Here is a 55,440-nt window from a genome sequence, read left to right as displayed (position 1 = left end):
CGTGAGCGAAACCTCTTCCCCCCACCGTAGCGGCAGCGTTGCGGTGATCGGCCGGCCCAACGTCGGCAAGTCCACCCTGACCAATGCCCTGGTCGGTGCCAAGGTCAGCATCGTGTCCAACCGGCCGCAGACCACGCGTCACCGGCTGTTGGGCATTGCCACCTTCCCCGCGGGGCAGCTGGTGCTGGTCGATACGCCCGGACTGCATCGCGAGCAGAAGCGCGCGATGAACCGGGTGATGAACCGCGCCGCGCGCGGCTCGCTGGAGGGCGTGGACGCGGCGGTGCTGGTGATCGAAGCCGGCCGTTGGGACGACGAAGACACCCTGGCCTTCAAGGTCCTGAGCGACGCCGGGGTGCCGGTGGTGCTGGTGGTCAACAAGGTCGACCGGCTCAAGGACAAGACCGCGCTGTTCCCGTTCCTGGCCCAGGTCAGCGAGGGGCGCACGTTCGCTGCAGTGCATCCGGTGTCGGCGCTCAAGCGCAAGGGCCTGGAGGCGCTGGTCGGCGACCTGCTCAAGCTGGTGCCGGAAGCCGACGCGATGTTCGGCGAGGACGAGATCACCGACCGCAGCCAGCGCTTCCTGGCCGGGGAGCTGGTGCGCGAGCAGTTGATGCGTCAGCTCGGCGAAGAACTGCCGTACGCCACCACCGTGGAGATCGAGCGCTTTGCCGAAGACGGCGCGCTGCTGCGCATCGGCGCGGTGATCTGGGTCGAGCGCGAAGGCCAGAAGGCGATCGTGATCGGCAAGGGCGGCACCCGCCTGAAGGACATCGGCGGCAAGGCGCGCCTGCAGATGGAGCGCCTGTTCGGCGCCAAGGTGTTCCTGGAGACCTGGGTGCGCGTGCGCGAAGGCTGGTCGGATGACGAAGCGGCGTTGAAGGCGTTCGGATACGAGTGAGGCCCCGGCCGGGGCCGGCGCGGCACCGACGCTGTGCTGACAGCCTGTCGATGCGATCGCCCAGACCGTCACTGGCGTGGAGCTACGATGCAAGCGATGTCGCGATGGTCCCGATTGCGCCTGGCCGCTGCGGCGGTTGTCGGCAACGGCTGTGATCGGGGGCGCCGCCGGCAGAGGCTGACCGCGGCCGTTGCCGATATCGGAGTGTCTGTCCTGCAATCTCGGCCCCTGCGGCACGACAGCGCATGTTGATCGAACACGAGCGCGGCTTTGTCCTGCATGTGCGCGCCTGGCGCGAGACCAGCCTGCTGGTGGAAGTGCTGAGCGAGCAGCATGGGCGGGTCGGGCTGTTGGCGCGCGGGGTGCACGGGCCACGCAAGCAGGCCTTGCGGGGGGCGCTGCAGCCACTGCAATTGATCCAGTTCACCGCGGTGCAGCGCGGCGAACTGGCGCAGCTGCGTCAGGCCGAGGCGCTGGATACTGCGCCCCGCCTGGCGGGCGAATCGATGCTGGCCGGTTTCTATATCAGTGAATTGTTGCTGCGCCTGGCGCCGCGTAACGACCCGGTGCCGGAGTTGTTCGATTGCTATGCGCAGGCGCGTGCGCACCTGGCATCCGGCCTGCCGCTGGCCTGGGGGCTGCGCCAGTTCGAGCGCGATGTGCTCGATGGCCTGGGCGTTGCGTTCGATCTGCAGCACGACCGCGACGGTCAGGCGATCGACCCGGCGGCGCGCTACCGGCTCGATCCGCAGGAAGGCGCCTTGCGCGTATTGAGCGAGGCGATGGCGCAGGATCGGCGCGACACCGTGACCGGCGCGGCGCTGCTGGCCTTGGGCCAGGACGTCATGCCCGCAGCCGACGACATGCCGGGTCTGCGTCGCAGCATGCGCGGCGTGCTGCTGCATCATCTGAGCGGACGCGGACTGAAATCCTGGGAAATGCTCGAGGATCTGGCGCGGCGGCGTTGAGGGCCGCAAGGCCGGTCAACCAGTCGCGCGAGCAATGATCGAAATGCGTCGGACGGCATGCAGGCCCGCCGTGCATGCGTGGTGCGCGATGCCGCCCATTCCGGTCGCCGCCGCTGCGTCGAGTCCAGCGGCCGCGGTGCAATCCTTCAGTGCAGCAGCGCAGCCACGGCCGCGTGGAACTGCGTCTGCGCCGTGCTGGAATGCGGGTCGCCGCGCAGCAGGCGCACCGCGCCGGCAAGCCGTGCGGCGCCGACAAATCCGCAGCTGGCCTGCAGCCGATGCAGATGGCTGCGCAGCGCCTGATCGTCACTGACCTTCAGGGCCGAATTTACCGCATCGCGGGTGCCCGGCAACTCGGCCAGGAACAACTCGCGCAGCGCGTTGAGATGGTGTTGCTGGCCGTTGAGCGCGCTGAGCGCGGCCGCTTCGTCCCAATCGCTGGCAGCGATGTCGACCACACCCACCGGGGCCACGCTGTAGCGGCCGCGCGCCAGCCCGCGGCGCACCGCCTGCAACAGGCGCTCGGAGGTCAGCGGCTTGACCAGCATTTCCAGGAAGCCATCGGACTGCAGGCTGCGTTGCATCGCCAGATGGGTGTCGGCGGTGTGCGCCAGCGCAGGCACGTCCGGGTGCAGCAGGCGCAGGGCACGCAACAGGCCGCTGCCGGTGCCATCGGGCAGATTGACGTCGATCAGCCACAGGTCGTGGCGACGATCGCGCGCGCGGTCCAGTGCCGAAGACAGGGAGTCTGCGCAATCGACATGGGCGGGAAGACCGTCCAGCACCGCCTGCAGGAAGCCACGGCTGATCGGGTCGTCCTCTACCAGCAAGAGTCGGGGTCGGGGTTCGTGGCGTGTCGCCATGTTCATGCTGCCTCCTTGTCAGCGATGCCGCGTCCTCGCAGCCGCGTGCAGCGGCAGTGTGCCTGTGTTTGAGGGGCGCGACAATTGTTCTACGGCGCGAAGCGGCCGCGATCGATCGCATCTGCGACAATACGCACCCTTTTTGCCCGCAGCTCGTCGCCACGTGGCCAGAACCCGAAACCGCTTCGACCGTACGCCGTTCCAGACCGCAATCACCGACCTCAGCCACGACGGGCGCGGCGTGGCCCGCCGCGACGGCGAGGGCGGCAAAGTCACCTTCATCAGTGGCGCCTTGCCGGGTGAGCTGGTGCGCGCCGAACCTACCGCGCGCAGCCGGCATTTCGACGAGGCCAGGACGGTCGAGGTGCTGGAGGCATCGCCGCAGCGGGTGACCCCGCGCTGCCCGCATTTCGGCGTCTGCGCCGGCTGCGTGCTGCAGCACCTGGACGAGTCGCAGCAGATCGTGGCCAAGCAGCGCGTGTTGATGGACAACCTGGAGCGCATCGGCCACGTCAGCCCGCAGGCGGTGTTGCCGGCCCTGGTCGGCGATAACTGGGGCTACCGGCGCAAGGGCCGCTTTTCGGTCCGTCGCGTCGAGAAGAAGGACAAGACCCTGGTGGGGTTTCGCGAGCTGGATCCGCGCTTCGTGGCCGATCTGTCGGTCTGTTATACGGTGATCCCGCAGATCGGCGAGAAGATCCCGCAGCTGGCGGCGCTGGTCGAAGGCCTGGACGGCAAGCGCGATATCCCGCAGATCGAATTCATTGCCGGCGACGAGGCGGTGGCCTTGACCATCCGCCACATGCAGCCGCTCAGCGAACGCGACCTGCAGGCGCTGACCGCGTTCGCGCAGGCGCAGGGTTTTGCGATCTTCCTGCAGCCGGGCGGCGTGGATAGCGTGCATGCGCTGTGGCCGCAGCAGGTGCCGCTGTCGTTCCGCCTGCCGCAGTGGGATGTGGAGCTGGCGTTCCGGCCGTTGGATTTCATCCAGGTCAACGCCTCGCTCAACCAGAAGATGATCGCCCACGCGCTGGCGCTGCTCGACGCCGGGCCCGAGGACCGCGTGCTGGACCTGTTCTGCGGGCTGGGCAATTTCACCCTGCCGCTGGCGCGCGGCGTGCGCGAGGTGGTCGGTGTGGAGGGCGATGCCGGGCTGGTGGCGCGCGCACGCGAGAATGCGCAGCGCAATGGGCTGGCCAATGCGCAGTTCCATGCAGCCGACCTGACCCAGGACCAGCGCAATGCTGCGTGGATGCGGCAGGGCTTCGACAAGCTGCTGCTGGACCCGCCGCGCTCGGGTGCGCTGGAAGTGCTGCAGCAGTTGCCGCTGAAGAAATTCGAGCGCATCGTCTATGTGAGCTGTCACCCCGGCTCGCTGGCGCGCGACGCCGGCTACCTGGTCAACGAGCAGGGTTTTACGCTCAAGGCCGCCGGGGCGATGGACATGTTCCCGCATACCGCGCATGTGGAGAGCATTGCGGTGTTTGAACGGCGGTGATTGGGGATTGGGCATTGGGGATTCGCAGGAGCGGATTCCCGACGCCCGCCAGTTCGCTGCTGTGGCCAATCCCCAATCCCGAATCTCCAATCCCCCAAAATCCATGCCCATCGAAATCGAACGCAAATTCCTGGTGACCGGCGATGGCTGGCGCGCTGCCGCGCATGCGGTGATCCCGATGGCGCAGGGCTATATCAATGACCAGGCGGCGTTGCGCAGCGGTGCGCAGAACGCCTCGGTGCGGGTGCGTCTCCAGGGCGAGAGCGCGTTCCTCAATCTGAAATCGCGCGAGGTGGGGCACACGCGGCAGGAGTTCGAGTATCCGATTCCGGTGGTCGAGGCGCGCGCGCTGCTGGCGCTGTGCGTCGGCGGTTTGATCGACAAGCGCCGGCATCTGGTCCAGTACCAGGGCCACGTGTGGGAAGTGGACGAATTCCTCGGCGACAATGCCGGGCTGGTGGTGGCCGAGATCGAACTGGAACATGCCGACCAGGCCTTCGCCAGGCCTGCGTGGATCGGCGCGGAAGTCACCGACGACGTGCGCTACTACAACCTGGCGCTGGCCTCGCACCCGTTCAGGACCTGGAGCGGGGCAGTGTGATCCGGGAGTCGGGATTGGGCATTCGGGATTGGTAAAAGCTGAAGCGATGCGTCGGACCTGGGATGCTTGCGCTGCGACTGGCCAATCCCTGCCTTGGTATTGGGTTTATGCTCTGCGAATCCCCGATGACGAATCCCCAATCCCCGCCCATGCGCATCGATATCTGGTCTGACGTGGTCTGTCCCTGGTGCTGGATCGGTAAGCGCCGTTTCGAGCAGGCGGTGGCCGCGCTCGGTGCGCAGGCACCGGTACTGGACATCCACTACCACGCGTTTGAGCTGGATCCCGATGCCGGCCTGGAGCCGACGCCATTGCGCGATGCGCTGGCGCAAAAATTCGGCGGTGCCGCGCGCGTGGAGCAGATGCTGGCACAGACCCAGGCCACCGCGCGCGCCGATGGCCTGCCGCTCGACTTCGGGCGCGGGCAGGTGCAGGTCAGCACCCTGCGCGCACATCGGCTGATCTGGCTGGCCAGCCGCGAGGGCGATGTCGAGGCCGTGATCGAAGCGCTGTTCCATGCGCATTTTGCCGAAGGCCACAACGTCGGCGCGACCGAAACGCTGGTGGCCGCCGGAGCCGCCGGTGGTCTGGACGCGGCGAGCGTGCACGCACTGCTGGACTCCGACGAAGGCGTCGTTGCCGTCCAGGCGCAACTGGCGCAAGCCGCTGCGCTCGGAATCCGCGCGGTACCCAGTTTCGTCATCGACGGACGCAGCCTGATCCAGGGTGCGCAGCCGCCGGAGAGTTTCGCGCAGGCGCTGTTGCAGCTGGCGGCCGAGTCGGCGCCAATCGGTGGTCCCGATGCCTGCGGGCCGGACGGCTGCGCGGTGTGAATGGCCGGCGGCCTGTTGCGACGGCCCGCAGTTGACAAGATGATGCAACCTGCCCGATCGAAGATGGTGGCGGTGATCGGTGCCGGCTTGGCCGGGCTTGCCTGCGCGCAACGACTGCAGGCGGCGGGGATGGCGGTGACGCTGTTCGAGCAGGCCGACTTGGCCGGTGGGCGCATGCGCAGCTGTGGCGGCGATGGCTGGCAGTGCGATCACGGTGCGCAGTACTTCACCGCGCGCGATCCGGCGTTTGCCGCCGTGGTGGATGCATGGATCGCGCACGGCATCGCGGCGGCCTGGCCTGCACGCCTCGCCAGTTGGGATGGCACCGGCCTGCGTGCGTCGCACAGCGGGTTGACGCGCTTTGTCGGGGTGCCGGACATGGCCGCACCGGCGCGTGCGCTTGCAGCCGACCTCACTGTTCGGTTGGGCGCCTGCGTGCGGTCACTGCAACGCAATGGCGACACATGGCAGTTGCAGCTGGCGGAAGACACGACGACACACGCCTTCGACACCGTGCTGCTGGCGGTTCCGGCACCGCGTGCGGCTGCATTGCTGGCGGGCCTCGCCCCCACGCTGGCGACACTTGCCGCCAAGGCACGGATGCAGCCGGCCTGGGCGGTGGTGCTGCGTTTCGACTTGGCGGTCGATCCCGGCTACGACGCCTTGTTCGTCAACGCCGGCCCGGTGCGCTGGGTGGCACGCAACTCCAGCAAGCCGGGGAGGGCAGGCGTGGAAACCTGGCTGCTGCATGCCACTGCCGAGTGGAGTCGGGCGCATCTCGACGCCACGCCGGAAGCGGTGATCGCCAGCCTGTTGCCGGCGCTGGCCGCGCTTGGCCTGCCATTGCCGCACTCCTGCACTGCGTATCGCTGGACGGCGGCCAGTACCGAGCCTGCGCTGCAGGTCGGCTGTGCCTGGGAGGCACGGTTGGGCATCGGCATCTGCGGCGACTGGCTGGCCGGCGGCAAGGTCGAAGGGGCCTGGCAAAGCGGTGTGGCGTTGGCAGCGCGCGTGTGCGCGGGCGTTGCCGTGGGCAGCGGTGAGGATTGATGCGGTGGCAGCCACAGCCGACCGCACCCCGCAGGCAGTCGCGCACACATTGCGCCTGATCCTGGGCGACCAACTCAATCCGCACCATAGCTGGTTCGATGCGATCGATGCGGGCGTGGTCTACGTGCTGGTGGAAGTGCGCGAGGAAACCGACTACGTGCTGCACCATGCGCAGAAGATCCTGGCGATCTTCGCGGCGATGCGCGCATTCGCCGCGCGCCTGCGCCAGGCCGGTCACCGGGTGCGTTACGTGGCCATCGACAACCCCAGCAATCGGCAGGCGATCGCTGCCAATCTGGACGCGCTGGTGGCGCATTACCGCGCCAGCCGGCTGGAGTACCAGGCGCCGGACGAATGGCGGCTGGACCAGGCATTGCGGCACTGGTGCGCGCGCCAGCCGTTCGCCACGCGCATGGTCGGCAGCGAGCATTTTTTGACCGAACGCGATGAAGTGGCCGGGTGTTTTCGCGCCGGCGGCCAGTGGCGCATGGAAGTGTTCTATCGAAAGATGCGCCGTCGCCACCGCATCCTGATGGATGCCGCAGGCGAGCCGGAAGGCGGGCGCTGGAATTTCGATCACGACAACCGCGCGCCGTGGCCAGGCGATCCTCCGGCGCCGCCGGAGTGGCGCGCAGCGCATGACCATCGCGCGCTGTGGAGCAGTATCGAAGCGGCCGGCGTACGCAGCTTCGGCGCGCCGAATGCCGGCGCGCTGCCATGGCCGCGGGACCGCGACGAAGCCTTGCAGCACCTGGATGCCTTCATCACGCATGCGTTGCCGAACTTTGGCCGCTACGAAGATGCGATGAGCACGCGCAGCCCGCGGCTGTTCCATTCGCTGCTGTCGTTCGCGCTCAACGTCAAGCTGCTGCATCCCCGCGAGGTGATCGCGCGCGCGGAGGCAGCGTTGCATGACGGGCATGCAACGCTGGCATCGGTGGAAGGCTTCATCCGCCAGATCCTGGGCTGGCGCGAATACGTGCGCGGCGTGTACTGGTCGCAGATGCCCGCCTATGCCCAGTCCAACCAGCTCGACCAGCATGCACCGCTACCGCACTGGTTCTGGGACGGGCAGATCGGCATGCGCTGCCTGGCCGATGCGATCGGCAATTCGCTGGCCAACGCGCACGCGCACCACATCCAGCGGCTGATGGTGATCGGCAACTTCGCGCTGCTGGCAGGGCTGGAGCCGCAGGCGCTGCATCGCTGGTACCTGGGGGTCTATATCGATGCGTTCGAGTGGGTCGAGCTGCCCAACACGGTCGGCATGAGCCAGTTCGCCGACGGCGGCCTGCTCGGCAGCAAGCCGTACATCAGCGGCGCGGCCTATATCGACCGCATGAGCGACTACTGCGGTGGCTGCCGCTACCAGCGCAAGGCACGGATCGGCGCGCAGGCCTGCCCGTACAACGCGCTGTACTGGGATTTCCTGGCGCGGCAGCGCACGCTGCTGGGTGCCAACGAGCGCCTGGCGTTGCCGTACCGGCAGCTCGATGCCATGGCACCGGACGTGCTGGAGCAGGTACAGGCGCAGGCCGCGTACTGGCGGGCGAATCTGGAGGTGCTCTGAGGCACGGCCGGCGGGCTGCAGCGGGGTGGCGACGGCGGCAAACACGCGCCTGCCTGAATGCGCGATCTGACGCTGCAACGCGCATCTGCGACAATGCCGCGCTGCGCCAATCTGGCGCCTGGCCCGGGAGTCCCCCAACATGCTTCTGATCGGCGTTGCCGGTACCGAACTCAGCGCACAGGAACGCGACTGGCTGCAGCACGACGCGGTCGCCGGCGTGGTGCTGTTCACGCGCAACTTCGCCTCGCGCACGCAGGTGGCCGAGCTGTCGGCATCCATCCGCGCGGCCGCACCGCGCCCGGTGCTGATCTGCGTGGACCAGGAGGGCGGGCGCATACAGCGCTTTCGCGACGGCTACAGCGCGCTGGCGCCGCTGCAGCGCTTCGGCGCGCAGTACGCGCAGGACCCCGAGGCCGCGCTCGCCGCGGCGCGCGCGCATGCGCAGCTGATGGCCAGCGAGGTGCGTGCCAGCGGCGTGGACCTGAGCTTCGCGCCGGTGGTGGATCTGGGCCGTGGCAACCGCGCCATCGGCGACCGTGCCTTCAGCGACGACCCGCAGGTCGTGGCCAGCTTCACCCGCGCCTACGTACAGGCGCTGCACGGCGCCGGCATGGCCGCCACGCTCAAGCATTTCCCCGGCCACGGCACCGTGCTGGAAGACACCCATGTCGACCATGCCAGCGACCCGCGGCCGCTGGAGGTCTTGCAGGCCGAGGATCTGCTGCCCTTCGTGGCCGGGATCGAGGCCGGCGCCGATGCGGTGATGATGGCACACGTGGTCTACCCGCAGGTCGCCCCGGAACCGGCCGGCTATTCGCAGCGCTGGATCGAGCAGATCCTGCGCGGGCAACTGGGCTTTCGCGGCGTGGTGTTCTCCGACGACATCGGCATGGCCGCTTCGTTCAGCGCCGGCGGCGTGGCGAGCCGGGTGCATGCGCATCTGGATGCCGGCTGCGACGTGGTGCTGGTCTGCCACCCGGAACTGGTCGAACAATCGCTGCAGGCCGTGGCCGGCCGCAGCCTCAATACCGCAGCATTGATCGGCCTGATCGGCCGCGGCGCGCTGGGCTGGGATGGCCTGCTCGCCGGCTCCGACGCCTCATTCACCACTCCTCTTTCCGCCTCTTCCGGAACAACTGCCTGATGTCCACGCTCACCATTTCCCAGGCCCTGGCCCAAGCCGATCTGCTGGTCGACCGCCCCGCCATCGATGCGGCCGTCGCCAGCATTGCCGACGCGATTGCGCGCGACTATGCCGGCGAAGTGCCGGTGTACCTCACCATCATGCACGGCGCGCTGCCGTTCTCCGGCCAGCTGGCGCTGGAGCTGGGCGCACGCGGCCAGGACCTGCAGTTCGACTACCTGCATGCCACCCGGTACCGCGGTGAAACCACCGGCGGCGAGCTGGTGTGGAAGCACCGTCCGGCCACCGCGCTGTTCGGCCGCCGGGTGATCCTGGTCGACGACATCCTCGACGAGGGCTACACGCTGCAGGGCGTGCGCCAGTGGTGCCTGGAGCAGGGCGCCACCGACGTGCGCGTGGCGGTGCTGACCGTCAAGCGTCACGACCGTTGCGTGCCCGGCGTCGCCGCCGATTATGTTGGCGTGGAAGTGGCCGACCGTTACGTGTTCGGCTTCGGCATGGACGTCAACGAGCAGCTGCGCGGCATTCCCGCCATCTACGCGATGAAGCAGTAACTGCCCCCAGCGTGCCCGCGTCGCTGCGGGCAGCCCGGCGCGCCGGCATGCGCGCCACCGTCTTGGTCTTTCGTTGCAGAGGTTGCTCGTGTCCCCCAATTCCATCGCATTGGCCGTCATCGGCGGCACCGGTGTCTACAAGCTCGCCCAGCTGGACCAGGTGCAGACGTACGCCATCGAAACGCCGTATGGCGCGCCCTCCGGCCCGATCCGTGTCGGCATGTTGCTGGGCCATCGCGTGGCATTCCTGGCGCGCCACGGCGAAGGCCATTCGCTGCCGCCGCACAAGGTGAACTACCGCGCAAACATCGCTGCGCTGCAGCAAATCGGCGCCACCCGCGTGCTGGCGCTCAACACCGTCGGCGGCATCACCGAACAGTTCGGTCCGCGCGTGCTGGCGTGTCCGGATCAGCTGATCGATTACACCTGGGGCCGCGTGTCCACCTTCTGCGAAGAGCCGGGCAGCGAGGTGCAGCACGTGGATTTCGGCCATCCGTATTCGCCGATGTTCCGCAGCAAGGTCATCGCCGCGGCCAAGGTGACCGGCGTCACGATGGTCGCCGGCGGATGCTATGGCGCCACCCAGGGACCGCGGCTGGAAACGATTGCAGAGATCGCCCGCATGCGTCGCGACGGCTGCGATCTGGTCGGCATGACCGGCATGCCCGAAGCCGGTCTTGCACGCGAAAAAGGCCTGGACTATGCGTGTCTGGCGATCGTGGCCAACTGGGCGGCCGGCTGCGGCGACGCGCAGGAAATCACCATGGCCGAGGTGTTGGCCAACGTCGATGCCGCCTCGTCCGGATTGCCGGAGCTGATCGGCGAACTTGCACGCGGGTGATTGTCATCGGGGCATAAGCTTTGCATACTCGGCGCGTACGCATCGTCGTACACCACCCATTAATTATTGCAAAGGTCTCGCATCACCATGCCGAACGGTACCGTCAAGTGGTTCAACGACGCCAAGGGATTTGGCTTCATCTCACCGGAGGACGGCAGCGCCGATGTCTTCGCGCACTTCTCCGCGATCAACTCCAAGGGCTTCCGCAGCCTGCAGGAAGGCCAGCGCGTCAGTTATGACGTGACCCAGGGCCCCAAGGGTGCCCAGGCTTCGAACATCACGCCGGTCGAGTGACGTGACTCGATTGTGCGGTTGAAGAACCCCGCCACGGCGGGGGTTTTTTTGCATCGGTCCATGCGGGATCGGTGAGGTCCAAAGAGCGAAGGACATGCAGCGAGCATTGCGGATTGCGGTAGTGGGCTATGGCACGGCGGGGCAGGCACTGGCGGTGCTGCTGGGCGCCGACGGGCATCGACTGGACGTGTTCGAACGCGCTGCCGCGCCCGGGCCGGTGGGCGCAGGCTTCCTGCTGCAGCCCAGCGGTTTGCAGGTGCTGTGGAGGATGGGCTTGCTGCCGCAGGCGCTCGCGCATGGCGCGCCGGTGCGCCGGTTGTATGGCGAAACGCCGTGCGGACGCGCGGTGATGGATATGCAGTATCGCGACCTGGATGCGCGGCTGATGGGCCTGGGGATGCAGCGCGGCGCCTTGTTCACGCTGTTGCGCGAGGCCTGGCCGGAGCACGCGCAGCTGCATGTGGATACCCGGATCACCGCCATCGATCACGACGGCGTGCGCGTGCAGGACCAGCGCGGGCAGTGGCATGGCCCGTACGATCTGATCATCGCCGCCGATGGTTCCGCGTCGACCTTGCGCGCGCAGGTGCAGGGCACGCGGCTGGATCGGGTCTATCCGTGGGGCGCGCTATGGTGCCTGCTGCCGCGCGAGGACTGGCCGTTCGTCGATGAGTTGCGCCAGCGCTACATCGGCGCGCGCAAGATGATCGGCCTGCTGCCGGTGGGCACGCGCCCGGGCGACGATACCCCGCGGTTGAGTTTTTTCTGGAGCCTGCCGTGCAGCGATTTCGCCGCGTGGGAACAGCGCGGCATTGCGGCATGGCGCGAGGAAATTGCACGGATGTGGCCGGATGCGCATGCGCGTCTGGACAGCGTGCAGGTGCATGGCGCACTGGCGCGCGCCAGTTATCGCGACGCGGTGGTGGCGCGCTGGCATCGCGGTCGCTTCGTGCTGGCCGGCGATGCCGCGCATGCGATGAGTCCGCAGCTGGGGCAGGGCGTCAACATGGCGTTGCTGGATGCGTTGGCGCTGCGCGACGCCTTGCGGATCGGCGACGATCTGGACGCGGCCCTGCAGCACTACCAGCGCGAGCGCCAGGCGCATGTGGCGATCTATCACCGCTGGAGCCGTTGGCTGACGCCGCTGTTCCAGTCCGAACGCGATCTGTGGGCGCATGGACGCGACCTGCTGCTGCGTCCGATGGGGCGCGTGCCCGGCGGGCGCGGGCATATGCTGCGCGTGCTCAGCGGTACCCAGCACGGCTGGTTCGGCAAGCTGGCATTGGCGCCGGAGTTCGTCGAGGCCTTGTCGCAACCGCTGCCGCGTGTTGCGGTCGACACGGCCGGAGCGACCGCGTAGCGGCAGCCGCGGTCAGCGCATTGCCGCGCCCGCTAGCGCACCGGCAATGCCAGCGCATCGTCTTCCACGCAGGCAACCAGGCGTTCGCCTTCGACCAGCGTCGGCACGATGCCGGCGGTGAAATGCGAGAACGCCGGCAGGATGGTGACGCGCTCGCGCAACCAGAACGCCGGCCAGCGACGCGCCATGCCGGGCAGTGCGGCCAGTGGATGCAGATGCCCGCACAGTACGTGCCCGGTCGGATGCGGCAGCGGATCGTGGCGCAGCACGAAGGGGCCATCTTCGACCTGTTCGCCGGCCGGCTCGATATGCAGGTCGGCGCCGGCCAAGGCGCGGTCGTGATTGCCGCGGATGGCGATCACGCGCAATGCGCAATGCCGCTCGCGCCATGCGCTCCAGCGGCGGTGCCAGGCTGCGCGCGGTGCGGGGCCATGCAGCAGGTCGCCGAGGATCCACAACGCGTCCACCTCGCGCTGTTCCAGCAGCGCATCCAGCCGCTCCAGATCGTGCGCGGTGCCGCCGGCCGGCATCCCGATGCCGGCGCGACGGAACACATCGGCCTTGCCCAGATGCAGGTCGGCGATCAACAAGGCACGTTGTGCCGGACGATACAGTGCGCGTTCGCCGAGCAGTTCCACCGTTTCGCCGGCCAGCTGCAGCTGCACGCTATCGCCCATGTTTGCGCTCCAGTTGTTCGGCAGCACGCAACACGCGCGCCTTCCAGTCTTCGGTACTGAGTTGGCCGCGCACGCGTTCGGCCCATAACGGAAACGACAACGGGGTGAGGCTGCGCGGTTTGCACAGGCGCAGCTCGCGCCGCGCGCAATCTTCCAGTGCATGGGCAAGCCGCGCCAGCTCGAGCTGGCCTTCGAACACTTCGCGCTCGGCCTGCGCAAGCAGCAGATGGTCCGGATCGAAACGCTGCAGCACGTCGTACAGCAATCCGCTGGACGCCTGCAGCTGACGCAGGCTGCGGGGTGCACGGCCGGGCAACGACGGCGACAGCAAGCCGGCCACGCGCGCAATCTCGCGGAACTGCCGGCGTGCCAGCTCGCCCAGGTTGAGGCTGTCGCGCAGGTCGGCAAACAGGCCTTCCGGCGACAGCAGCGTCTGCAAGACGCCCGCATCGAGTTCCACGTCCTGCGCCGGCGACAGCACAAAGCCGTAATCGTTGGCAGCAAAACTGAAGGTATTGCGCTGACGCCGGCCCCAGCGCGCCGCCAGCAACGCGGCCAGCCCCTCGTTGACCTGGCGGCCGGCGAACGGATACACGAACACGTGCCGGCCATCGCGCGCCTTGATGCTTTCCACCAGCAGATGATCCGGGCCGGGCAGCGAGGACAGCGACGCCTGCAAGTGCAGCAACGGCGCCAGCGCCTGCATTTCCGGCGCATCGCCAGGGGCGGCAAACAGCGCTTCGACCTCGCGGCCCAAGGCCGACGACAACGGCATGCGCCCGCCCATCCACTTGGGCACCGCGCCGCTGCCGCCCTTGGCCACGCGCACGTAGGCGGTCATGTCTTCCAGCCGCACCAGCTCCAGCAAACGGCCGGCAAATTGAAACCGGTCGCCACGGCGCAGACGGCCGACGAACTGTTCCTCCACCGCGCCCAGGCGCCCGCCACGCAGGAACTGCACGCGCACGCTGCCGTCGCTGGTGATCGTGCCGATGGACAGGCGATGCCGCAGTGCCACGCGCCGGTCGATCACGCGATACACGCCCTGTTCGTCGCGCACCACCTTGTGGAAATCCGGGTAATGCGCCAGCGCGCTGCCGCCTTGCACGATGAAGTCCAGCACCGCCTGCCAGGTGGCATGATCCAGCGCTGCAAATGCATCGGTGCCGCGCACCTGCTCGAACAACGCATCGGCCTGAAAGCCGCCACCCAGTGCCAGGGTCACGCAGTGCTGCGCCAACACGTCCAGCGACAGCCGCGGCGGCGGTCGCGCTTCGATCTGGCCGTGCGCGATGGCGCGCCGCGCGGCGGCATATTCCACCAGCTCCAGTGCATGCGAGGGGACGCACACCACATGCCCGGATTCGCCCGGACGGTGGCGCGCGCGGCCGGCGCGCTGCAGCAGGCGCGCAATGCCTTTCGGGCTGCCGACCTGCAGCACCTGATCGACGGCGGGGAAATCCACGCCCAGGTCCAGGCTGGAGGTGGCGACCACGCAGCGCAGGCTGCCGTCGCGCAGGCCCTGTTCGGCGGCCGCACGCAAGGACGGATCCAGCGAGCCGTGATGCAGCGCGAGCGTGGCCAGGTCGTCCGGCCACACCGCACTCAGGGCCTGGTGCCACAACTCGGCCTGCGCGCGCGTATTGGTAAACACCAGGCTGGTGCGTTGCTGCAGGATCTTCTGCAGCACGCGCGCCAGCTGCGCCAGGCCCAGATGCCCGGCCCACGGGAAGCGCTCGCCGCTGTCGGGCAGCAGCGTCTCCAGGGTCATCGCGCGGGGTTTGGCGCCCGCGACCAGCGCCGCATCGGGAAGATGCGGCAGCAGCACGTCGCGTGCCTGCGCCAGGTTGCCCAGCGTCGCCGACAGGCCCCAGATGCGCAGCGCCGGCGCCCAGCCGCGCAGCCGCGCCAGGCATAGCTGCAGCAACACGCCGCGCTTGTTGCCGAGCAGCTCATGCCATTCGTCGACGATCACGCAGCGCAGCGCCGACAACTGCGGTGCGGTGTCGGGATAGGACAACAGCAAGGCCAGCGATTCGGGCGTGGTGACCAGTACATCGAGCTTGCCGCTGCGCGCCAGCCGCTTGTCGCGCGCGCTGGCATCGCCGGTCCGCAGGCCCACCTGCCAATCCAGCCCCAACGCCTCCACCGGCTCGCGCAGCGCGCGTGCGGTATCGGCGGCGAGTGCGCGCAGGGGCGTGATCCACAGCACCTGCAGCGTGCGTTGCTGCTGGCGCCGCGCGGCCGCGGCCGGCTTGAGCGCCGGCTTGCGTCCACGCGTGGACAAGGCCTCCAGCAGCGGCCCACCGAAGGCAGCCAGCGTCTTGCCGCTGCCGGTGGGCGTATGCAGCAAGCCGGACTCGCCGGCGAGATAGCGCTTCCACACATCGCGTTGAAACGGCAACGGCGCCCAGCCGCGCTGCGCGAACCAGGCACGCCATTGCTGCAAGGGCGTGCCGCGCGTCTGCTGCGCGGCACTCACCGTGCCAGCGCCTGCAGGCTGCTCAGGTGATCGGCCTCGCGCATCGGCTTGTCCTGCCGCCAGCGCAGGATGCGCGGGAAACGCACCGCAATGCCGGACTTGTGCCGCGCGCTGCGGTTGACCGCTTCAAACCCCAGCTCGAAGACATGATGCGCGGTGACCGCACGCACCGGGCCGAAGCGCTCGGTGGTATTGGCGCGGATCCAGCGATCCAGCTGCAGGATTTCCTTGTCGTCCAGGCCCGAGTAGGCCTTGGCGATCGGCACCAGCTGGCCCTCGTGCCATAACCCGAAGGTGTAGTCGGTATACAGCGTGCTGCGGCGGCCGTGGCCGGCCTGCGCATACAGCAGCACCGCATCGATGGTGAGCGGGTCGATCTTCCATTTCCACCAGTCGCCGCGGCGGCGGCCTGACTGGTAGATCGAGCTGGCGCGCTTGAGCATCAGCCCTTCCACGCCGCGCTCGCGCGCATCCAGTCGCACCTGCGCCGCCGCCTGCCAGTCGCCGGCCTGCACCAGCGGCGAGGCGACGATACGCGGGTCGGCGAGCGTGTCCAGCACCTGTTCCAGCAACGCGCGGCGCTCCTGCAAGGGACGCTCGCGCAAGTCCTCGCCGCCGAGTTCAAGCAGATCGTAGGCGACCACCCGCGCTGGCGCCGCCGCCAAGGTCTTTGGCCCGGGCTTGAGCCGCTGGATGCGCGTCTGCAATGCGGTGAACGGCATCGGCAAGGGCTGCTCCGGTTGCCAGGCCAGCAGCTCGCCGTCGATGACGGTGCCATCGGGCAACTGCAGCGCGGCCTGTTCGATTTCCGGGAAACGGCCATCCAGGCGTTCTTCGCCACGCGACCACAGCGCCGCTTCGCCAGCGCGTCGGATCAGCTGCAGCCGAATGCCGTCCCACTTCCATTCCAGCAACCAGTCATCGACCGCGCCCAGCGTTTCGACCTCGGCTTCGAGTGGCGAGGCGAGAAAGAACGGGTAGGGCTGTTGACGATCGCCGGGCAGTTCTTCGGCGGTCAGCAGATTGGCCAAGTAGGCCGGATGCGGCCGCCAGCTGCCGAGCATGCGCTGCGCAATCCGCGCGATCTCGATCCCGGACATCTCCGCCAGCGCCTGCTGCACCAGGCGCTGCGACACGCCCACGCGCAAGGCGCCGGTCAGCAGCTTGTTGAACACCAGGCGCTCGTCGAAGGCCAGGCTGCGCCACGCCTGCACGATGCAGGCCTTGCGCACCTCGACATCTTGATTGGCGATGGGCAGCAGGCGCTGCTCGATCCAGTCGGCCAACGGCAGATCGGCCGCTTCGGTGACCGGGTCGTCCAGCAACAAGGCCAAGGTCTCGGCCAGGTCGCCGACGTGGTCGTAGCTGTCGGCCACCAGCCAGTCGGCGATCCCGGCGGTGTCGGTGATCCATTCGCGCAATTCGCCGCTGCTGGCGATGCGCATGCGCGTGCCGGCCACCTTGCCGCCAGCCAGCAGGTACAGCGCCCACGCCGCATCCAGCGGCGGTGCGCTGCTGAAGTAGGCGACCAGGGCCGCACGCTTGTCGAGCGTGCCGGTGCTGCGATCCAGGGTGCGGTACAACGCGGCGAAGCGCTTCACGCCGGATCCTGCAGGTCGCTGCGTTTGTCGGCGGCACGCAGCTCCAGCGCACGCCGCGTGAAGGCGCTCAGACAGCGCGGACGCCGGAACGGCCGTGGCGGCCCGATCACCGCCGCCGGCGCTGCGCGATGCACGCGAAATGCCAGTGCATGGCGACGGAACGCGAGCGCGCCGGTCAAACGGATCCGCAGGCGCGGGCGCGCATGAGTGCGTGCAGGCGCGCGGTTCATTCCTCGGCTCCGAAATCGGTGCGGAAGGCTTCGGCAGCGACGCCGCGTTCCAGCAGGTGCTGGATCAACGCATCGGTGTTGCCGTGGGTGGCGATCACCCGCCGTGCGCCGGTGTCTGCGATGGTGCGCAGCAGGTCCGGCCAGTCGGCATGATCGGACACCACGAAACCGCGGTCGTAATTGCGCCGCCGGCGGTTGCCGCGAATGCGCATCCAGCCCGATGCGAAGCCCTGTTGTGCGTGCCGGAAGCGGCGGATCCAGGCGCTGCCGGCCGCCGATGGCGGCGCCAGTACCAGTTGCCCGGCATAGTCGGCGCCACGCGCGTGTTCGCTGACCGGCTGGGTGTCCAGCATCGGGATGCCGGCCTGGCGATACACCTCCACGCCCACGGCGATGGCGCCATGCAGCAACGCCGGCTGCGTGTCCCAGGCGCGCAATTCGGCCAGCACGCGTTGCGCCTTGCCCAGGGCATAGCAGTACAGGATGGCCGCCTCGCCACGCTCGGCGCATTCGTGGCGCCAGGCGACGATATCGGCCGCGACATCGGAAGTGTCCGGCCAGCGATAGACCGGCAGCCCGAAGGTCGCCTCGGTGATGAAGGTGTCGCAGGGCACCACTTCGAACGGCTTGCAGGTGGGATCGTGCTGGCGCTTGTAGTCGCCCGAGGCGACCCAGACCTCGCCATCCACTTCGATGCGCACCTGCGCCGAGCCGAGCACATGCCCGGCCGGATGCAACGACACCCGCGCACGTCCCAGCTCGAACGCTTCGCCGTCGGCATGCGTGTGATAGACCTGCTCGCCGAGGCGCCATTGCAGGATCGGCAGGCTCTCGTGCGTGCAGTGGTATTCGCCCATGCCGCTGCGTGCGTGGTCGCCATGCCCGTGCGTGATCACCGCGCGCGGCACCGGCCGCCAGGGATCGATATGGAAGTCGCCCTGCGGGCAATACAGGCCCTCGGGGCCAAGCACCACCAGATCGCCAGTTTGTTCGTTGCCGTTGCGCATGCGGCAACTCTGGCCAAGCCGGTGTGCAGATCCTGAGAATGGGAATGGCACGCATCGGTGCACCGATGCGGCAAGGCCTCGCAGACGCCGCTTGCTGATCGCGTGAGTGCTTCATCAAGGCGAATCCAGCGAATCGATCAGGCGCCCGGCGTGGCGCGGGCTGCGCCAGACATGCAGCGTGCATCTCAACGCTTCGCGCGGTTCCTATCGAAGCAGTCAGTCAAGATCAGGAAATCACGACGCGGAAAAGCAAACCGACATACGCGCCGGCCGGCACCATCCGCCCCAACTCCCAACTCCCAACTCCCAACTCCCAACTCCCAATTCCCAATTCCCAATTCCCAATTCCCAATTCCCGATTCCCGATTCCCGATTCCCGATTCCCGATTCCCGATTCCCGATTCCCGATTCCCGAATCCCGAATCCCGAATCCCGAATCCCGAATCCCGCACCCTAGTGCCGCGCCCGCCGTCCAGGCGCGCGCACAGCGGTCGCCTCCACCGCCAGCGTAAAGCCGCGCGCTTCGCCGCCCTGCATCGCACCGACGTCCACGACCTGGCGCCTGATCTCCTCGCCCTTGCCGTTACGCACCACCACCACCACGGTGTATTCCCATGGCTCGCCATCGGCAGGGTGGCGAATGGTGCCATCGACCTTGAGCGGCACGATCGGTGCCGGTTGTGCGTGCTGCACTGCCGCCGAGTCGAAGCGCAGGTGATGCCTGCATGCAGGGCAGACGCTGGCGCTTTCCAGGATCGTCGCCTTGCAGTGCGGGCAGCTGCGCGTGGCTCCGGGCGTGCCCGGGCGGGGCGCACTCATGTGGCGTCGCTGTCTCCGCCGACGAGGGGCGTGGCCGCACCGACAGGTTTGCCGGCGTCCTCGCCCCAACCGAAGTCGGCCTGGCCGCGCATGCGCGCACCCGAGGCCACGGTCAGGCTACCGGCCTTGACGTCGCCGACCAGCACGCCGGAGGTCTGCAGCTCCACCTGCGCGGCCGATTCGATGTTGCCCTCCAGCTCGCCGGCGATGATCACCTTGTTCGCACGCACGCCGCCGTTGAGCTTGGCGCCGCGTTCGATGGTGAGATCGCCCTTGACGTTGACGTCGCCCTTGAAGCGGCCGGCCAGGCGCACGTGACCGGCGCCCTCGATCTTGCCTTCGATGCTGATGTCTGCCGCAATCAGCGATTCCTTGGCCTCGCTGTGGCGCTGCGGCGTGGCGGCTGCGGGCGCCACGCCCGGTGGCGCTGCGACAGCGGCCGGCGGTGGCGGGCCAACCTCGGCAGTGAACAAGCGCCCGTCTGCAGCAGGAACTTCAGCTGCTGCGGGAGCACCGTCTTTCTTGTTGGGACCTTGATCGCGCCACATCGACATCGGACTGCCTCGCCAGGGGATCAATACCGACTATCGCCGCGTGGACCGATCTTTTGTGTGACGGATTACGCAAACCAAGGTCGATGGCGCGCGTGCTCAGCCCAGTGCGGGCCTGGCCGCACCGTGCCGCTCGACCCGGTTACGGCCGCCGCGCTTGGCGACGTACAGCGCCGCATCGGCCTTCTGGATCAGGCTCGTTCCCAGCTCGCCATCGACCGGGAAGCTGGCCACCCCGATCGAGGCCGTCACCCGCGGCAACGCGCGCTGGCCGTCGCTGACTGCCAGGGCCGCGATATGGCCGCGAAGGTCCTCGGCCACACGCGCTGCCTCGACGCCGTCGGCCTCGGGAAGAATGACCGTGAATTCCTCGCCGCCATAGCGGCAGGCCACGTCTTCGGCGCGCAGCCGGTTCAGCAGCAACTCGCCCAGTGCCGCCAGCAGCAGGTCGCCGCCAGCGTGGCCCTGGCTGTCGTTGAACTGCTTGAAGTGGTCCACGTCCAGCATCAGCACCGACAACGGCAGGCCGCGGCGTGCGCAGCGCGCCAGCTCGTGACTGAGCGATTCCTCCAGGTAGCGGCGGTTGTACAGCCCGGTCAGCGGGTCGCGAATCGACTGCCGGCGCAGCGATTCGCGCAGGCGCAGATTGCTCAGCGCCAGCGACAGCTGTTCGGCGGCCGCCTCGGCGATCTCCAGGCGCGGCATCGGCCCCGGGCCCGGCGACGACAGGAACAGGAAGCCGAGCTGGGTGCCCTGCGCGGACATCGGCAGGCACGCGGTGGTGACGGAACGGCCGTGCTCGGGCGCTGCGATATGTGCGCACGACGCATCCCGTGCCAGGTCGTCGATGATGTGCGGTTGGCCCCGGCGTAGCGCCCAGCACTCTTCAGGCAGCAGATGCGGGGCGCTGTGCACCAGCGGCTCGCCCCAGTGGCTGATCGCCTCGGCGCGGTCCTGCGAGGCGCGCAGCAGGTACACGCTTCCGGCCACGCCCGGCAGCAGGCTGGCCAGGGTGCGGCTGGTCACCACCAACGCCTCTTCTGCGCTGATGCAGCTTTGCAGCAGGCCGGTGTAGCGGCTGAGCAGATTCAGATCGGCGGTGCTGCGTTGCAGCGCGATGACGCTGTCGCCCAATTCGCGATTGGCCTGCGCGGCCCGTTTCTCGGCCTGCGAGCGATGCCGCAGCTCGCGCATCAGCAGGGCATACACGGTGCCGACCACCGCCAGCCCGAACGGAATGCCGGCCAGTGCCAGCACCAGCAACAAGGCCGCGCTCTGCCGGCTGCTTTCGGCGCGTTGCGTCAACAGTTCCTGCTCGCGTTGCACCATGGTCAGCGCCTGCTCGCGGATCGCGCTGGTGGTGCGGAAGGCGGTCTGGCGGATGCCGACGCGCGCCGGCTCCAGGCCGTCCCGCGCGTACACGTCCAGTACCTGCTGGATCTGCTGCAGCCGCGCTTCCACCAGGCGACGCAAGCTGTCCAGGTGCTGCACCTGGGCGGGATTGTCGGCAATCAGGCGGCGCAGGTTGCCGAGCAGGATCGGCAGGCGCTCGACGCTGGTCTGGTAGTCGAGCAGGTAGGCATCGTTGCCGGTCAGCAGAAAACCGCGCTGCGCCGATTCGGCATCCAGCACGCGCGCCTGGATCTCGTCGACCCGGCCGATCACTTCATGCGTGTGCGAGACCAGCGCCGCGTCGGCCAGGGAACGGCGGGCACCGACGAAGATGCCGACGCCGATGGCGATGAAGATCAGTGCGGAAAACGCCAGCGCCAGCTGGTTGCGGCGGCGTGCAGTAAAGAAGGAGGGCATGGACGGATGCTAGCTTGCCAGTCTCGACAACACGAGGTCGCCGTTGGCAGGACACGGACGCGCCGGCGCAATTCGGCCGGCGCGTCCGCAAACTGCAGATACGGTCACGCGGTGGATCAATGCTGCGGATGTTCGGCGTCGTGCTTGTCGGCGTTCTGCTCGGCCTTGTTGGCCATCTCGCGGGTCTTGTCGGCGGTGGCGTCTGCGGCGTTGGCGGTGGCGCGGCTGGCATCTGCGGCCAGTTCGCGCGCTGCCACGCGTGCGTCGGCAGTGGCGGCCTTGGCCTGCACGGCGGCGCGATCGGCGGCCTGTTCGGTCGCAGCCGCGGCGTGCTTGGCAGCGGAGGCGGCATCGCGCTGTGCCTGCTCGGCGTCAGGGCCCTGGCAAGCGGCCAGGGTGAGGGCAGTGATGGCGCTCAACGACAGCATGCGGATCGTTTTCATGGGTGGTCCTGGTCCTGTTCCGGTGTTGGAAGGCGGAGCTTATGCAGGCACCGATGCAGCCGGCGTCAATGCGCTGCCGGCCATTCAGCCACCAGGCGGCATGCGCTGTCCGCCCCCCGACGCGGCGCGGGTGCGGCGGCATGAACCGCGTTGCGGCCAGGTCCCGGCAAATCGCAGGCAAAGAAAAAGCCGCTGGAAACCAGCGGCTTTTCCCGAACGCGCTTGGAGCTAAGAAGTGATTACTTCTTGGCTTCTTCGGCGGTGTCCTTGGCAGCTTCGGCGGTGTTTTCAGCCGTCTTGGCAGCGTCGGCAGCCTGCTCGGCAGCAGCGTCGGTGGCGGCGCCGGAAGCAGCCTGGGCAGCGTCAGCAGCGGTGTCAGCCGAAGCAGCGGCGGTGTTGGCAGCAGCCTGAGCGGCGTCGGCCGACTGCGAGCCCGAGGCAGCAGCCTGGTCAGCAGCGGTCTGAGCGTCTGCAGCGGCTTCGTTAGCCGAAGAAGCAGCGTCCTGAGCCTGTTCCGGCTTCGAGCAAGCGGTCAGGGCCAGGCCCAGAGCCATTGCGATCAGCAGCTTGTTAATGGTCATTGTTTCAATCCTCGTCGTTAGATTAGGCAACGCGCTATTGCGCGCCCCCGACATGATGACGGTCCAAGGACCAGTGTCAAGCGTACGCGCATTCAGTTTTGCAAAATCGCCGTTAAAAACAATTAAATCAATTCGATAGCGATGGCCGTCGCTTCGCCGCCGCCGATGCACAGGGTCGCGATTCCGCGCTTGCCACCACGCGTGCGCAACGCATTCACCAATGTCACCACCAGGCGGGCGCCGGATGCGCCGATCGGATGCCCCAATGCGCAGGCACCGCCGTTGACGTTGACCTTGTCGTGCGAAATGCCCAGCTCGGCGATCGGCGTCATCGCCACCACCGCGAAGGCTTCGTTGATTTCGAACAGATCCACATCGTCCAGGTGCCAGCCGATCCTGCCGATCAAGGTCTGGATTGCAGCGACCGGTGCGGTGGTGAACCACTCAGGTTCCTGCGAGTGGGTGACATGCCCCACGATGCGCGCCAACGGTGCGATGCCGCGCCGTTGCGCCTCGTCTGCGCCTGTCTCTTATACACNTAGATGTGTATAAGAGACAGCGGGCGACTCGACGAACTGGCGGCGGTGACGGTGCCGTCCTTCTTGAAGGCCGGCTTCAGGGTCGGGATCTTGGCGACATCGGATTTGCCGGGCTGCTCGTCGCTGTCGACGACCACTTCACCCTTGCGCGAGGCAACGGTGACCGGAACGATCTCATCGGCGAACGCGCCGCTGCGCTGCGCCGCCTGCGCGCGCTCGACCGAGGCGATCGCAAATGCATCCTGATCGGCACGGCTGAAACCGAACTTTTCGGCGGTGGCCTCGCCGAACACGCCCATCGCCTGGCCGTCGTAGGGATTGGTCAGGCCGTCCCAGGCCATGTGGTCGACCGCCTGGAAGTTGCCGTAGCGGTTGCCGGTGCGCGAGTTGGGCAGCAGATGCGGCGCATTGCTCATCGACTCCATGCCGCCGGCGACCACGATGCTGGCCGAGCCGGCCTTGATCAGGTCGTGGCCGAACATGATCGCCTTCATGCCCGAGCCGCACACCTTGTTGATGGTGGTGGCGCCGGTCGAGGTGGGAATGCCTGCAGCAATGGCGGCCTGCCGTGCGGGTGCCTGGCCCAGGTTGGCGGGCAGCACGCAGCCAACGATGACTTCTGAAATGTCGGCCGGTGCGACGCCGGACTGCGCCAGCGCGCCGCGGATCGCGGCGGCGGCGAGCGTCGGCGCCGGCACACCGTTGAATTGACCAAGGAACGAGCCGATGGCAGTGCGTTTGGCAGCAACGATGACGATGTCGGACATGAGGAGATACCGTTTAAAGTGAAACGATTATCTGCCTCGCGCCCGGTTCGCGCCAGCACGTGCCGATGCGGTGCCATGCGCTACGCAATCAACTGCGACAGGCGTGTGAAGATGCAGTATAAGACGGCATTCGGGCCCGGCATCGGGTCCTATCCATGGAATGGGTTCGGGGAGAACATCCAGATGAAGAAGAGAGACGTCGCCAGGACTGTCCTGGCCTCGGCGTTGGCCATTGCATTGACCGCGTGTGGCGGCGGTGGCGGGGGCGGTGGTATCCGTCCGAGCACCCCGACGGCACCGCCCCCGACGTCGCCCCCGCCGCCGCCGCCGACTTCACCGCCGCCTCCGCCCCCACCCCCGCCGGTGGTTGCACCGCCGGCCACGCCGGAACCTGCAATCGACGCGCATTTGACGCTGACCAATGCACGTGCCGCGCAGGCATTGGGGTTCACCGGTGCGGGATATCGCATCGGCGTGATCGATACCGGCATCAACACCAATCATCCGGCCCTGCAGGGGCGGGTCGGCGACAGCTTCATCTATGTGGATCCGCGCACCAACAACGTCGCCGCCGGCGATGTGGTGGGTCACGGGACGGTGGTCGCGCAGCTGGCGGCCGGGCGCGCAGTGGGCCAGTGGCCGGGCGGTATCGCCAGCGGCGCCGGCCTGGTGTCCGCACGCATCATCAGCGACGAAGCGCCGGACGACGACGGCAGCGGCGAGGGCAACGAAGTCGATGGCCCGCTCGGCCTGGGTCCGGTGCATGCCGATCTGATCGGCGCCGGCGTGCGCATCATGAACAATTCGTGGGGCGGGCTGTACTGGAACGACCCGGCCGTCACCAACCAGATCGCGCAGGAATACCGGCCGTTCGTCATCGGCAACGATGGGCTGGTGGTGTTCGCTTCGGGTAACGAATCCAGATCGCAACCGTCCGATACCGCCGCGCTGCCCAGCCAGCCTGGCCCGAATGGCACGTTGCCGGCGGCCGACCTGGAACGCGGATGGCTGGTCGTCGCTGCACTGGATACCGCCAATCCCACGCAGCTGGCGTCGTACTCCAATGCCTGCGGCGTGACGATGCGCTACTGCCTGGTGGCGCCGGGCACCTCGATGTTCCTCTACCCCGATGCGACCGCCGGCAACCTCCGTTATTTCTATGGCAGCGGCACCTCGTTTGCGGCGCCATTGGTCTCCGGTGCGGCTGCGCTGGTGTGGCAGGCGTTTCCGTATTTCAACAACGACCTGGTGCGGCAGACGCTACTGGGAACGGCGACCGATCTGGGCGCGGCCGGTGTGGACCCGACATTCGGCTACGGCCTGCTCGATGTCGGCAAGGCGGTGCTGGGGCCGGCGCGCTTCGATTGGGGCACGGTGGATGTCACCGTCGACACCTTGCGTTCCACCTGGGCCAACGACATCAGTGGCACCGGTGGCCTGACCAAACGCGGTACCGGCACGTTGGTGTTGAGCAGCGGCGCCAATACGTTCGACGGCGACACCCAGGTGCTGGAGGGCACCTTGCAGACGGCCAGCCTGCAGAGTGCACGCGTGGGCATCGCCAATGGTGCGACGTTGATCGGCGCGGGCAGGATCGGCGGACGCGTCGATAATGCCGGCACGTTGCAGGTCAACAGTGCGACGCTGTCGATCGTGGGCAACTACACTCAGGCCAGCGACGGTCGCCTGGCCTTGAACGTGGGCGACCGGGTGAACGTGACCGGGACCGCGACGATTGCCGGCGACCTGCAGGTGCTCGGTCGCCGCGATTATGTGGTCGACAACGCCACGTACATGTTGTTGCAGGCCGGCAGCGGGCTGCAGGGCACCTTCGATACGCTCAGCCGCGGCGCGGCCGTGACCTTTCTGGATGCCTCGCTGAGTTACGACAGCAATACGGCTTACCTTGCCGTACGCAGTTTGAATGCCACTGCCGTCGCCGCCACGCTGGGCATGGCCGGCACTGCGGCGATGGAGTCGGCAATCCGCGTCGAGCAGGCGTTCGAGCAGGTGGACGCGCAGCAGCTGCAGGGCACTGGCGGCATCAGCAGCGGCTTTATCCGCGCCGCCGCGGCATTGCAGCAGTCGCCGGATGCCAAGGCTGCCGCCGATTCGCTACGCAGTCTGTCCGGCCGTGCGCATGCCGAGTCGGCAGCGATGACCTTCGACACCATCGATCTGGGCAGGCGGGCGTTGGCCGCGCATTTCGATGGCCTGTCGCAGCAGCCGCGCATGCCGGGCGTCTGGCAGCGTGCGCTGGGCGGGCCGGGCGAGGGCGGGGCGACCACCGCAGGATTCGCCACCTCCGGCTGGATGATGGGCAACGACCTGCGCCTGGCGTCCGACGCAGTGACCGGTTTTGCCTTCGGCGAAACGCGCTCCAGCAGCCTGGGCGATCTGGATGGTGCACGCGGGCGCGATCGGCAGGTGCAGGGGCAGCTGTACTGGGGTACCACGCTGGGCTCTGCGTACACGCTCAGCCAGGTGGGTTTCGGCAACGTCAACCGGCAGATCGAGCGCAGCCTGCAACTGGGCGAAGAACGCAGCACTGCCTTCAGCGACTACAGCGGCAGTTACCTCAGCGGCAACCTGGAAACCGGTTATCGCCTGGGCGGCGCGCGCGCCAGCCTGACGCCCTACATGGGGCTGGATTACGTGCGCCTGCGCAGCGAAGGCTTCCACGAACGCGGTGGCGACGGCTTCGGCCTGCGTGCCGCTGCCAGCACCTCCTCGCGCACCCAGGCGCTGGCCGGCGTGCGTTCGGCCTACCGCTGGCGCGGCGTGCAGCTTGGCGGGTATGCCGAGTGGCAGCAGGCCCTGAGCAGCGAGGGCCTGACGCTGGATGCCAGCTTCACCGGCGTGGACGCATGGGCGCCCTTGCGCGGCATGCAGCCGGCCCGTTCGGGTGGCCTGTTCGGCCTCACCGCGGCCGCGCCGTTGGGGCAGCAGGGCCAGTTGCGCTTCGGCTACGACCAGCGGGTGGGCGAGCGCGGCGACGATCGCGCGCTGAGCCTGCGCTACCGCGCCGATTTCTGATCGGCGCGCTGCATGGGTGAGCGTTGGTGCGTGATCGCGAGTTCACCTGTCCAGGCAACGTGCCTGGGCAGGTAGGTCACTCGCCGCGCAGCTTGTGCAGAAAGCGCGGTGCGGTGCGGCCCAGCGGCAGCTTGAGCTTGCTGATGGCCTCGATCCGCGCTTCGGCAATCTGGTCGGCCGCCTGCTGCGGCGCGACGCCCAGGCGGGTGGACAGGTCGAACACCTTTTCCAGGTTGTGGTAGATGCTGCGGATCAGGCGCATTGCGCGTTCGCGGTTGTAGCCGTCGATCTCCAGCGACACATTCATCACGCCGCCGGCATTGACCACGTAATCAGGCGCATACAGGATGCCGCGCTGGTGCAGCTCCTCGCCGATGGCGGCACTGGCAAGCTGGTTGTTGGCGGTGCCACAGATGATCTTGGCCTTCAGCCGCGGCAGTGTGTCTTCGTTGATCGCCCCTTCCAGCGCGCACGGTGCGAACACATCGGCCGGCACCTGGTAGATCTCCTCGATGCTGACCGCTTCGGCGCCGTACTCGGCCACCGCGCGGTCCACCAGCGCCGGGTTCAGATCGGCCACGTAGAGTTTGGCGCCGCGTTCCTTGAGCAGCTTCACCAGCTCCATGCCGATATGGCCCAGGCCCTGGATCGCGATGCTGGCCTTGCCGACTTCCTCGTGGCCGAGCCTGCGATTGAGCGAGGCCATCAATGCCTGCAACGCGCCGTAGGCGGTGAACGGAGCCGGGTCGCCGGAGCCGCGATGCACCTGGTGGACGCCGGTGACGTACTCGCTCTCCAGGTAGATCTGTTCCATGTCGTTGACGTCGGTGCCGACGTCCTCGGAGGTGATGTAGCGCCCGCCCAGGGTGTCGACGAAGCGGCCGAACGCGCGAAACAGCGCCTCGCTCTTGTCGCTTTTGGGGTCGCCGATGATCACCGCCTTGCCGCCGCCGACATTCAATCCGGCCAGCGCGTTCTTGTAGGTCATGGTGCGGCTGAGCCGCAGCGCATCGTTGAGCGCCGCCTCGCTATCGGGGTAGGGGCGCATGCGCACGCCACCCAGCGCAGGCCCGAGCCGGGTGCTGTGCAGGGCGATGATCGCTTTCAGGCCGGCGTCGCGGTTGTGACAGAAGATCACCTGCTCGTGGCCGGTGGTGTCGAGGGTTTCGAAAAGCATCGAAGGCTCCGCGGGGCTGCGTGATGTGCCTTCCCTGTGGCCGGGCCGGAACCCGTGCAATGGGAAACAAAAACGCGACGTCTGCAGACCCTGTCCGATCACGTCGCGCTGCAACATTTTAAACCACGTCGGTGGGGGCTAGTGTATGAATCTGTTCACCAATGCCGGTAGCGCCGCTGCCGGAACCACAGCGTTCCCAGCCATTTGCTGCCCGCGCTGACCGGCAGGCCGGCGTGCAGCGAGTCGGGGTCGGGGCGGCCATCGGCATGCAGATTGTCGAAGCACACCACCGACCCGGCACGTGGACGGACGCGCACGCCCGCGACCGGGAAGTCGGTGTCGCCCCCCGCGTCGACGTCGTTGAGGTAGACGCAGGCGGTGCGCAGGCGATTGCCGGCCGTGGGACGGTCGGCAGCGATCGTGCCCGGCGGCAGATAGTCGCGGTGCGCGCGGTACTGCTCACCCGGCGCGTAGCACAGCACCGACAGCGCTTCGGCCTGGGTCAACGGCAGCTGCGCGCAGGCCGCCACGCGCGCCTGCGCCGCACGCGCGGCAAAGTCTTCGAGGATCGGGTCCAGTGTGGCGCCGCGGCTGGTGCGCACTGGCACGCGGCGCGCGCTGGCAGCGTCGGGGTCGACCACCTCGGAGGCGCGCAGGTGCGGCCGCGCCAGCAACATCAACAAGCGGCACTCGTCGGCAGACAGCACGCCGGAGATTTCTTCGATCATGGGTGCGTGGTGGCGGCGCGTGGCGATGTGTCGGGCGGCGAAACCGATGTGCTGATCGTCGCCGACCGGATCCGGTGGCGCGATCCGCACGGCAGGCGGCGCGGCAATGCCCAGCGGTTGCAATTGCCGCAGCAGCTGGGCTGCGGCGTCGGGCTGCGGCGGGACACCTTCGCCACGCAGCAGGCGCTCGGCCAGCAGCGCGGCTGCCACTGCATCACCGGCTGCGGCGGCACGTTCCAGCAAGGCAACGCAGCGGCGTTGCTGCGCGGGGTGATCGATCCGGCCGTGCTGGATGGCCAGCGCGCGCAGCGCAGGCGGATGGTCGGCTGCAGCCGCGGCCCGTAGGCGAGAGGCCGCCTGCACCTCCAGCGCCGCAGGGGTGTCGGTGACGGCCAGGGTCGCCAACAGATAGCGCGCTGCCGCCACATGCTGGCGTTCGGCCTGTTGCCAGTGGGTCAACGCCTGGGCCACGTCCACCTCGCACCCGACACCGTAGGCCAGCATGCGGCCGGCTTCGATCTGCGCGCTGGCATCGCCTGCGGCCGCACTACGCGTGTACCAGTCCAGCGCCTGCTCGGCCTGCCCCATGCGCACCAGCGCATGTGCCAATGCCGTCATTGCTGCAGGTTGCGCGGTCTGCGCGGCATCGGTGAGCTGCTGGAGGGACGGTGCCTGCATGGCCGCATTCTAGGAGAGGCCGGCACCCCTGTCGTGCCTGACCTCGGGCGGGCGCGAATGCCGCCCGAGGCCAGGTGGAGGGCAGCATTGCCGCTGATCGGTGCAGGGGGTTCTTGCCGACCTGGCAACCGGCCGCCACGGACGGGCGGCGACCGTGCCGCGCTTCCTTCGCTTGCCGGTGCGCGATCAGGCGTCCGTGGACAGCGCCAGCTGGGTCAGATACAGGCGCAGGTCGAACTCCAGTTGGTGGTAGTCCGGGCTCATGTGGTTGCACAGCTGGTAGAAGGCCTTGTTGTGGTCGGCTTCCTTCAGGTGCGCCAGCTCGTGGGCGACGATCATCTGCAGGAACGGTTCGGGTGCATCGCGGAAGACCGAGGCGATGCGGATCTCGCGGCTGGCCTTGAGGCGGCTGCCGTGGACGCGCGAGATCGCCGTGTGCGTGCCCAGCGCATGCTTCACCACCTGCAGATGGTTGTCGTAGAGCGCCTTGTGCAGGGTGGGCGAGGAGCGCATGTAGCGCTCCTTCATGGCCTTGACGTAGTCGTACAACTGCCGGTCGCTGCGGATCGTGTGGCGATCCGGGTAGCGGCGTGCCAGCACCAGTGCGAGTTTGTCCTGCGCGATCAGCTCACGCACCTGATCCAGCACGGCGGGCGGGTAACCGGCGAGGTAGCGAAGAGTGTCCATGCCAATCGATTGCGACGAGTTGCGCATGATCGCCGATGCGGGCGTTGCTGGCCAATCGACATGCGCGCATGTGGCATCGTGTGTCAGGCGTATTCACGAATGCGGCACATCCGGATGCGTAGCGTGCAGCGCATGTTTTGCGGCACGACCGCGCAAGCACACGATTGAACACGGCGCTTTGCCGGATGAGGAGACAACCAACATGATCAAGTGGGCCATTATTTTCGCCATCATCGGACTGATTGCCGGTGCGCTCGGGTTCGGCGGCATGGCGGGCGCCGCGATGGGGATCGCCAAGTTCCTGTTCTGGGCCGGCATCATCATTGCCATCGTGCTGTTCGTGCTCGGCATGACGATCGCCAAGAAGGTGACCTGACCGGGCAGGGCGTGGCCGTGGCGTGCGATTCGCATGCCGGCTGCATCCCCCGGAAAGCAGAAGGAGCGGCCACCGGCCGCTCCTTTTTCGTTCCTGCAGTCTGCTGCATCGACAAAACGACAGACAAGACTGCGAGCGAGGTCTGGCGCCGGACGAGCGCCATGCGGTCGCGCAGCTCAGACGCCGGTGTTCTCCGCAGTGGTGTGCAGGGCAACATTGAGTTGATCGATGGTCACGATCCAGTCGGCATCGTCGAGGCGTTCTTCACGCAACAGCTGCGCCTGTGCCGGCGTCCAGAACGGCGCCTCCTCCAGACGCATGTCGCCCGGCAGCGGGGAGTGCTCCTGGATGAAATCGCGAATGCTGGCTTCGTCCGACGGCAGGCCCAACTGGGCGAATAATTCGGAGAACGGGTGGACGGTTTGTTCCATTGCGACTTCCTCGAAGAGTGCGGATGAGCCGATGCTAAAGCACCTGATTTGAGCGCACTGTGCACGTCCGGCTTGGATTTGCCCGTGCGCATGCCCATATTCCAGTGCTGAGCAGACAAGCCGAGGCGAGCATGGCGACCGGATGGGCAGGTGATGGGGCGGTGCAGGACCAGATCGATGCGACCGTCGAGGATGCGATCAAGCGCGCGCGGAGCCAGCTGCACCAGGGTCCCAGCCTGACGCAGTGCGAAGAGTGCGATGCGCCTATCCCCGAGGCGCGGCGCAAGGCAGTGCCGGGCGTGCACCTGTGCGTGAACTGTCAGCAGGCGCACGACCTGGAGCAGGCGGCGCAAGGCGGCTACAACCGTCGTGGCAGCAAGGACAGCCAGCTGCGTTGACTGCCATGTCGGGGCTGTTCCAGAGGGGCTGTTTCAGAGCGGCCAGCCGACGACTGCACTAGGCGCAAAGCGGGTGCGTTCGGTGTTCGGGACAGCTCGTGCCGCTGGTACGCCGCGGCGTCCGATGCCATGACCGCACCAGCTGATAGCCGCCGGCCAGGTTCCATCAGGCACTGCCGGCAGCCACGCTCAATTGGGGTTGAAGTGGCCGGTCTCGCGCCAGCGGCGCGTGGTGCGCTGGAAGAACAGGCTGTTGGGCACCTGCAGCACGCTACCGGCGTGGTCGCCGGTTTCTTCCAGGGTCGTGTAAATCACGTTGATATCGACCACCCGTCCCTTCAGGCCGGGCTTGTCGCCGCCTTCCAGCAGCTCGATGTGGTCGTGCAGGCGGAACGGGCGCGTGGTGATGATCAGGAAGGTGCAGAAGATATTGGACAGCACGCTCCATGCCGCGAAGAACGCCACTGCACCGACCGCCGCGAATCCGGTGAACGCGGTCCACAAGGTGACGCTGGAGACGCCCAGGGTGTTCAGTACCGCCAGCACCGCAGTGACGGAAATGACGAAGCTGCCCACGCGACGGATGCCGATCGTTACTTCCGCCGGCAGGTTGTAGCGCGTACCCAGGCGTCGCAGTACTTGCCGCAGCAGCAGCCGAACCAGGGCGGCAACGCCGAGGATCAACACGATCTGCACCGTCACCACGGCGACGGTCAGCCACTGTGGATTCCAGTGCGGCAACAGACTACGGATCATCGTGGGCAAAGCGTCGGACGCGGACATCACATCGTGCAGGTTCTTGGAGAACCCTCATTGTAACGGGGCCGTCGCTGCGCGGCCGGTGCGCGGGGTGAATGTGCGCGCAGCGGTGGCGACGGCAGGACGCACTCATGGCTGCTGCGATGGCTTGCGGGATCGCGCATATCGCTGCGGCGTTGCCGCCGGGGACCGGCGATGGCGCCAGCGGGCTGGCATCGCATGTTGGTCCAGGGCGCATCGATGACGAAACCGGACGCCCGCAACGTCCAGGGCCGGAAACGAACGTGCCACCTTGCGGTGGCACGTCGGGTCCACGCTTTTCGATTGCGGGTAACGCTTAAGCGATCTTGTCGCCGTCGTTACGCGCAGGGCCGAAGTTGGTGGTGAGCACTTCGATCCGGCCGCCGGTCTTGCGGAACGCGGCAATGTCGGCAGCAATGCGCTCGCGACTGAGCGGCTGCGACTTGCCTTCGCTGCGAGCGATGCTGGGCTGGGATTTCTGCTTGGTCGCGGGACGTGCCATGTGGCCTCCTGTAGCGGGGAAGTGCAATGACACCGCGTGCGGCTAGGGTGGCGCGCGCGGAAGCGGTGTCGAGAAGTGCGGTCGCGTTCGGTGCGCAATCGCGATGGCACGGCAAGCGTGCCTTGCTGATACGGCGGCTAAACGCCACGCAGCAACCGCGCATTGTAACCGATGAGGGCGCGGCTTGCCTTAACCAGCCGACGGACGGAGCTGGCGTGTCGCCGCCCAGGCCAGGCCCTGCACCACGCCGAAGGACGGATCGCCCTGCACCAGGCGCGATTCCGGGAACGCGGCTGCCACCGTGTCGCGGATATAGCCGGCGCGCGACATGCCACCGGTCAGGAACAGCGTGGCCGGCGGCGCATCCAGGTCGGCACGGACCTGCGCAAGCAGGCCTTCCAGTTCGCCCAGATAGCTGGAAGCAGACGCAACCAGCGCGCTGGCCTGCACGTCCACGCCCAGCCCGCGTTCGATGAAGTCCAGCGCGCCCTGGTGCCGGTCGTGCTCGCTGAGCGCGATCTTGCAGGCTTCCACGCCGCGGTACAGGCGCGCGGTGTTGCCGGTGTCCTGCAGCGCCTGCAGGCGCTTGTCGAACGGGGCGGGAACGTCCTGGTACTTGTGCAGGCGGAATTCGCGCTGGCGGGTCATGTCCTGCACCATCGCCGCTTCCACGTAGTGGTGGGTGGGCACGCGGGTGATGCCGCGGCCGAACAGCGGCATGTAGGCAGCCAGGCTCAGTGCCAGGTCGATATCGGTACCGCCGCGCGCGATACCCCAGGCACGGTGCACCTGCGGCGCGGCGCTGCCGCCGACGCTGGCATGGGCGATGTCGGTGGTGCCGCCGCCGATGTCCACCACCACGGTGTCGTGGCGGCTGTCGTGGCTGACGTGGTAATGCATCGCGGCCGCTGCGGGTTCTTCGAGGAAATCGACTTGGTCGAAGCCGGCGGCGATCGCGGCGGTCTGCAGGATCTCCAGCGCCTGCGCGTTGCCGGCTTCGCCGATGGAACTGCGGAACTGCACCGGGCGGCCCAGCGTGGCGCTGCGGATATTGACGTCGAACTGGCGCGAGGCGGTGAGCCGGATGTGCTCCAGCACATGCGTGGCGATGCCGGTGATGGTCTGGCGCGCGCGCGGATGCAGGTTGTAGCCCAGCATCGATTTGGGGCTCTGCACCAGGCTGCCTTCGCCTTCCAGGAAGTACGCATCCAGCGCCTCGTCGCCGTAGACCGCGTTCTGCAGCAGGGCGGCCGAGCTGCGCGGCTCGCGCACCTGCTCTTCCATCCACTGGCGGCGCACGATGCGGATCGCGTCGCGGCGCAGGCTGTCGTTGCTGGAGGTACGGCCGGCGGCAGCCGCGTCGCGACGGCCGGAGTCGATCAGCCGTTCGACCTCGTATTCCAGCGCCGGGGTCAGGCTGAAATCGTCCGGGTCGCGCATGGTTTCGGGGAAATACACCGTGGTGCGGAACTGCAAGGCCTCGCCGAAGCGTACCGGCACCACCTGGTCATCGACGATCGCCGCAGCGGCGGAATTGCTGGTACCGAAGTCGATGCCGAGTTTCATGCGGACGGGCCTGTGAGCGGGCCGCGCACTTTACTACTTCCGCCACCGGCGACGCCCGTCCCCCTGCGTGCGGACGTCGCAGCAACCGACGTGCCGCGTGCCACCGGCACGCGGCACACCGGGTCAGGCCGCGACGCTGGCGACCTGGCCTTCGTTCAGTTCTTCGGTGGTGGCTTCGCGCACGTCGACGACTTCGACCGCAAAGTGCAGGGTTTGCCCGGCCAGCGGATGGTTGCCGTCGACGGTGACCTGTTCCGGGCCAACCTCGGTAACGGTGACCAGCACCGGGCCCTGCTGCGTGCGCGCCTCGAACTGCACGCCCGGCACCACCTCGACATCGGTCGGGAATGCCGCGCGCGGCACCTGCTGGATCAGCTGCTCATGACGCGGCCCATAACCTTGTTCGGGCACCACGTCGGCAGTGAGCGTCTCGCCGCTGCGCTTGCCGTCCAGCGCCTGTTCCAGGCCGGGCACGATGTTGCCGGCACCGTGCAGGTAGCTCAAGGGCGTGTGGGGTGTCGAACGGTCCAGGACCTGGCCGCTGTCGTCGGAAAGGGTGTAATGAATGGTCGCAACGCGACCCTGGCTGATTTCCATCGGAAACCTCCATGCTGATGATCGAGTGGGATGCGTCGGCTGACTCACGACGCCAGGAGTTGGTGCCCGCCTACCGTAGGCAATCGCCCCGGGCGATGCAACCGCAGCCGCGGCGGCGGTTATGGCCAGGATCAGCTTGGTGGTGAGGATGTCAGCTCTGCCAAGTGCCGCATTCCTGGCGCTGCATCGGTGCTCGACTGTCAGCGCAGCGCGCGCGACTCGTAGCCGCTGGCCGCAACGCACCGCATCGCGTTGCGCACAGCCCAGGCCTGCAACGCGCTAATCCTGCTCGGCACCCCGTTCGATCTGGGCGCGACGTGCGTGCCAGGTTTCCGGTGTCTGCGGCTTGATGAACAGCGCGGTGAGTTCGGGGTGCTGGCGCTTGGCGGCCGCTTCGATGCGCCCGACGCAAGCCTCGATCTGCGGGGTGGTGCGGCTGTCCTCGAACTCGGCGCTCAGGGCAGCGACCACCTGGTTCGGGCCCATCTGCATGGTCAACACGCCATTGGCGGCGCGCACGTCCGGATCGCTGGCGGCAATGCGCAGCAGCGATTCGGTGACATGCGCATGCGCGGGTTCGCCGATCAGCAGGCCCTTGGTTTCGCGCGCCAGCAGGAATGCGGTAAAGGCCAGCACGCAGGCAATGCCGATCGAAGCGATGCCATCGAGCTCGGGCATGTCCAGCAACTGCGCGCCGGCCAGGCCCAGTACCGCCATGAACAAGCCGATCAAGGCGGCGCTGTCTTCCAGCAGCACGGTGAACGTGCTGGGGTCCTTGCTCTGCCGGAATGCCTGGAAATACCCCATGCGGCCCTTCTTGGCGCGGAATTCGCGCAGCGCCACCACCCAGGAAATGCCTTCGAACACGATCGACACACCAAGCACGATGTAGGCGATCAGATGGCTCTTGGCCGGCTCGGGATTGCGCAGATGCACGATGCCTTCGTACAGCGACACGCCCGCGCCCATCGCGAACACCAACAGCGCAACGATGAAGCTCCAGAAGTACAGTTCGCGCCCGTAACCGAACGGATGGGTCGGCGTCGGTGCCTGCGCCGCGCGGCGCAGGCCGTACAGCAGCAGGACTTCGTTGACGGTGTCCACCAGCGAGTGCACGCCTTCGCTGAGCATCGCCGAGCTGCCCGAAATCCCTGCGGCGATGAATTTGGCGACCGCGATGGCAAGGTTGCCGGCCAGCGCGACATAGACGACCAGATGCGAGCCGGTTTCTTTCGCCGCGCCCGGTTCGGCAGCCGCAGGCCCGGTGGATCCTGGCGCAGCGCCGGGGGCTTGGGGAACCGATGGGTTGGGCACGTGCGACCTGCAGGGCATTCGACAAGCGCTGCACTATCGCGCTGGCGCCGTGCCGGAGACGTGATCGCGCGTCCGGGAGGCTACAATTCACGCCCGTTTCAAACCTAGGAATCGCATGTCTTCCGTTCCCGCCTGCCCGCAGTGTGGCCTGGACAATACCTATGCCGATGGCGCGTTGTGGATTTGCGCAGACTGCGGCTTCGAATGGAGCGCCGGCGAATCCGCCGCGACCGCGACGGTGGTGCGCGACAGCAACGGCAACCTGCTGCAGGCCGGCGACACGGTGACCGTGATCAAGGACCTGAAGGTCAAGGGTTCGTCGATTCCGCTCAAGCAGGGCACGCTGATCCGCAACATCCGACTGGTCGAAGACGATGCCGAGCACATCGAAGGCAATTCGGACAAGATCAAGGGCCTGGTATTGAAGACCTGTTTCCTGCGCAAGGCGTGAGGCTGTTGCGGATGTAGCAGTACCCTTCCCAGCGCGCTCCTACGTTGCGGCATGCTCAATCGCGCGGATACACCGCCGCCACCGTGCAACTCTGGCGCATCCGCGCGGCCAGGCCGCCACGCGTGGTGCTTAGATCGCCCTGCTGGCCGGATCCGGCCGCTGCGCCGGCAAGTGCCAGTTCGTCGAGCACATCGACCTTGTCGCCGGGATTGCCGCAGATCGCGTTCAGGCCCATGCCGGAAACGAAGCGAATCGGCGGCGCGCCGCTGAGCTCGCGGCAGCCGTCCGTCAGTTCGACGCGGTAGTGGCGATGCGTACCGGGATGACGTGGCGACACTTCCACGATCAGCCCCTGGCCGTCTTCCGACCACGAACGCAGCATGCTGGGGTTGAAGCAGTAGCTGGACGAGCCGGCGAAATTGCGCCGGCGCGCTTCGCGCACGCTGACGCCGTCCAGGGTCGGAATACCGCTGTCGCGTTGTCGTGCCGCACTGGCGTATTCGCGCGCACTCAGCGTGGCGATCTGGTTGATCGCGCAGTGCTGCCGGCCCGAGCTCACGTAGGCCGGCGCACCGTTGCAGACCCAGCCGTGCGTCGCCAGCAGGTGCGCATCCGCGTGTGCGGCCAGGTGCGGGCAGTCCTGCGCCAGGCTGATGCGGAACAGCCGTCCGCCTTGTTCGGCCACCGCCAGCGTGCGCGGATCGGCTTGATGCAGTTCGGCCACCCGCCGCGCATCCAGGCATTCGGCATTCGGTGCGGCCGGGCGCTGCGGCTCGCCAGCTGCCGTGGATGATGCATAGCCGAACAGCGTACTGCCGAGCAGAACCGCAGTGAGCAGACGCATCACGCACATCCTTGGCAATGAGGGATGGCCGCATCATCTGCCACGAAAGCCGCGCCGACAACCGCCGCAGCATGCGCCGCGTCGTGCGCAACAACGCCGGGCGCGCCGTCGGCGCCGGGCGCCACCCGTGCAGACAAATGCACGCAAATGCACATCGATGCCAGCTGCCAGCATTTGCGCGCGCAACCTCACGCGGCGCTTGCGACCTGCCGTTGCGATAACGCGGCGCAGCTGGCGCTCAGGGCGCCTCGGGCGGATCCGAATCCAGTACCTGCAGCTTGCCGCCGGTGGTTTCGGGGAGGATGCGTTGATCGGTGGCGACCAGCACTACACCCGGCGTCAGCAGTGGCAGCAGGCCGGCCAGGAAGGCCGGCGGCACCTGCAGCCGCGCGATGGTGTCGGCATCCAGCGGCTGTCCTGCCGCCGCATTGCTGCCGGGGATGCCGATGCGCATCCAGTTGGGCATGCGTTGGCCGGGCAGGCCGGGCACCTCGCCGGGCAGGAAGCCCTGGCCGACGATGAACGCCTGCGTACCCAGCGGCGCGGCACCGGCCTGCGCGCGCAATGCCACTTGCGCGCGACCGATTTCCACGCCGTTGCGATAGACCACCAGTTGTTGGTCGCTGCTGCTGACCAGCATCGAGATCGGCCCGGTGGGCGCCAGCTCCGGTTGCCACGCGAAGGTCTGGCCATTGGGCAGCGGCAGCAACGCACGCTGCGCGCCGGTGGTCGGGTCGATCGGGCTGAGCGCGCGTGGATGCACCACCGCGTCGGCATCCACGCCGGCCTGCGCGACCACCACCACCATGCCCATGTTGGAATTGTCGAACAGCAGCCGCGCGAATTCCGACGGCAGATGCACGCAACCATGCGATTCCGGATAACCGGGCAGGCCGCCTGCGTGCAGCGCCACGCCATCCCAGGTCAGGCGCTGCTGATACGGCATCGGCGCGGCGTTGTAGAGGCTGGAGCGGTGGTCCTTGTCCTTCTGCAGGATGGTGAACACACCGGTCGGGGTCTCGTGCCCGGGCTTGCCGGAGCTGATGGTGGAAATGCCGATCAGGATGCCGTTGCGATACGCATAGGCGCGTTGTTCGGTGAGGCTGACGATCACCGCCATCGGCCCCCAGCCCTTGCTGACGCCACCCCAGATCCATTCGCCGGGCTTGAGGTCGGCCGGCGCCGTTTCGACAGGGCTGGATTGGCGCGCGCCCCAGAACGGCACGGCAAGCGCCGGCCCGCAGATCAGCAGCGTGCAGAAGAGAACAGCAGTGAGCAGGCGCCGCATCGGCAATCCAGAATGACGGGGTCGGCACGATCCTAGCGGGGCAGGGTGTGCGCGTCATGTGGTTGCTGCCGATACCGCGACGATGCGAAGGCATCGGCATTGCACGCGCAGTGCCATGGGGCACGTGTGCGGATTCGCCAGTCCGTCGCGCAGCCCGCACAGGCGCCTGGTGCTGCGTGCTGCTTCAACTGATTGACTCGGCAGGTGCCGACAGTCGCCGCATCGCGATGGCCATCGGGCAGAAGGGCGCTAGGCGTACTCAAGAAGCGCCGGGCTGCCAGGCGCCCGGAGCCGCGGTGCAGGGGCGGGCTGATCCGACCCAGTGGCTGCGCGCGTCCGGTGCCGAGCGTAGCCGATGTGCCTCCAGGCGGCTGACAAAACGGAGTGAGCGGCCGTCGGACGGAGACGGTCGGCGCCCAAGAACCGGGCTGTACGAGTGGTACATCACGATTCCCGGCACCGGCCGCGCCCATCCGACGGCCGCGCGGCAGTGCTGTAAGCGCTCTTAGTCCGGAAGCGCGGGGTAGTCGATGTAGCCCTCGGCACCACCGCCATACATCGTGGCCTGGTCGACCTCGGCCAGCGGGGCGTTCTCGCGCAGGCGGCGCACCAGGTCCGGGTTGGCGATGAAAGGCCGGCCGAACGCAATCGCATCGGCGTAGCCGCTGCCGATGGCATGCTCGGACAGTGCCTTGTCGTAGCTGTTGTTGGCGATCCAGGCACCGTCGAACTTGGCACGCAGCGCCGCGTAGTCGAAGGCGACGTTGTCGCGTGGACCGCCGGTTGCGCCTTCGATCACGTGCACGAAGGCCAGCCCGCCGATCAGGTTGAGACGCTCCACCGCACGTTCGAACAAGGGTTGCGGATCGGAGTCGTGCATGCCGTACACCGGCGTGACCGGCGACAGCCGCACCCCGGTGCGCTCGGCACCGATCTCGTCGGCGATCGCCTGCACCACTTCGGTCAGCAGGCGGGTCCGGTTTTCGATGTCGCCGCCGTACGCATCGGTGCGCTGGTTGGAGCCGTCGCGCAGGAACTGGTCGAGCAGGTAGCCGTTGGCCGCATGCACCTCCACGCCGTCGAAGCCGGCGTCGACGGCATTGCGCGCGGCGATGCGGTAGTCCTCGATCAAGGCGGGGATCTCGTCCAGCGCCAGTGCGCGCGGCTCGGAGACATCCTGGAAGCCGTCCTTGGTGTAGGTCTTGCCGTCGGCGCGGATGGCGCTGGGCGCTACCGGCGACTCGCCAGGCGGCAGCACGCTGGTGTGCGAGACGCGGCCTACATGCCACAGCTGCAACACGATCCTGCCGCCACGGCGATGCACTTCGTCGGTGACCGCGCGCCAGCCCTGCACCTGCGCGGCGGTGTGGATGCCGGGCGTATCCAGATAGCCCTGGCCCAGCGGGCTGATCTGCGTGCCTTCGGCCACGATCAATCCGGCACTGGCGCGTTGGCCGTAGTACTCGGCGGCAAGCGGCGACGGCACCTGCCCGGCGACGGCGCGATTGCGTGTCAGCGGCGCCATGATCACGCGGTTGGCAAGATCCAGCGCGCCCAGGCGCACGGGGGAGAACAACGGGGATTCAGTGGATTTGGACATCAGCAACCAATAGGGATGTGGATCACGCGCCGGGCGCGACACCGCGCCGATCGCGAGTGCTCCCTAGCGATGGTGGCGGACCCAAGCAGATTCGAGCGGTCGCGATAGGACACAGCGTCTCCTGTCGTGACCAAATCGGCCAAACTGTGACGTGACGGGGACTGGTGCTGAATCGCCGCAGGCGCTGTGCTTTCGTCGATTGCTGCGTTGCACAATAATAAGCTGCCCCGCCATTGCTGGAGTCGGGCATGTCCGATACCGATCTTTCAACGCCGCGCGTGTCGCGGCGCGACTATGTGCTGATCCTGTTTGCGTTGGCGATGGGTGGCTTTGCGATCGGCATCAGCGAATTCTCCACCATGGGCCTGATGACCCAGATTGCGCAGGGCCTGCAGATCAGCGAGCCGCAGGTCGGCCATGTGATCAGTGCCTATGCGCTGGGTGTGGTGGTCGGCGCGCCGTTGCTGGCGATCGTCGGCGCGCGCTGGCCGCGGCGCACCTTGTTGCTGCTGTTGATGGTGTTCTACGCGCTGGGCAATCTCGCCAGTGCGCTGGCGCCGAGCTATCACACGATGTTGCTGTGCCGGTTCATCGCCGGCTTGCCGCACGGCGCCTACTTCGGCGTTGCCTCACTGGTGGCCGCATCGATCAGCCCGCCCAATCAACGTGCCACTGCGGTGGGGCGGGTGCTGCTGGGCCTGAGCATCGCCTTGCTGGTGGGCAACCCGTTGGCGACCTGGCTGGGCCAGATCGTGAGCTGGCGCTGGGCCTACGCGGCGGTCTCGGTGCTTGCGTTGTGCACGGTCGCCGCCGTGGCATCGCGCCTGCCGCCTGCGCCGGACGAGCCGCGGCAACAGCCGCTGCGCGAGCTGCGGGCGTTCAATCAGCCGCAGGTGTGGCTGGCCCTGGCGATTGGCGCGGTGGGTTTTTCCGGCATGTTCTGCGTCTTCAGTTATCTGGCGCCCACCCTGACTGCGGTGACCGGCGTGGAGCCGGCGCGGATCCCGCTGGCGATGGTGGCGTTCGGTGTCGGCGGCGTGCTCGGCAGCATCCTGGGCGGCTGGCTGTTCGACCGCATGCAGTTCCGCGCGGTGCCGGTGTTGCTGGTGTGGTCGGTGGTGGTGATGCTGACCTTTCCCCTGGCCGCGCAGTCGGGCCTGTGGGTCTTCGTGTCGATCGTGGCGGTCGGCACCATGGGTGCCCTAGCGCCCGCACTGCAGACGCGGTTGATGGATGTGGCCGCAGAGGCGCAGACCCTGGCCGCGGCATCCAACCACGCCGCGTTCAATACCGCCAATGCGCTTGGTCCATGGCTGGGCGGCATGGCGATCACGGCCGGGTGGGGCTGGACCTCGACCGGCTACGTGGGGGCGGCCACTGCGCTGGGTGGCTTGCTGGTATACGCGCTGGCGCTCTGGCAGGAACGCCGGCAGCGGACGGCGCTGGCGAGCTGCTGAAGNGATGTGTATAAGAGACAGCCGTTGCCGTGATGAGTGGCGGCATGGATAGCGGTCGTACCCGTCGCGATGCAGTTGCACATCCAGGATGCAGGGCCCCATCCACGGCCGACTCACGGCCCGACGTCGAGACTGCATGCTTCATCGCGAGCGGACCGTACAGCGCCATGACCGACTTCACCCCACCTCCATGGAAGCGCCCGAAGCCCAAGGGGAGGTCCGCGTCCACGCCGCTGACCGCTGCCCAGAAAGCGGCTGCCAGGCAGCGCGCCGAAGAGGCCGGCCGTCCATATCCCAACCTGGTCGACAACATGTGGGCAAGCCGGCAGCCGAAGTAGCTTGACCCGGTCTTGGCATCGATGAATCCCCATTCATTGCCTGCATGACCGCGTGAGGACGATCACCACATCACTCACGTGCCGATTATGTGTGCCACGCCAAGCTAGGGCCGTACACAACGCCAAGGCATGCAATCAATCCATCGATTGCCTCATCCCCCGAAAGCCAGCGCAAGCGCAGTTGCAATCCGCGTAGCGCTGGCCCATCGCAACCAGGAGCGACACATGAGCATTCAGAGCAAGACCGAGCATAGCCTCAACGACCTCATCGCCATTTCCCGCGACGGCAAGGACTTCTACGAAGAAGCCGCCGCCAAGGTGGGTGATGCCGAGCTTGCAACGCTGTTCCGCCGCATCGCCGGGGTCAAGTCCGACATCGTCAGCAACCTGAGCAGCGTGGTCGCGTCGGTCGGCGGCAAGCCGGAAACCAGCGGCACCATGGTCGGCAGCATGCAGCAGTTCTACGGCAAGGTGCGCGCAACGCTGGGCGATACCAAGTACGGCTACGTCGCCGAGCTGGAAGAGTCCGAAGATCGCCTGCTGAAGGCGTTCGACGAGACCATTGCCGACCAGGACACCCCTGCTGCCGCGCGCGACGCCGCACTGCGCCTGCTGCCGGAAGTGCGCGCCTGCCACGACGTCATGCGTAACCGCAAGCATGCGATGAAGAACGCCGCATAACATGCGTGCGTGACCCGGGCGCATCCAGTGTGATGCAGCTTGTGGAGCAGGACCGATAAAGGCGGAAACGGACAGCGCAAGCTGTCCGTTTCTTTTTGTGCCGGAGACGCTTGCTGGTGCGCGATCTTGTTCCACGCATGGTGCGCGTTCCACGTGACGCGGTTGACGGCGCATGCGTGTCACGCACGCGGTCGGTCTGCTAGTATCCGCCGCCCTTCTTCCGGCAGGTCCGCGTACGCGGTCGTGGAATCAGCCCATGAAACAGCAGTTCCTGTACCTGTCCTCGGCCGAGGCGCAGTTGTCGCTTGGTCTGGGCGAGGAGAAGACCACCGAGCGCCTGTTCTTTGCGGTGATGGCCGATGCGCCGACCGCCCAGCGCGCCGCCGCGGTCGCCGATGGGCTGCTGCACGCCGGTCAGGTCGAGGGCAGGCCGCTGGCGCGCGAACGGTTGCATGTGACCCTGCATCATCTCGGCGATTACGCGGGTGGTTTGCCACCTTCGCTGGTGACTCGCGCCAGTGAGGCCGCCGGGCGCGTGGCGATGGATGCGTTCGAGGTGGAGTTCGATCGGGTAGGCACGTTCGGTGGACGACGTTCGCAGCTGCCGTGCGTACTGCGCGGCGAGGACAAGGTGCGTGGCCTGTACGAATTGCAAGGCGCGCTGGGCCGGCAACTGGCGCACGCGGGCATCGCCGGCGATGCGCAGTACACGCCGCACATGACGCTGCTGTACTGCAATCAGTCGTTGCCGCAACGACGCTGCGAGGCGCTGGCGTGGACGGTGCGCGAGTTTGCGCTGGTGCGCAGCTTTCTGGGGCAGTCGCGTTACCAGATCGAAGGGCGGTGGTCGCTGCGCTGATGTGCAGGTCGATGCGCACGCGGTAGCCTGCGCACATGGACGCCACCACCACACCGCTGCCGTTGCAGCCAGAGCACCTGGCCGCGCTCGAACAGGCCTATGCCACGCCACCGCGTGCCTATCACCACTTCGGCCATGTGCGCGCGCTGCTGCAGCATTACGCCGAGGTCGCCGCCGGACCGGGCTGGCAGCAGCCGGTCGAAGTCTGGCTGGCGGTGCTGTTTCACGACGCGGTGTATCAGCCCGGGCGCAGCGACAACGAGGCCCAATCCGCCAGGTGGGCGGCTGACTGCATCCCGCGCTGGTGGCCGCAGGCATCGGTCGATCTTGCGCGCGTGCGGCAGCTGATTCTGCTGACCGCACGCCATGGACAACTGCAGCCGGCGGACGTGGATGCCGAAGCGGCGCTGTTCCTGGATTGCGACATGGCGATCCTGGCCGCACCGGCTGCGGTGTTCGACGCCTACGACCAGGCCATTGCCGCCGAATACCGCGGACATGTGCCCGGCCTGCTGTTCCGGCGCAACCGCAGGCGGTTCCTGGCCGGCCTGCTGGAGCGTCCGCGCATCTTCCTGAGCGACGATTTCCATGTGCGCTGCGATGCCGCGGCGCGGGCCAATCTGCGGCGACGGCTGGCGCGCTGACCCGGCATCCGGCCGGCGGCGCTCCAGCCGGGCACGGCCATGGTGCACGCTACAATGCGCGCATGCACCACCCCGCAGCCTCCGATCACGATCCACGCCCGCAGCCGCCCGAGCCGCCAGCGCCCAACGAGTGCTGCGAAAGCGGCTGCCCGTTGTGCGTGCACGATCTATACGCAGAGGACGTGGCACGCTACCGGCAGGCGTTGGCCGCCTGGGAAGCGCGTCAGCGAGCACATGCGCGCTAAGCGAAGCGCCACGCTTTGCGTGGCCGCCCCGAACGATTATCTTTTGGACCACTTTTCCCGATGGTGCGACATGCGACGACTTGAGATGTGGAGCGCGCTCTGTGGCGCGGCGATGTTGACGCTATCGGGCATGGCGGCTGCGCAGACGGCCCAGCAAGTGAGCCACGGCCGCTTCGAGCAGGTGCCGGTGCTGATGCCCAAGGGCGATCCGCAGCGCGTGGTGATCTGGCTGACCGGCACCGGAAACAACGCCAGGCGCCAGACACAGGCAGAAAGCCTGCGCGCCGATGGTGCGATGGTGGCGATGGTGGACACCGCGCACCTGTACGCGGTGCTGCGCAAGGATGGTGGCACCTGCGCGTTCTCGGTCGGCGATGTGGAGAATTTCTCCCGCTACGTACAGGCCTTCTACCACATCCCCACCTACCGCCTGCCGCTGCTGGTCGGCGATGGCGAGGGTGCCGCACTTGCCTATGCCGTCGGGGCGCAGGCCAAGCCGCATGTGCTGGCCGGCGTGCTGACCGATGGGCTGTGCCCGGCCACGGTCTCCGATCAGGCGATCTGCCAGCCGGGCGTGCGCCCGGGCAGCAATACGCTGCTGCCGGTGCCGTTGCAGATTCCCTGGGTGCTTGCCGGCAGCCAGGACAAGCGTTGCCCGGCCGCGGCCGAAGGCAGCTTCCTCAAGCAGGTGCCGCAGGCGCGTACCTTCACCCGTTCGGCACAGGGCGACGTCCTGCCGGGCCTGCGCGCCGCGGCACGCTCGCTGGGCGATCAGAAGGGCGTGGCCTTGCCGCCGCCACCGGGTGGGCTGAAAGATCTGCCGGTGGTGGAACTGCCGGCAAAGCCGGACGGCGACAGCGACGACGACACCTTCGTGATCTTCGTCTCCGGCGACGGCGGCTGGGCGGGCCTGGACGAGGAGGTGGCCGATGCCCTGGCCGCGCAAGGCATCCCGGTGGTCGGCCTGGATTCGCTGCGCTACTTCTGGACCAGGCGTACTCCGCAGGGCTTTGCCACCGACCTGGATCGCATTGCGCGTTTCTATGCGCAGCGCTGGCAACGTCAGCGGGTGGTGCTGATCGGCTTCTCGCAGGGGGCGGACGTGCTGCCGGCCGCGATCAACAAGCTGCCGGCGCAAACCAGGCAGAACCTGCGCATGACCGCGCTATTGTCGGTAGGCAAGCTGGCCGACTACGAATTCCACGTCAGCAACTGGCTGGGCTCGGACGACCAGGGCCTGCCGATCGCACCTGAAGTGCAGCGACTGTCCGCCGGCACCACGTTGTGCATCTACGGCCAGGACGATGAGGATACGCTCTGCCCAAGCCTGCCGGCGCAGGCCGCCAGGCGTGTCGCGCTGCCGGGCGATCATCACTTCAACGGCGACTATGCGACCTTGTCCAAGGTGATCATGGAGCAGCTGCACGCGCCGTCGAAACCTTAAGCGAGCGGGGCATGGCCGCCCCTGCGTCAGCCGACTTCCGGTCGACGCGGGGCGGCAACCGCCCGTCGCGTCTGGTCCGGCCGCCGAAGGCCGGCGGCCGCAGCAGGCTGCAGCAGTCGCATGACATCGCCGGATCTCGGGTGCGGGATTGACCGGCATGCGCGGAGTGATCGCTGGCGCGGTGCCGCATCCGGTGTCGATGCACGCCGCGGATCGGTCACTGGATGTCGGTGGCGGCATCCCTGACGCAGAAGGTCCCGCGGGCGCTGGGCCGGCAACGCCCGCTCGGGATGGCCGGCGCTTAGGCGGCAAGCAAGGCGCGACCGGGCGATGCGGCGGCGTGGTTGCGATCAGCCGCCGTCGTGCAGCAGCTGTGCATCCAGCTGCGCCAATCGCTGTGGCGTGCCGACATCGGTCCAGCGCCCGGCATGGTGGATGCCATCGATCAACCCTGCTGCCATCTGCGCGCGCAGGATGGGCGCCAGCGCAAACCGCGGTGCCGTTGCGCCGGTCTGCCCGGGCAACTGGCCGATGACCGATTGCCAATTGCGCAGCACCGCCGGTCGATACATGCCGATGCCGGAATAGGTGAGCGTCGCGGGCAGGTCCGCGCGCACCTTGCCATCTACGTCCAGCGCAAAATCTGCGCGCGCTGCATGGGCGGGCTGATCGACCAGCACCAGTTGCGCCAGTCCCGCCGGCGTGCCCGACAGCCGCGCGAAATCGAAATCGGTCCAGATATCGCCATTGACCAGCAGGAACGGCGCCTCGCCCAGCAACGGCAACGCATGCAGCATGCCACCGCCGGTTTCCAGCGGCGTGGCGCCCTCGAAGGAATACGTCAGCCGCAGCCCGAATGCGCTGCCGTCGCCCAGTAGTTGCGGGAATTGCTCCGCCAACCACGAGGTATTGATCACCACCTCGTCCACGCCCAGCGCGGCCAGTTTGCGCAGGTGCCAGACGATCAGCGGCGTGCCGCCGACCGACAGCAACGGCTTTGGCGTGCGCTCGGTCAGCGGACGCATGCGCTCGCCGAAACCGGCGGCGAAGATCAGCGCCTTCATGCGCCGACCTGCGCCGAGCGTGCCGCCAACGCGGGTTTGACCAGCTCTTCCAGCAGGCCGATCAGTGGCGCAAGGTCGGGATGACGCGGCAATACCTCGTCCAGATAGACGATGAAACGCGGCACGTTGTCCAGATACCAATGCTTGCCGTCGCGATGGCTCAGGCGCGAGAAGATGCCAAGATTCTTCAGGTGCCGCTGCACGCCCATCCAGTCCGCATCGCGCAGGAACTGCGCCAGCGGCGGCACCGGCAATCCGGCCGCTGCGGCACGTGCGTGGTAGCGCGCCAGCCAGCCATCCACGCGCGCCAGCGGCCAGCTCACCGAGGTGTCCTTGAACAGGCTGATCGGGTCGTAGGCGATCGGGCCGATCACGCAATCCTGGAAATCCAGCACCGCCGGCCCGTCGCCGACCGGCATCAGATTGCGCGGCATGAAATCGCGATGGGTGAACACGCGCGGCTGCGCCAGTGCGTTGTCCATCAAACGGCGCTGCAGCAGCTGCAGCTGCTCGGCCTGGCCGCAGTCCAGCTGCAGGCCCAGGTGGCGGCCGAGAAACCAGTCTTCGAACAGGCCGGCATCGCGTTGCAGCAGCGCTTCGCCGAACTCGGCGCTGTCGGCGGGGGGCGGAATGCGCTGCAGCAGCAATAACTGCGTGATCGCAGCATCCAGCAGCGCGTCGGCATTGGCATCGGTCAGTACCTGCGCCAGGGTCGGCACGCCGAGGTCTTCCAGCAGCAGGAATCCGGTGTCCAGTTCCTGTGCAAGTACCTGCGGCACCCGCACGCCGTGCTCGCCGAGCAGTGCGTGCATGCGCAACCAGGGCGCCACGTTTTCCAGTGCTGGTGGCGCATCCATCAGGATGCGATCAACGCCACGTCCCTGCGTACGCCAGTAACTGCGAAATCCCGCATCGACGGAGGCACGCTGCAGCGTGAGCTCGGGGTCAGCCAGCGCATGCCGCGCCCACTGCAGGCGCAGCGCATCGCGCGCGGTATCGGGAAGCAACGATGACGTCATGGGAATGCTGTGTCGTGAAGTGGGGCGTAGCCGGGTCGAACGTGACGCCGGGTCGGTCAACGCTTGCTGCCGCTGAACAGGCGCAGCAGCGCCAGGATCGCGATCGCACCCAGCAACGCACCGAGGAAACCGGCCGGTTCGCCGGCGTGGTACCAGCCCATGTAGCGGCCGAACCAGCTGGCCACCAGTGCGCCGGCGATGCCCAGCACGATGGTCAGCAGGCAGCCCAGACGCTGCGTGCCGGGGGTGATGAAACGGGCCAGCAGCCCGACCACGAAGCCGACCAGAATGATGTAAAGCCAGCTGTCGCTACCGAAGAGAGTGTTCATCGCAGGCACTGAGGGGAGTGGGATCGGCAGACTAGCATTCGCCGCCGCCGCGACCACGTGTGCCGCGCCGGCTGACACCAGTGCGTTGGGGGAACGTCCATGCGCGCCGCAGCGCATGGCGATGCGCTGGGCCGCCCCGACATGCGCGGGGCGGCCCAGGCGTCAATCAGCAGCAGCCATGCCCGCCATGCCGGGTACCGCTGTCGGCCGCCACCGGCGAGCCGCTGGTCTCGCCGCGCAGGCAGGCGGCGTGATGCTCGGCAATCACCTTGGACACGCAGGCCGTGACCCGCTTGCCCATCGGGATGTGCAGGAACTCGTTCGGGCCATGCGCATTGGAATGCGGGCCGAGCACGCCGGTGATCATGAACTGCGCGCCGGGGAACTTCTCGCCCAGCATGCCCATGAACGGGATCGAGCCGCCTTCGCCCATGTACATCGCCGGCTTGTCGAAGAACGCCAGGCTGGCGTCGTCGATGGCCTTTTCCAGCCACGGCGCCATCGCCGGCGCATTCCAGCCGGACGAGGCCTTTTCCAGCTCCAGCGTCACCTGGGCGCCGTTGGGCGGATCGCGCAGCAGCGCTTCCTTGAGCAGTTCGCCACAGGCCTTGCCGTCGGCGGTCGGCGGCAGCCGCAGCGACAGCTTCACTGCGGTCTGCGGACGCAGCACGTTGCCGGCCGACGCCAGCGGCGGCATGCCATCCACACCGGTGATCGACAGCGCCGGGCGCCAGGTGCGGTTCAACACCAGCTCGGTGAGGTCGTCATGCATCGGCACCAGGCCCTCGACCATCGGGAACTTGTCGAAGATGGCGGTATCCAGCGTCGCCGCCGCGGCCTTGGCCTGCGCCAGCCGTTCGGCCGGCACTTCCACATGCAGTCCGTCCAGCAGGATGCGGCCGCTGGCTTCGTCCTCGATCCGCGACAGCAGCTGGCGCAGCAGGCGGAAGCTGGACGGCACCACGCCGGAAGCATCGCCCGAATGCACGCCTTCCTCCAGCACCTTTACGCTCAGGTTGCCGCCGGTCAGCCCGCGCAGCGAGGTGGTGCACCACAACTGCTCATAGTTGCCGCAGCCCGAATCCAGGCACACCACCAGCGACGGCTTGCCGATGCGTGCGGCCAGATGGTCGACATAGGCCGGCAGGTCGTAGCTGCCGGATTCCTCGCAGGCTTCGATCAGCACCACGCAGCGCGCGTGCGGCAGGCCCTGGGTACGCAGCGCCAGCACTGCCGCCAGCGAACCGAAGATCGCATAGCCATCGTCTGCGCCGCCGCGCCCGTACAGCTTGTCGTCGCGCAATACCGGCTCCCATGGGCCGAGGTCGGCATCCCAGCCGGTCATTTCCGGCTGCTTGTCGAGGTGGCCGTACAGCAGCACGGTGTCGTCGCCCGACGCGGTGCCGGTAGCCGGAATCTCGATGAAGATCAACGGCGTGCGTCCTTCCAGGCGCACCACCTCGACCTGCATGCCCTCGATCGCCTGCGCGCGCGCCCAGGTTTCCATCAGGGTGACGGCCTGCTCCATATAGCCGTGCGCAACCCAGTCGGCGTCGAACATCGGCGATTTATTGGGGATGCGGATGTAATCGACCAATTGCGGGACGATCTCGCGGTCCCAGGTGTCGCTGATGAATTGGTCGATCTTGGCGCTGTCCATGGAGACTCCGAATACGTGACGTAGCAGCGCATTCTACGCCCGTGCCTGGGGGTAGGTATTTCCCTACAAGGCGGCGCGCAGTTCACCGGCTGTGTGAAAAGTTCGTTGGCGATAGGATTGCTGCATGTGGCGCGGGACACTGGCTCCGCCGGCAGGAATGCTGGCTAGGACCATCACCCAAGCCACAAGGAGCGTTGCAATGAGGTCATTTACCGTAGTCCTGAAGTCCCTGCTACTGGCGTTGCTGTTGTCCTCGAATGCATATGCACTCGACAAGGTCGATATCAACACCGCGTCTGCTGAGGAATTGGACAAGGTGCTGACGAATGTCGGGCGATCAAAAGCCGAGGCAATCGTCGAGCACCGTCAGGCAAACGGTCCCTTCAAAAGTGCCGAGGAACTGGCACTGGTCAAGGGCATCGGACTCAAGACGGTCGAACGGAATCGCGACCTGATCGAAGTAGGAGCCACGATGGCTCCCGCCAAGAAGGCTGCCAAGGGGGCGGCGGTGAAACCGGTGGGACGGCGTTAAGGGGAAAGGATCCGAGATACGGTTCGACGCGAGGATGCGTGGCCGCAACCTAACTGGACAGGATGTCCGGGGGATGGCTGGAAGCCGACAAGGACGTGGAATCGCCCGGTGTTGCACTTGGATGTGCAGCCGGGCGTTTTTCGTTGGGCGGATCTGAGCCGGGCGCAGCGCACTGCTGGCGTAGTGGAAGGGCTACAGGGCAAATGCCTGCGCGGCCGTATCGGCTTGGATGAGAAGACGTTCTCCCCGTGCGGATGTGCGGAGCCGTGACCAGCCCACGCCCGGGGATAGCGCTTCAGGCACAATGCGCCGATGCAGCCCACCGACCTGAGCAGCCGGGTGATTCCGGCCACCGAGTACCGCCGCGAGCGGTGGCGCAATCAATTGGGCTGGACGCGCGAGATTCTGCGGCTCGGAGATGCACAGCAATGGGCACTGCGCCTGTCGATCGCCGAGATCGAGCAGGATGCCGCGTTTTCCGCATTCCTGGGCATCGATCGTGAGCTGGTGCTGCTGCGGGGCAATGGCATGCATCTGCACTTCGGTGCGAATCCTGCGCCAAGCGGGCGTCGGGTCGAGCTACTGCCGCCCTATCAACGCGTGCGGTTTGCCGGCGAAGAGGCCGTGCGTGCTGTGTTGCTGGACGGGCCGACGCAGGATTTCAATCTGATGTGGCGACGCGATCTGCTGCAGGCCGAGCTGCTGCATCGGCCACTGGTCGGCACCATGGTGTTTTTCGCAGACCCGGGCAGTGCCTGGGCGATCCATCTGCTTGCCGGCCAGGCCAGCTTCGGGCGCGAAAGTGGCTTGCCGGCACTGGCGGCCGGCGATACCGCGTGGCTGAGTGCGTCGACGCGGACCCGCTACGTGCTGGATGGCGGCGGTGAGTTGCTGGCGATCCGGGTTAGTGCGGCTGATGGAGCGTAGCGCGCAGGCGTCGGGTGGACGGGGGCGGCGCGCGGGGAACGCAGTGTATGCGTCGCGGTGAGGATGCCGCGCATCGGCCGCGCCTGCCAGGTAGCCGCACAGTCGATTGGTGAGCTGTGCTGGGCCCGGTTCAAGGGGTTGGCGGTAGCGGGCCTTCAGGGCGACTGAAGAATTGTGCAGGGCGCATGGTTGCCAGCCTGGAACAGACCGCGGCGGCACTTCTGCTTGATCAGGGCAGCTGCCTGAAATCTGGATGCGTCCGCTCAGTAGACGTCGCGCCGGTAGCGCCCGCTCCGCAGCAGTTCCTGTCTGGCCGCTGCGCCCAGGATGGCGTCCAGCGTGCGGTCCACTTCGGGTGCCATGCCGCGCAGGCTGCCGCAGAGATAGATGCAGGCGCCGTGGTCGATCCACTGGCGCAGGGTCTCGGCAGCGGCAGCAAGCGCGTGTTGTACGTAACGTACTGAAGATGTGCCGTCGCGCGAATACACCAGGTCCATCCGTGCAATCCAGCCGTCCTGTTGCCACTGCTGCAGCTCGTTGGCATACAGCGCATCGTATGCGGCATTGCGTTCGCCGAAGATCAGCCAGTTGTCGCGCGCGCCGGCGTTGATGCGCGCGCGCAGGTGTGCACGCAAGCCGGCGATGCCGGTGCCATTGCCGATCAGCAGCATGGGTCGCCCTGGTGCGGGTGGATGGAATCCCGGGTTGCTGCGCAATCGCAATGCGATGGCGGCACCGACAGGCGCATGCACGCACAGCCAGCCGCTGCCGATCCCCAGCTGTCCATCATCCTGCTGATGCTGGCGGATCAGCAGTTCGGCATGCCCTTCGTCGCTGATTGATGCCAGCGAGTACTCGCGATGCGGTAGCGCGACCAGGTTGCGCACCATTGCCGCCAGCTTTGCAGGCGGNTCTAGATGTGTAGGAGAGACAGGCAGTTCGGCATGCCCTTCGTCGCTGATTGATGCCAGCGAGTACTCGCGATGCGGTAGCGCGACCAGGTTGCGCACCATTGCCGCCAGCTTTGCAGGCGGCATCGCTGTGTCTGCAGATGCATCTGCATCCCCACATGCATCAGTGCATGCATCTACATCTGCATCTGCATGCAGCTGCGCGCTCGCGAGCCAGTCGCGCAACGCACGGCCATCGACCATCTGCGCGCCATCGCAGCGGTGCCGCTGCAACCAGGCTTCCACTTGCTCAGGAGCATTCTGCGGCGCGATCTCGGCAATATCGCCGGCGCTCCATGGTGGCAACGCGCCGTCGCGGGGCGTGAGCCGTAGCCGATGGATCGGTGCGCCGGCGCTGCCAGGATTGACGTGCACTCGCTCGCGCAGCTGCCAGGTCGCATAGGTCGGCACGCTCCAGGCGGGCGGGCGCGCCAGCGCCGGCGTGAGTTCTGCCAGGCGTTGCTGCCACGCAAGCAAGGCGCGCGGGTCGGCGTTGTCGACGTCGATGCGCTCGAACAGGCGCGTGCCGCCGCGCGCCTGCAGGCCGGCGTCGATGCGACGGCCGAATGCGCAGAACTGTGCATAGCGGCGGTCGCCCAGGGCCAGGACCGCGTAGTGCACGGCGGCCAGATCCTGCGCGTTGCCGGCGAGCCAGCGACGTTCGGCGGCCTGCGCATGATCCGGCGCATCGCCTTCGCCGGTGGTGCTGACGATGCACAACAGGCGCGGCACGCGGGCAAGCAAGTCGGCGTCCACCGCTTCCAGCGGAAGCGCCTGCGCGCCGATGCCGGCCGTTTGCAGTGCAGCTGCGCTGCGGTCGGCAAGCTCGCGTGCGAATCCGGTCTGGCTTGCCCAGGCAATCAGCATGCCGCCGTTGTCTGCGTTCGCCGCGCCGGCCCGATGGCGGCTGCGGACAAAGACGGCAGTGCACGCCGCGGCATACACCGTCGCGCCCAGTGCCGCCCACCGCCAGCGCTGCGGGGTGGGTGCACTCCACCATGTGCCTGCGTGCAGGCTGGCAAGCCATGCGGCGATTGCAGCAAGGGCGAGCAGCAATGCTGCATTTCCCAGCCAGACGCGTGAACGTGCAGCCGTCATGATGCGGCCAGGCGCTGTTCGAATGCGGGGCTCATGGTTTCGCGCAGGCTGTCGGCGTGGCGCGTCAGGAAACGTACCGCAAGCCCGGCGTTGTGCGCGTAGGCGAGCCCGGCATCGGTCCCGAGCACGCTCATGGCGGTGGCCCAGGCGTCGGCCTGCATGGCATTGGCGGCCAGCACGGTGACCGCCGCGGGCGCATGCGGAAGCGGCGCCCCGGTGCGCGGGTCGAAGGTGTGGGCGTAGCGCTGGCCGCCGCTTTCGAAGCGATGCCAGCGATCGCCGGAGGTGGCCACGGCGACGCCGTCCAGGGCGAGCACCCGTGGCGGCAGTCCGGCACCGGCGTCTTCATCGGGGGCCGATTCGACCAGCACGCGCCAGGCGCTGCCATCGGGCTTGCGCCCGTAGCCGAACAGTTCGCCGCCGACCTCGATCAATGCACTGTCGATCCCCGACTGCAGCAAGGCGCGATGCACGCAGTCCACACCAAACCCTTTGGCGATGCCGGACAGATCCAGCGCCGCTGCGCCCGGCTGCAGCACGCGCATGTCATCCAGCTGCAGGCGCTGCCAGCCGCAGCGCAGGCTGGCCAATGCGATCGCCTCCGCTGTCGGCACGCGCTGACGCCCGCCGGCAGCGCCGAAACCCCATAGCTCGACCATCGGGCCGACGCTGGGATCGAAGGCGCCATCGCTGGCCTGTGCAATCTCGAGTGCGGTGCTCAGCACCGCGTGGAATTCGTCGGGCAGGCGGTGCCAGCTGCCTGGCGGTGCGCGGTTGTAACGGCTGATGTCCGAATCGGCTTCCCAGGTACTCATCTGCGCAACCACGCGGTCCAGTGCGGCCTGGATGCACGCGTGCAAGGGGTGCAGATCGCGTCCGCGCGGCGCCACCAGCTTCACGCTCCAGGTGGTGCCCATGCTGCGGCCGCCGAGCGTGGCAATGGCGTGGTCGGAGGAAGACGGTACGGGCATGGACGGATCGTCTGAAGATGGGGCGGCAGGATGCACGCTGTGCGCGCTCCTGCCGCGTGCCGGCAGATTACTGCGGCAGCACTTCCAGCGTGGCGACATAGCCCAGGCGGCGCTGCTTGGCCTGCGGCAGCGAGGTCTTGCTGTCTTCGCTGCCGGTCTCCAGCCAGTACATGCCGGCCTCCGGCCAGGTCACGCTGAAGCCGCCCTTGGCATCGGTGGTGAGCTTGATCTCGTTCTGCGCATCGCGATAGCGGGTGCCGCCGCGCACGATCTCGATCTCCAGCCCGGCCGCCGGCTTGCCATCCAGCTGCAGCGTGAACTGCGCCGCTTCGCCGGCGACCAGATCGTTCGGATGGGTGACCGGCACCAGCTCGATGCCCTTGCCGCTGGGCTTGAACGCGGTGGTGGTCGGCGCGCCGCGGGTGACGAAGGTTTCCACGCGATTGAAGGACTGCGAAACCTGCAAATCCTGTGCGTTCTTCGGCACCTCGGTGGCGAAGCCGGCTTCGTTGCCGCGCCAGCGCTTGGGCTTGCCGGCTTCCTTCCAGCTGGCGAACAGGCCGGCATTGACGATGGCGAGCTTGTAGGTGCCGGGCTGGGTGAGCTGCAGGTCGAACACGCTGCGGTACTTGCCGGTGGCCGGATTTTCCGGCTTGAGCGCGCTGCCATCGGGTGCGGTGATGCTCAGGTTGTCCAGCCGCAGCGGTACATGGTTGAAGTAGAACAGGTCGTTGGACACTGCCGCATCCACGGTGATCCACGGGGCCTCACCGGCGATGACGGTCT

The 55,440-nt window shown here is 67.5% G+C and carries 56 protein-coding genes, 1 other RNA gene and 1 pseudogene (2 of these 58 running past the window's edge); 26 read left to right on the top strand and 32 right to left on the bottom strand.

Translation table 11 applies throughout. From position 1 onward, the window contains the following. The 3 genes from rnc to recO all read left to right on the top strand — a co-directional run. Window positions 1–5, top strand: the final stretch of a protein-coding gene (gene rnc, locus C0541_RS08750; RefSeq protein WP_115048162.1) for a ribonuclease III. 676 nt of this gene lie to the left of the window's left edge; the window shows 5 of its 681 coding nt (coding positions 677–681); the start codon falls outside the window, past its left edge; the stop codon is at window positions 3–5. Then, complete coding sequence (gene era, locus C0541_RS08745; RefSeq protein WP_115047644.1) at window positions 2–901, top strand: GTPase Era; 900 nt, start codon at window positions 2–4, stop codon at window positions 899–901. Before rnc ends, era begins: the two co-directional genes overlap by 4 nt. Window positions 902–1,146: 245 nt before the next feature. After that, window positions 1,147–1,869, top strand: coding sequence for a DNA repair protein RecO (recO, locus tag C0541_RS08740; protein WP_115047643.1), 723 nt, complete (start codon window positions 1,147–1,149; stop codon window positions 1,867–1,869). Window positions 1,870–2,015: 146 nt separating this feature from the next. Here recO and C0541_RS08735 read toward each other — a convergent pair whose 3' ends face one another. Next, a complete protein-coding gene (locus C0541_RS08735; protein ID WP_115047642.1) occupies window positions 2,016–2,738 on the bottom strand; it encodes a response regulator in 723 nt (240 codons plus the stop codon). Window positions 2,739–2,895: 157 nt separating this feature from the next. On the opposite strand from C0541_RS08735, the gene rlmD reads away from it, so the two are divergent. The 10 genes from rlmD (at window position 2,896) to C0541_RS08685 (ending at window position 12,477) form a co-directional block, all read left to right on the top strand. Next, window positions 2,896–4,230 (top strand): 23S rRNA (uracil(1939)-C(5))-methyltransferase RlmD, encoded by a 1,335-nt coding sequence (gene rlmD / locus C0541_RS08730; RefSeq protein ID WP_115047641.1) that lies wholly within the window; start codon window positions 2,896–2,898, stop codon window positions 4,228–4,230. A gap of 103 nt (window positions 4,231–4,333) precedes the next feature. Further along, window positions 4,334–4,831 (top strand): CYTH domain-containing protein, encoded by a 498-nt coding sequence (locus C0541_RS08725; RefSeq protein WP_115047640.1) that lies wholly within the window; start codon window positions 4,334–4,336, stop codon window positions 4,829–4,831. A 149-nt stretch (window positions 4,832–4,980) separates the two neighbouring features. After that, window positions 4,981–5,664, top strand: coding sequence for a DsbA family oxidoreductase (locus C0541_RS08720; protein ID WP_115047639.1), 684 nt, complete (start codon window positions 4,981–4,983; stop codon window positions 5,662–5,664). Between the two features lie 15 nt (window positions 5,665–5,679). After that, window positions 5,680–6,714: an NAD(P)/FAD-dependent oxidoreductase gene (locus C0541_RS08715; RefSeq protein ID WP_429001339.1), complete on the top strand. Its 1,035-nt coding sequence runs from the start codon at window positions 5,680–5,682 to the stop codon at window positions 6,712–6,714. Window positions 6,715–6,718: 4 nt separating this feature from the next. Continuing rightward, entirely contained in the window at window positions 6,719–8,284 is a 1,566-nt protein-coding gene (locus tag C0541_RS08710) for a cryptochrome/photolyase family protein (RefSeq protein ID WP_429001338.1), read from the top strand. Window positions 8,285–8,423: 139 nt separating this feature from the next. Then, on the top strand, window positions 8,424–9,428 hold the full coding sequence (gene nagZ, locus C0541_RS08705; protein ID WP_115047637.1) for a beta-N-acetylhexosaminidase: 1,005 nt from the start codon (window positions 8,424–8,426) through the stop codon (window positions 9,426–9,428). Next, on the top strand, window positions 9,428–9,982 hold the full coding sequence (locus C0541_RS08700) for a hypoxanthine-guanine phosphoribosyltransferase (RefSeq protein ID WP_016903731.1): 555 nt from the start codon (window positions 9,428–9,430) through the stop codon (window positions 9,980–9,982). The genes nagZ and C0541_RS08700 overlap by 1 nt, the downstream gene beginning before the upstream one ends. Window positions 9,983–10,070: 88 nt before the next feature. Next, a complete protein-coding gene (locus C0541_RS08695) occupies window positions 10,071–10,823 on the top strand; it encodes an S-methyl-5'-thioinosine phosphorylase (RefSeq protein ID WP_115048159.1) in 753 nt (250 codons plus the stop codon). Between the two features lie 87 nt (window positions 10,824–10,910). Next, window positions 10,911–11,117, top strand: a complete 207-nt coding sequence (cspE, locus tag C0541_RS08690) for a transcription antiterminator/RNA stability regulator CspE (protein WP_003488188.1) — start codon at window positions 10,911–10,913, stop codon at window positions 11,115–11,117. A 94-nt stretch (window positions 11,118–11,211) separates the two neighbouring features. Further along, complete coding sequence (locus C0541_RS08685; RefSeq protein ID WP_115047636.1) at window positions 11,212–12,477, top strand: FAD-dependent oxidoreductase; 1,266 nt, start codon at window positions 11,212–11,214, stop codon at window positions 12,475–12,477. 32 nt (window positions 12,478–12,509) lie between these two features. Here C0541_RS08685 and pdeM read toward each other — a convergent pair whose 3' ends face one another. The 11 genes and pseudogenes from pdeM to C0541_RS08625 all read right to left on the bottom strand — a co-directional run bounded on the left by pdeM (window position 12,510) and on the right by C0541_RS08625 (window position 23,983). Beyond that, window positions 12,510–13,154 (bottom strand): ligase-associated DNA damage response endonuclease PdeM, encoded by a 645-nt coding sequence (gene pdeM, locus C0541_RS08680; protein ID WP_115047635.1) that lies wholly within the window; start codon window positions 13,152–13,154, stop codon window positions 12,510–12,512. Next, window positions 13,144–15,636: a ligase-associated DNA damage response DEXH box helicase gene (locus tag C0541_RS08675; protein ID WP_115047634.1), complete on the bottom strand. Its 2,493-nt coding sequence runs from the start codon at window positions 15,634–15,636 to the stop codon at window positions 13,144–13,146. Before C0541_RS08675 ends, pdeM begins: the two co-directional genes overlap by 11 nt. Further along, a complete protein-coding gene (locus tag C0541_RS08670) occupies window positions 15,633–17,237 on the bottom strand; it encodes an ATP-dependent DNA ligase (RefSeq protein WP_115047633.1) in 1,605 nt (534 codons plus the stop codon). Before C0541_RS08670 ends, C0541_RS08675 begins: the two co-directional genes overlap by 4 nt. Continuing rightward, window positions 17,234–17,467: a hypothetical protein gene (locus C0541_RS08665; protein WP_115047632.1), complete on the bottom strand. Its 234-nt coding sequence runs from the start codon at window positions 17,465–17,467 to the stop codon at window positions 17,234–17,236. The genes C0541_RS08670 and C0541_RS08665 overlap by 4 nt, the downstream gene beginning before the upstream one ends. After that, entirely contained in the window at window positions 17,464–18,474 is a 1,011-nt protein-coding gene (locus C0541_RS08660; RefSeq protein WP_115047631.1) for a ligase-associated DNA damage response exonuclease, read from the bottom strand. The genes C0541_RS08665 and C0541_RS08660 overlap by 4 nt, the downstream gene beginning before the upstream one ends. Before the next feature lie 453 nt (window positions 18,475–18,927). Beyond that, window positions 18,928–19,293 carry a hypothetical protein gene (locus C0541_RS08650; RefSeq protein WP_115047629.1) on the bottom strand — a complete coding sequence of 122 codons (366 nt, stop codon included), beginning with the start codon at window positions 19,291–19,293 and terminating at the stop codon, window positions 18,928–18,930. Next, window positions 19,290–19,847, bottom strand: coding sequence for a bactofilin family protein (locus C0541_RS08645; protein ID WP_115047628.1), 558 nt, complete (start codon window positions 19,845–19,847; stop codon window positions 19,290–19,292). Before C0541_RS08645 ends, C0541_RS08650 begins: the two co-directional genes overlap by 4 nt. A 96-nt stretch (window positions 19,848–19,943) precedes the next feature. Next, window positions 19,944–21,653 carry a diguanylate cyclase gene (locus tag C0541_RS08640; RefSeq protein ID WP_115047627.1) on the bottom strand — a complete coding sequence of 570 codons (1,710 nt, stop codon included), beginning with the start codon at window positions 21,651–21,653 and terminating at the stop codon, window positions 19,944–19,946. 116 nt (window positions 21,654–21,769) lie between these two features. Beyond that, the gene (locus C0541_RS08635) at window positions 21,770–22,096 is read right to left on the bottom strand and encodes a hypothetical protein (RefSeq protein WP_115047626.1); all 327 of its coding nucleotides are present in this window, start codon (window positions 22,094–22,096) and stop codon (window positions 21,770–21,772) included. A 239-nt stretch (window positions 22,097–22,335) separates the two neighbouring features. Further along, the gene (locus tag C0541_RS08630; RefSeq protein ID WP_047125721.1) at window positions 22,336–22,677 is read right to left on the bottom strand and encodes a hypothetical protein; all 342 of its coding nucleotides are present in this window, start codon (window positions 22,675–22,677) and stop codon (window positions 22,336–22,338) included. A gap of 122 nt (window positions 22,678–22,799) precedes the next feature. Further along, window positions 22,800–23,983, bottom strand: a pseudogene (locus C0541_RS08625) (thiolase family protein). A 183-nt stretch (window positions 23,984–24,166) separates the two neighbouring features. Here C0541_RS08625 and C0541_RS08620 point away from each other — a divergent pair. Then, window positions 24,167–27,019, top strand: a complete 2,853-nt coding sequence (locus C0541_RS08620) for a S8 family serine peptidase (protein WP_115048157.1) — start codon at window positions 24,167–24,169, stop codon at window positions 27,017–27,019. A 76-nt stretch (window positions 27,020–27,095) separates the two neighbouring features. Here the strand turns inward: C0541_RS08620 and C0541_RS08615 are convergent, their stop codons facing one another. The 3 genes from C0541_RS08615 to C0541_RS08605 form a co-directional block, all read right to left on the bottom strand. Beyond that, the gene (locus C0541_RS08615; protein ID WP_115047624.1) at window positions 27,096–28,196 is read right to left on the bottom strand and encodes a Glu/Leu/Phe/Val dehydrogenase dimerization domain-containing protein; all 1,101 of its coding nucleotides are present in this window, start codon (window positions 28,194–28,196) and stop codon (window positions 27,096–27,098) included. A gap of 155 nt (window positions 28,197–28,351) precedes the next feature. Beyond that, window positions 28,352–29,602: a 2OG-Fe(II) oxygenase gene (locus tag C0541_RS08610; protein ID WP_115047622.1), complete on the bottom strand. Its 1,251-nt coding sequence runs from the start codon at window positions 29,600–29,602 to the stop codon at window positions 28,352–28,354. A gap of 186 nt (window positions 29,603–29,788) precedes the next feature. Continuing rightward, entirely contained in the window at window positions 29,789–30,316 is a 528-nt protein-coding gene (locus tag C0541_RS08605; RefSeq protein WP_161959978.1) for a M48 family metallopeptidase, read from the bottom strand. Window positions 30,317–30,491: 175 nt separating this feature from the next. Here C0541_RS08605 and C0541_RS08600 point away from each other — a divergent pair, with 175 nt between their 5' ends. Then, the gene (locus C0541_RS08600; RefSeq protein ID WP_003489471.1) at window positions 30,492–30,665 is read left to right on the top strand and encodes a DUF1328 domain-containing protein; all 174 of its coding nucleotides are present in this window, start codon (window positions 30,492–30,494) and stop codon (window positions 30,663–30,665) included. 176 nt (window positions 30,666–30,841) lie between these two features. Here C0541_RS08600 and C0541_RS08595 read toward each other — a convergent pair whose 3' ends face one another. Further along, window positions 30,842–31,096, bottom strand: coding sequence for a DUF2789 domain-containing protein (locus C0541_RS08595; RefSeq protein ID WP_115047620.1), 255 nt, complete (start codon window positions 31,094–31,096; stop codon window positions 30,842–30,844). Between the two features lie 131 nt (window positions 31,097–31,227). On the opposite strand from C0541_RS08595, the gene C0541_RS08590 reads away from it, so the two are divergent. Next, on the top strand, window positions 31,228–31,494 hold the full coding sequence (locus C0541_RS08590; protein ID WP_115047618.1) for a DksA/TraR family C4-type zinc finger protein: 267 nt from the start codon (window positions 31,228–31,230) through the stop codon (window positions 31,492–31,494). Between the two features lie 189 nt (window positions 31,495–31,683). Here C0541_RS08590 and C0541_RS08585 read toward each other — a convergent pair whose 3' ends face one another. The 5 genes from C0541_RS08585 to C0541_RS08565 all read right to left on the bottom strand — a co-directional run bounded on the left by C0541_RS08585 (window position 31,684) and on the right by C0541_RS08565 (window position 36,271). After that, window positions 31,684–32,277 carry a mechanosensitive ion channel family protein gene (locus C0541_RS08585; protein WP_161959977.1) on the bottom strand — a complete coding sequence of 198 codons (594 nt, stop codon included), beginning with the start codon at window positions 32,275–32,277 and terminating at the stop codon, window positions 31,684–31,686. A gap of 313 nt (window positions 32,278–32,590) precedes the next feature. Then, the gene (locus C0541_RS08580) at window positions 32,591–32,776 is read right to left on the bottom strand and encodes a hypothetical protein (RefSeq protein WP_010366034.1); all 186 of its coding nucleotides are present in this window, start codon (window positions 32,774–32,776) and stop codon (window positions 32,591–32,593) included. Between the two features lie 189 nt (window positions 32,777–32,965). Continuing rightward, window positions 32,966–34,342 carry an Hsp70 family protein gene (locus C0541_RS08575; protein WP_115047614.1) on the bottom strand — a complete coding sequence of 459 codons (1,377 nt, stop codon included), beginning with the start codon at window positions 34,340–34,342 and terminating at the stop codon, window positions 32,966–32,968. Between the two features lie 123 nt (window positions 34,343–34,465). Then, window positions 34,466–34,939 carry an FKBP-type peptidyl-prolyl cis-trans isomerase gene (locus tag C0541_RS08570; RefSeq protein ID WP_115047612.1) on the bottom strand — a complete coding sequence of 158 codons (474 nt, stop codon included), beginning with the start codon at window positions 34,937–34,939 and terminating at the stop codon, window positions 34,466–34,468. 279 nt (window positions 34,940–35,218) lie between these two features. Further along, complete coding sequence (locus C0541_RS08565) at window positions 35,219–36,271, bottom strand: cation diffusion facilitator family transporter (RefSeq protein ID WP_161959976.1); 1,053 nt, start codon at window positions 36,269–36,271, stop codon at window positions 35,219–35,221. A 97-nt stretch (window positions 36,272–36,368) separates the two neighbouring features. Between C0541_RS08565 and C0541_RS08560 the strand changes: the two genes are divergently transcribed. Beyond that, window positions 36,369–36,704 (top strand): zinc ribbon domain-containing protein YjdM, encoded by a 336-nt coding sequence (locus C0541_RS08560; RefSeq protein ID WP_115047610.1) that lies wholly within the window; start codon window positions 36,369–36,371, stop codon window positions 36,702–36,704. Window positions 36,705–36,759: 55 nt separating this feature from the next. Here C0541_RS08560 and C0541_RS08555 read toward each other — a convergent pair whose 3' ends face one another. From C0541_RS08555 to C0541_RS08540, 4 genes are all read right to left on the bottom strand, one after another. Next, window positions 36,760–37,548: a hypothetical protein gene (locus tag C0541_RS08555; RefSeq protein ID WP_238601291.1), complete on the bottom strand. Its 789-nt coding sequence runs from the start codon at window positions 37,546–37,548 to the stop codon at window positions 36,760–36,762. A 238-nt stretch (window positions 37,549–37,786) separates the two neighbouring features. Then, entirely contained in the window at window positions 37,787–38,842 is a 1,056-nt protein-coding gene (locus C0541_RS08550; RefSeq protein ID WP_115047606.1) for a L,D-transpeptidase family protein, read from the bottom strand. 363 nt (window positions 38,843–39,205) lie between these two features. Beyond that, a non-coding RNA gene (locus C0541_RS08545) (sX9 sRNA) lies at window positions 39,206–39,281 on the bottom strand. A gap of 60 nt (window positions 39,282–39,341) precedes the next feature. Continuing rightward, window positions 39,342–40,436, bottom strand: coding sequence for an alkene reductase (locus tag C0541_RS08540; protein ID WP_115047604.1), 1,095 nt, complete (start codon window positions 40,434–40,436; stop codon window positions 39,342–39,344). A 248-nt stretch (window positions 40,437–40,684) separates the two neighbouring features. On the opposite strand from C0541_RS08540, the gene C0541_RS08535 reads away from it, so the two are divergent. From C0541_RS08535 to C0541_RS08505, 7 genes are all read left to right on the top strand, one after another. After that, the gene (locus C0541_RS08535) at window positions 40,685–41,893 is read left to right on the top strand and encodes an MFS transporter (protein WP_161959975.1); all 1,209 of its coding nucleotides are present in this window, start codon (window positions 40,685–40,687) and stop codon (window positions 41,891–41,893) included. Window positions 41,894–42,060: 167 nt separating this feature from the next. After that, on the top strand, window positions 42,061–42,231 hold the full coding sequence (locus tag C0541_RS21025) for a hypothetical protein (protein WP_115047602.1): 171 nt from the start codon (window positions 42,061–42,063) through the stop codon (window positions 42,229–42,231). Between the two features lie 225 nt (window positions 42,232–42,456). Beyond that, complete coding sequence (locus C0541_RS08525) at window positions 42,457–42,912, top strand: PA2169 family four-helix-bundle protein (protein WP_024937995.1); 456 nt, start codon at window positions 42,457–42,459, stop codon at window positions 42,910–42,912. Between the two features lie 256 nt (window positions 42,913–43,168). After that, window positions 43,169–43,771 (top strand): 2'-5' RNA ligase family protein, encoded by a 603-nt coding sequence (locus C0541_RS08520; RefSeq protein WP_115047600.1) that lies wholly within the window; start codon window positions 43,169–43,171, stop codon window positions 43,769–43,771. Window positions 43,772–43,806: 35 nt separating this feature from the next. Then, window positions 43,807–44,415: an HD domain-containing protein gene (locus C0541_RS08515; protein WP_115047599.1), complete on the top strand. Its 609-nt coding sequence runs from the start codon at window positions 43,807–43,809 to the stop codon at window positions 44,413–44,415. A gap of 62 nt (window positions 44,416–44,477) precedes the next feature. Beyond that, the gene (locus C0541_RS08510; RefSeq protein ID WP_115047597.1) at window positions 44,478–44,660 is read left to right on the top strand and encodes an oxidoreductase-like domain-containing protein; all 183 of its coding nucleotides are present in this window, start codon (window positions 44,478–44,480) and stop codon (window positions 44,658–44,660) included. Between the two features lie 70 nt (window positions 44,661–44,730). Beyond that, window positions 44,731–46,104 carry a virulence factor family protein gene (locus C0541_RS08505; protein ID WP_115047595.1) on the top strand — a complete coding sequence of 458 codons (1,374 nt, stop codon included), beginning with the start codon at window positions 44,731–44,733 and terminating at the stop codon, window positions 46,102–46,104. A 350-nt stretch (window positions 46,105–46,454) separates the two neighbouring features. Here C0541_RS08505 and murU read toward each other — a convergent pair whose 3' ends face one another. From murU to C0541_RS08485, 4 genes are all read right to left on the bottom strand, one after another. Continuing rightward, window positions 46,455–47,168 (bottom strand): N-acetylmuramate alpha-1-phosphate uridylyltransferase MurU, encoded by a 714-nt coding sequence (gene murU, locus C0541_RS08500; protein WP_115047593.1) that lies wholly within the window; start codon window positions 47,166–47,168, stop codon window positions 46,455–46,457. Further along, window positions 47,165–48,187: an aminoglycoside phosphotransferase family protein gene (locus C0541_RS08495; protein WP_115047591.1), complete on the bottom strand. Its 1,023-nt coding sequence runs from the start codon at window positions 48,185–48,187 to the stop codon at window positions 47,165–47,167. The genes murU and C0541_RS08495 overlap by 4 nt, the downstream gene beginning before the upstream one ends. A gap of 56 nt (window positions 48,188–48,243) precedes the next feature. Beyond that, window positions 48,244–48,516 (bottom strand): GlsB/YeaQ/YmgE family stress response membrane protein, encoded by a 273-nt coding sequence (locus tag C0541_RS08490; RefSeq protein WP_104583065.1) that lies wholly within the window; start codon window positions 48,514–48,516, stop codon window positions 48,244–48,246. 166 nt (window positions 48,517–48,682) lie between these two features. Next, on the bottom strand, window positions 48,683–50,176 hold the full coding sequence (locus C0541_RS08485; RefSeq protein WP_115047589.1) for a M20 family metallopeptidase: 1,494 nt from the start codon (window positions 50,174–50,176) through the stop codon (window positions 48,683–48,685). A 157-nt stretch (window positions 50,177–50,333) separates the two neighbouring features. Here C0541_RS08485 and C0541_RS08480 point away from each other — a divergent pair, with 157 nt between their 5' ends. After that, window positions 50,334–50,708, top strand: coding sequence for a ComEA family DNA-binding protein (locus C0541_RS08480; protein ID WP_321186573.1), 375 nt, complete (start codon window positions 50,334–50,336; stop codon window positions 50,706–50,708). A 312-nt stretch (window positions 50,709–51,020) separates the two neighbouring features. Further along, a complete protein-coding gene (locus C0541_RS08475; protein ID WP_193725898.1) occupies window positions 51,021–51,635 on the top strand; it encodes a HutD/Ves family protein in 615 nt (204 codons plus the stop codon). 263 nt (window positions 51,636–51,898) lie between these two features. Here C0541_RS08475 and C0541_RS08470 read toward each other — a convergent pair whose 3' ends face one another. From C0541_RS08470 to C0541_RS08460, 3 genes are all read right to left on the bottom strand, one after another. After that, window positions 51,899–53,683, bottom strand: coding sequence for a flavodoxin domain-containing protein (locus C0541_RS08470; RefSeq protein WP_115047587.1), 1,785 nt, complete (start codon window positions 53,681–53,683; stop codon window positions 51,899–51,901). After that, entirely contained in the window at window positions 53,680–54,654 is a 975-nt protein-coding gene (locus tag C0541_RS08465) for an FAD:protein FMN transferase (RefSeq protein ID WP_161959974.1), read from the bottom strand. The genes C0541_RS08470 and C0541_RS08465 overlap by 4 nt, the downstream gene beginning before the upstream one ends. A gap of 67 nt (window positions 54,655–54,721) precedes the next feature. After that, window positions 54,722–55,440, bottom strand: partial view of a DUF4198 domain-containing protein gene (locus C0541_RS08460; RefSeq protein ID WP_115047585.1) — the 3' portion only. The gene runs 85 nt beyond the window's last position; only the last 719 of its 804 coding nucleotides appear in the window; its start codon lies off the right edge, out of view; it ends in the stop codon at window positions 54,722–54,724.

Origin of the sequence: Xanthomonas arboricola (assembly GCF_003353015.1) — a bacterium.
Lineage (GTDB): Bacteria > Pseudomonadota > Gammaproteobacteria > Xanthomonadales > Xanthomonadaceae > Xanthomonas > Xanthomonas arboricola_E.
This window is presented reverse-complemented; position numbering and strand designations above follow the sequence as displayed.

Coding starts and splice junctions, on each gene's coding strand:
- recO (WP_115047643.1), top strand. CDS start 1,147: ATGTTGATCGAACACGAGCGCGGCTTTGTCCTGCATGTGCGCGCCTGG.
- C0541_RS08735 (WP_115047642.1), bottom strand. CDS start 2,738: ATGAACATGGCGACACGCCACGAACCCCGACCCCGACTCTTGCTGGTA.
- C0541_RS08725 (WP_115047640.1), top strand. CDS start 4,334: ATGCCCATCGAAATCGAACGCAAATTCCTGGTGACCGGCGATGGCTGG.
- C0541_RS08720 (WP_115047639.1), top strand. CDS start 4,981: ATGCGCATCGATATCTGGTCTGACGTGGTCTGTCCCTGGTGCTGGATC.
- nagZ (WP_115047637.1), top strand. CDS start 8,424: ATGCTTCTGATCGGCGTTGCCGGTACCGAACTCAGCGCACAGGAACGC.
- C0541_RS08700 (WP_016903731.1), top strand. CDS start 9,428: ATGTCCACGCTCACCATTTCCCAGGCCCTGGCCCAAGCCGATCTGCTG.
- cspE (WP_003488188.1), top strand. CDS start 10,911: ATGCCGAACGGTACCGTCAAGTGGTTCAACGACGCCAAGGGATTTGGC.
- C0541_RS08685 (WP_115047636.1), top strand. CDS start 11,212: ATGCAGCGAGCATTGCGGATTGCGGTAGTGGGCTATGGCACGGCGGGG.
- pdeM (WP_115047635.1), bottom strand. CDS start 13,154: ATGGGCGATAGCGTGCAGCTGCAGCTGGCCGGCGAAACGGTGGAACTG.
- C0541_RS08665 (WP_115047632.1), bottom strand. CDS start 17,467: ATGAACCGCGCGCCTGCACGCACTCATGCGCGCCCGCGCCTGCGGATC.
- C0541_RS08660 (WP_115047631.1), bottom strand. CDS start 18,474: ATGCGCAACGGCAACGAACAAACTGGCGATCTGGTGGTGCTTGGCCCC.
- C0541_RS08650 (WP_115047629.1), bottom strand. CDS start 19,293: ATGAGTGCGCCCCGCCCGGGCACGCCCGGAGCCACGCGCAGCTGCCCG.
- C0541_RS08645 (WP_115047628.1), bottom strand. CDS start 19,847: ATGTCGATGTGGCGCGATCAAGGTCCCAACAAGAAAGACGGTGCTCCC.
- C0541_RS08640 (WP_115047627.1), bottom strand. CDS start 21,653: ATGCCCTCCTTCTTTACTGCACGCCGCCGCAACCAGCTGGCGCTGGCG.
- C0541_RS08635 (WP_115047626.1), bottom strand. CDS start 22,096: ATGAAAACGATCCGCATGCTGTCGTTGAGCGCCATCACTGCCCTCACC.
- C0541_RS08630 (WP_047125721.1), bottom strand. CDS start 22,677: ATGACCATTAACAAGCTGCTGATCGCAATGGCTCTGGGCCTGGCCCTG.
- C0541_RS08620 (WP_115048157.1), top strand. CDS start 24,167: ATGAAGAAGAGAGACGTCGCCAGGACTGTCCTGGCCTCGGCGTTGGCC.
- C0541_RS08615 (WP_115047624.1), bottom strand. CDS start 28,196: ATGCTTTTCGAAACCCTCGACACCACCGGCCACGAGCAGGTGATCTTC.
- C0541_RS08610 (WP_115047622.1), bottom strand. CDS start 29,602: ATGCAGGCACCGTCCCTCCAGCAGCTCACCGATGCCGCGCAGACCGCG.
- C0541_RS08605 (WP_161959978.1), bottom strand. CDS start 30,316: ATGCGCAACTCGTCGCAATCGATTGGCATGGACACTCTTCGCTACCTC.
- C0541_RS08600 (WP_003489471.1), top strand. CDS start 30,492: ATGATCAAGTGGGCCATTATTTTCGCCATCATCGGACTGATTGCCGGT.
- C0541_RS08595 (WP_115047620.1), bottom strand. CDS start 31,096: ATGGAACAAACCGTCCACCCGTTCTCCGAATTATTCGCCCAGTTGGGC.
- C0541_RS08590 (WP_115047618.1), top strand. CDS start 31,228: ATGGCGACCGGATGGGCAGGTGATGGGGCGGTGCAGGACCAGATCGAT.
- C0541_RS08585 (WP_161959977.1), bottom strand. CDS start 32,277: ATGTCCGCGTCCGACGCTTTGCCCACGATGATCCGTAGTCTGTTGCCG.
- C0541_RS08580 (WP_010366034.1), bottom strand. CDS start 32,776: ATGGCACGTCCCGCGACCAAGCAGAAATCCCAGCCCAGCATCGCTCGC.
- C0541_RS08575 (WP_115047614.1), bottom strand. CDS start 34,342: ATGAAACTCGGCATCGACTTCGGTACCAGCAATTCCGCCGCTGCGGCG.
- C0541_RS08570 (WP_115047612.1), bottom strand. CDS start 34,939: ATGGAAATCAGCCAGGGTCGCGTTGCGACCATTCATTACACCCTTTCC.
- C0541_RS08565 (WP_161959976.1), bottom strand. CDS start 36,271: ATGCCCTGCAGGTCGCACGTGCCCAACCCATCGGTTCCCCAAGCCCCC.
- C0541_RS08560 (WP_115047610.1), top strand. CDS start 36,369: ATGTCTTCCGTTCCCGCCTGCCCGCAGTGTGGCCTGGACAATACCTAT.
- C0541_RS08555 (WP_238601291.1), bottom strand. CDS start 37,548: ATGCGTCTGCTCACTGCGGTTCTGCTCGGCAGTACGCTGTTCGGCTAT.
- C0541_RS08540 (WP_115047604.1), bottom strand. CDS start 40,436: ATGTCCAAATCCACTGAATCCCCGTTGTTCTCCCCCGTGCGCCTGGGC.
- C0541_RS08535 (WP_161959975.1), top strand. CDS start 40,685: ATGTCCGATACCGATCTTTCAACGCCGCGCGTGTCGCGGCGCGACTAT.
- C0541_RS21025 (WP_115047602.1), top strand. CDS start 42,061: ATGACCGACTTCACCCCACCTCCATGGAAGCGCCCGAAGCCCAAGGGG.
- C0541_RS08525 (WP_024937995.1), top strand. CDS start 42,457: ATGAGCATTCAGAGCAAGACCGAGCATAGCCTCAACGACCTCATCGCC.
- C0541_RS08520 (WP_115047600.1), top strand. CDS start 43,169: ATGAAACAGCAGTTCCTGTACCTGTCCTCGGCCGAGGCGCAGTTGTCG.
- C0541_RS08515 (WP_115047599.1), top strand. CDS start 43,807: ATGGACGCCACCACCACACCGCTGCCGTTGCAGCCAGAGCACCTGGCC.
- C0541_RS08510 (WP_115047597.1), top strand. CDS start 44,478: ATGCACCACCCCGCAGCCTCCGATCACGATCCACGCCCGCAGCCGCCC.
- C0541_RS08505 (WP_115047595.1), top strand. CDS start 44,731: ATGCGACGACTTGAGATGTGGAGCGCGCTCTGTGGCGCGGCGATGTTG.
- murU (WP_115047593.1), bottom strand. CDS start 47,168: ATGAAGGCGCTGATCTTCGCCGCCGGTTTCGGCGAGCGCATGCGTCCG.
- C0541_RS08495 (WP_115047591.1), bottom strand. CDS start 48,187: ATGACGTCATCGTTGCTTCCCGATACCGCGCGCGATGCGCTGCGCCTG.
- C0541_RS08490 (WP_104583065.1), bottom strand. CDS start 48,516: ATGAACACTCTCTTCGGTAGCGACAGCTGGCTTTACATCATTCTGGTC.
- C0541_RS08485 (WP_115047589.1), bottom strand. CDS start 50,176: ATGGACAGCGCCAAGATCGACCAATTCATCAGCGACACCTGGGACCGC.
- C0541_RS08480 (WP_321186573.1), top strand. CDS start 50,334: ATGCTGGCTAGGACCATCACCCAAGCCACAAGGAGCGTTGCAATGAGG.
- C0541_RS08475 (WP_193725898.1), top strand. CDS start 51,021: ATGCAGCCCACCGACCTGAGCAGCCGGGTGATTCCGGCCACCGAGTAC.
- C0541_RS08465 (WP_161959974.1), bottom strand. CDS start 54,654: ATGCCCGTACCGTCTTCCTCCGACCACGCCATTGCCACGCTCGGCGGC.